This window comes from Hymenobacter telluris (genome assembly GCF_017313265.1).
Classification (GTDB): domain Bacteria; phylum Bacteroidota; class Bacteroidia; order Cytophagales; family Hymenobacteraceae; genus Hymenobacter; species Hymenobacter telluris.
In genome coordinates this window covers 173,014-229,779 of sequence record NZ_JAFLQZ010000005.1, presented here as the reverse complement: position 1 = coordinate 229,779, position 56,766 = coordinate 173,014, and the positions used below count along the sequence as shown (strand labels likewise).

Annotated in this window: 53 protein-coding genes (2 of these 53 cut by a window edge); 30 read left to right on the top strand and 23 right to left on the bottom strand. The window is 57.0% G+C overall.

What is annotated here, in order from left to right:
* Positions 1-1,851 carry the 5' portion of an aminomethyl-transferring glycine dehydrogenase gene (gene gcvP / locus J0X19_RS10565; protein ID WP_206984324.1) on the bottom strand. The gene continues 1,065 nt to the left of window position 1, outside the view, so the window shows 1,851 of its 2,916 coding nt (coding positions 1-1,851); its start codon is at positions 1,849-1,851; its stop codon lies off the left edge, out of view.
* Between the two features lie 220 nt (positions 1,852-2,071).
* Between gcvP and J0X19_RS10560 the strand changes: the two genes are divergently transcribed.
* Complete coding sequence (locus J0X19_RS10560; protein WP_206984323.1) at positions 2,072-3,289, top strand: NAD(P)-dependent oxidoreductase; 1,218 nt, start codon at positions 2,072-2,074, stop codon at positions 3,287-3,289.
* A gap of 85 nt (positions 3,290-3,374) precedes the next feature.
* Here the strand turns inward: J0X19_RS10560 and J0X19_RS10555 are convergent, their stop codons facing one another.
* The 5 genes from J0X19_RS10555 to J0X19_RS10535 all read right to left on the bottom strand — a co-directional run bounded on the left by J0X19_RS10555 (position 3,375) and on the right by J0X19_RS10535 (position 6,970).
* A complete protein-coding gene (locus J0X19_RS10555; protein ID WP_206984322.1) occupies positions 3,375-3,974 on the bottom strand; it encodes a hypothetical protein in 600 nt (199 codons plus the stop codon).
* A gap of 28 nt (positions 3,975-4,002) precedes the next feature.
* A complete protein-coding gene (locus J0X19_RS10550) occupies positions 4,003-4,743 on the bottom strand; it encodes a hypothetical protein (RefSeq protein WP_206984321.1) in 741 nt (246 codons plus the stop codon).
* Positions 4,744-5,088: 345 nt separating this feature from the next.
* Positions 5,089-5,919, bottom strand: coding sequence for a DUF1206 domain-containing protein (locus tag J0X19_RS10545; protein ID WP_206984320.1), 831 nt, complete (start codon positions 5,917-5,919; stop codon positions 5,089-5,091).
* A gap of 45 nt (positions 5,920-5,964) precedes the next feature.
* Positions 5,965-6,564, bottom strand: a complete 600-nt coding sequence (locus J0X19_RS10540; RefSeq protein ID WP_206984319.1) for a hypothetical protein — start codon at positions 6,562-6,564, stop codon at positions 5,965-5,967.
* A 187-nt stretch (positions 6,565-6,751) separates the two neighbouring features.
* Positions 6,752-6,970, bottom strand: coding sequence for a CsbD family protein (locus J0X19_RS10535; protein WP_206984318.1), 219 nt, complete (start codon positions 6,968-6,970; stop codon positions 6,752-6,754).
* A 235-nt stretch (positions 6,971-7,205) separates the two neighbouring features.
* Here J0X19_RS10535 and J0X19_RS10530 point away from each other — a divergent pair, with 235 nt between their 5' ends.
* Complete coding sequence (locus J0X19_RS10530) at positions 7,206-8,771, top strand: hypothetical protein (RefSeq protein WP_206984317.1); 1,566 nt, start codon at positions 7,206-7,208, stop codon at positions 8,769-8,771.
* Between the two features lie 109 nt (positions 8,772-8,880).
* On the opposite strand, the gene J0X19_RS10525 is transcribed toward J0X19_RS10530, so the two are convergent.
* Entirely contained in the window at positions 8,881-9,225 is a 345-nt protein-coding gene (locus tag J0X19_RS10525; RefSeq protein ID WP_206984316.1) for a hypothetical protein, read from the bottom strand.
* Between the two features lie 219 nt (positions 9,226-9,444).
* On the opposite strand from J0X19_RS10525, the gene J0X19_RS10520 reads away from it, so the two are divergent.
* A complete protein-coding gene (locus J0X19_RS10520; protein ID WP_206984315.1) occupies positions 9,445-9,846 on the top strand; it encodes a hypothetical protein in 402 nt (133 codons plus the stop codon).
* A gap of 133 nt (positions 9,847-9,979) precedes the next feature.
* A complete protein-coding gene (locus J0X19_RS10515) occupies positions 9,980-11,011 on the top strand; it encodes a hypothetical protein (RefSeq protein WP_242582427.1) in 1,032 nt (343 codons plus the stop codon).
* Positions 11,012-11,023: 12 nt separating this feature from the next.
* On the opposite strand, the gene J0X19_RS10510 is transcribed toward J0X19_RS10515, so the two are convergent.
* Positions 11,024-11,329 carry an RlpA-like double-psi beta-barrel domain-containing protein gene (locus tag J0X19_RS10510; RefSeq protein ID WP_206984314.1) on the bottom strand — a complete coding sequence of 102 codons (306 nt, stop codon included), beginning with the start codon at positions 11,327-11,329 and terminating at the stop codon, positions 11,024-11,026.
* A gap of 660 nt (positions 11,330-11,989) precedes the next feature.
* On the opposite strand from J0X19_RS10510, the gene J0X19_RS10505 reads away from it, so the two are divergent.
* The 3 genes from J0X19_RS10505 to odhB all read left to right on the top strand — a co-directional run bounded on the left by J0X19_RS10505 (position 11,990) and on the right by odhB (position 18,059).
* Positions 11,990-13,183, top strand: coding sequence for an L-dopachrome tautomerase-related protein (locus J0X19_RS10505; protein ID WP_206984313.1), 1,194 nt, complete (start codon positions 11,990-11,992; stop codon positions 13,181-13,183).
* A 239-nt stretch (positions 13,184-13,422) separates the two neighbouring features.
* Entirely contained in the window at positions 13,423-16,269 is a 2,847-nt protein-coding gene (locus J0X19_RS10500) for a 2-oxoglutarate dehydrogenase E1 component (RefSeq protein WP_206984312.1), read from the top strand.
* Positions 16,270-16,391: 122 nt separating this feature from the next.
* Positions 16,392-18,059 (top strand): 2-oxoglutarate dehydrogenase complex dihydrolipoyllysine-residue succinyltransferase, encoded by a 1,668-nt coding sequence (odhB, locus tag J0X19_RS10495; protein WP_206984311.1) that lies wholly within the window; start codon positions 16,392-16,394, stop codon positions 18,057-18,059.
* Positions 18,060-18,184: 125 nt separating this feature from the next.
* Here odhB and J0X19_RS10490 read toward each other — a convergent pair whose 3' ends face one another.
* Positions 18,185-18,577 (bottom strand): group III truncated hemoglobin, encoded by a 393-nt coding sequence (locus tag J0X19_RS10490; RefSeq protein WP_206984310.1) that lies wholly within the window; start codon positions 18,575-18,577, stop codon positions 18,185-18,187.
* Between the two features lie 163 nt (positions 18,578-18,740).
* The gene (locus J0X19_RS10485; protein ID WP_242582425.1) at positions 18,741-21,419 is read right to left on the bottom strand and encodes an MGH1-like glycoside hydrolase domain-containing protein; all 2,679 of its coding nucleotides are present in this window, start codon (positions 21,417-21,419) and stop codon (positions 18,741-18,743) included.
* An 847-nt stretch (positions 21,420-22,266) separates the two neighbouring features.
* On the opposite strand from J0X19_RS10485, the gene J0X19_RS10480 reads away from it, so the two are divergent.
* From J0X19_RS10480 to J0X19_RS10455, 6 genes are all read left to right on the top strand, one after another.
* Positions 22,267-22,968 (top strand): Crp/Fnr family transcriptional regulator, encoded by a 702-nt coding sequence (locus J0X19_RS10480; protein WP_206984308.1) that lies wholly within the window; start codon positions 22,267-22,269, stop codon positions 22,966-22,968.
* A gap of 408 nt (positions 22,969-23,376) precedes the next feature.
* The gene (locus J0X19_RS10475) at positions 23,377-23,757 is read left to right on the top strand and encodes a hypothetical protein (protein WP_206984307.1); all 381 of its coding nucleotides are present in this window, start codon (positions 23,377-23,379) and stop codon (positions 23,755-23,757) included.
* A 251-nt stretch (positions 23,758-24,008) separates the two neighbouring features.
* The gene (locus J0X19_RS10470) at positions 24,009-24,458 is read left to right on the top strand and encodes a hypothetical protein (protein WP_206984306.1); all 450 of its coding nucleotides are present in this window, start codon (positions 24,009-24,011) and stop codon (positions 24,456-24,458) included.
* 72 nt (positions 24,459-24,530) lie between these two features.
* Positions 24,531-25,226, top strand: a complete 696-nt coding sequence (locus tag J0X19_RS10465; protein ID WP_206984305.1) for a carboxypeptidase-like regulatory domain-containing protein — start codon at positions 24,531-24,533, stop codon at positions 25,224-25,226.
* 38 nt (positions 25,227-25,264) lie between these two features.
* A complete protein-coding gene (locus tag J0X19_RS10460; protein ID WP_317194767.1) occupies positions 25,265-25,702 on the top strand; it encodes a hypothetical protein in 438 nt (145 codons plus the stop codon).
* A gap of 267 nt (positions 25,703-25,969) precedes the next feature.
* Positions 25,970-27,637, top strand: a complete 1,668-nt coding sequence (locus J0X19_RS10455; protein WP_206984304.1) for a M1 family metallopeptidase — start codon at positions 25,970-25,972, stop codon at positions 27,635-27,637.
* A gap of 156 nt (positions 27,638-27,793) precedes the next feature.
* On the opposite strand, the gene J0X19_RS10450 is transcribed toward J0X19_RS10455, so the two are convergent.
* A complete protein-coding gene (locus tag J0X19_RS10450) occupies positions 27,794-28,543 on the bottom strand; it encodes an SDR family NAD(P)-dependent oxidoreductase (protein ID WP_206984303.1) in 750 nt (249 codons plus the stop codon).
* Positions 28,544-28,822: 279 nt separating this feature from the next.
* Here J0X19_RS10450 and J0X19_RS10445 point away from each other — a divergent pair, with 279 nt between their 5' ends.
* Together J0X19_RS10445 and lpdA are read left to right on the top strand one after the other, a co-directional pair.
* Entirely contained in the window at positions 28,823-29,188 is a 366-nt protein-coding gene (locus J0X19_RS10445; protein WP_206984302.1) for a winged helix-turn-helix transcriptional regulator, read from the top strand.
* A 401-nt stretch (positions 29,189-29,589) separates the two neighbouring features.
* Positions 29,590-30,996: a dihydrolipoyl dehydrogenase gene (lpdA, locus tag J0X19_RS10440; protein WP_206984301.1), complete on the top strand. Its 1,407-nt coding sequence runs from the start codon at positions 29,590-29,592 to the stop codon at positions 30,994-30,996.
* Positions 30,997-31,067: 71 nt separating this feature from the next.
* Here the strand turns inward: lpdA and J0X19_RS10435 are convergent, their stop codons facing one another.
* Positions 31,068-31,841: a PoNe immunity protein domain-containing protein gene (locus J0X19_RS10435; RefSeq protein ID WP_206984300.1), complete on the bottom strand. Its 774-nt coding sequence runs from the start codon at positions 31,839-31,841 to the stop codon at positions 31,068-31,070.
* A 4-nt stretch (positions 31,842-31,845) separates the two neighbouring features.
* On the bottom strand, positions 31,846-32,787 hold the full coding sequence (gene tssD, locus J0X19_RS10430) for a type VI secretion system tube protein TssD (RefSeq protein WP_206984299.1): 942 nt from the start codon (positions 32,785-32,787) through the stop codon (positions 31,846-31,848).
* A gap of 276 nt (positions 32,788-33,063) precedes the next feature.
* Here tssD and J0X19_RS10425 point away from each other — a divergent pair, with 276 nt between their 5' ends.
* The gene (locus J0X19_RS10425) at positions 33,064-33,456 is read left to right on the top strand and encodes a HEPN domain-containing protein (protein ID WP_206984298.1); all 393 of its coding nucleotides are present in this window, start codon (positions 33,064-33,066) and stop codon (positions 33,454-33,456) included.
* Complete coding sequence (locus J0X19_RS10420) at positions 33,432-33,749, top strand: nucleotidyltransferase domain-containing protein (RefSeq protein ID WP_206984297.1); 318 nt, start codon at positions 33,432-33,434, stop codon at positions 33,747-33,749. The genes J0X19_RS10425 and J0X19_RS10420 overlap by 25 nt, the downstream gene beginning before the upstream one ends.
* Positions 33,750-33,964: 215 nt before the next feature.
* On the opposite strand, the gene J0X19_RS10415 is transcribed toward J0X19_RS10420, so the two are convergent.
* Together J0X19_RS10415 and J0X19_RS10410 are read right to left on the bottom strand one after the other, a co-directional pair.
* Positions 33,965-34,804 carry a hypothetical protein gene (locus J0X19_RS10415; RefSeq protein ID WP_206984296.1) on the bottom strand — a complete coding sequence of 280 codons (840 nt, stop codon included), beginning with the start codon at positions 34,802-34,804 and terminating at the stop codon, positions 33,965-33,967.
* Between the two features lie 26 nt (positions 34,805-34,830).
* The gene (locus J0X19_RS10410) at positions 34,831-36,504 is read right to left on the bottom strand and encodes an energy transducer TonB (protein WP_206984295.1); all 1,674 of its coding nucleotides are present in this window, start codon (positions 36,502-36,504) and stop codon (positions 34,831-34,833) included.
* A gap of 108 nt (positions 36,505-36,612) precedes the next feature.
* On the opposite strand from J0X19_RS10410, the gene J0X19_RS10405 reads away from it, so the two are divergent.
* Entirely contained in the window at positions 36,613-37,200 is a 588-nt protein-coding gene (locus J0X19_RS10405; protein WP_206984294.1) for a YdeI/OmpD-associated family protein, read from the top strand.
* A 15-nt stretch (positions 37,201-37,215) separates the two neighbouring features.
* Here J0X19_RS10405 and J0X19_RS10400 read toward each other — a convergent pair whose 3' ends face one another.
* Entirely contained in the window at positions 37,216-37,968 is a 753-nt protein-coding gene (locus J0X19_RS10400; RefSeq protein ID WP_206984293.1) for a hypothetical protein, read from the bottom strand.
* Positions 37,969-38,288: 320 nt separating this feature from the next.
* Here J0X19_RS10400 and J0X19_RS10395 point away from each other — a divergent pair, with 320 nt between their 5' ends.
* From J0X19_RS10395 to J0X19_RS10380, 4 genes are all read left to right on the top strand, one after another.
* Positions 38,289-38,678 (top strand): hypothetical protein, encoded by a 390-nt coding sequence (locus J0X19_RS10395; protein ID WP_206984292.1) that lies wholly within the window; start codon positions 38,289-38,291, stop codon positions 38,676-38,678.
* A 175-nt stretch (positions 38,679-38,853) separates the two neighbouring features.
* Positions 38,854-39,108 carry a hypothetical protein gene (locus J0X19_RS10390; RefSeq protein ID WP_206984291.1) on the top strand — a complete coding sequence of 85 codons (255 nt, stop codon included), beginning with the start codon at positions 38,854-38,856 and terminating at the stop codon, positions 39,106-39,108.
* Positions 39,109-39,275: 167 nt separating this feature from the next.
* Complete coding sequence (locus J0X19_RS10385; protein WP_206984290.1) at positions 39,276-40,403, top strand: putative sensor domain DACNV-containing protein; 1,128 nt, start codon at positions 39,276-39,278, stop codon at positions 40,401-40,403.
* Between the two features lie 227 nt (positions 40,404-40,630).
* Positions 40,631-41,296, top strand: coding sequence for a porin family protein (locus J0X19_RS10380; RefSeq protein ID WP_206984289.1), 666 nt, complete (start codon positions 40,631-40,633; stop codon positions 41,294-41,296).
* Positions 41,297-41,378: 82 nt separating this feature from the next.
* Here the strand turns inward: J0X19_RS10380 and J0X19_RS10375 are convergent, their stop codons facing one another.
* From J0X19_RS10375 to J0X19_RS10365, 3 genes are all read right to left on the bottom strand, one after another.
* Positions 41,379-41,840 (bottom strand): cold-shock protein, encoded by a 462-nt coding sequence (locus tag J0X19_RS10375; protein ID WP_206984288.1) that lies wholly within the window; start codon positions 41,838-41,840, stop codon positions 41,379-41,381.
* Positions 41,841-41,962: 122 nt separating this feature from the next.
* Positions 41,963-43,501, bottom strand: a complete 1,539-nt coding sequence (locus J0X19_RS10370; protein WP_206984287.1) for a TPM domain-containing protein — start codon at positions 43,499-43,501, stop codon at positions 41,963-41,965.
* A gap of 90 nt (positions 43,502-43,591) precedes the next feature.
* On the bottom strand, positions 43,592-44,227 hold the full coding sequence (locus tag J0X19_RS10365; protein WP_206984286.1) for an SMI1/KNR4 family protein: 636 nt from the start codon (positions 44,225-44,227) through the stop codon (positions 43,592-43,594).
* Between the two features lie 125 nt (positions 44,228-44,352).
* Here J0X19_RS10365 and eat point away from each other — a divergent pair, with 125 nt between their 5' ends.
* From eat to J0X19_RS10335, 6 genes are all read left to right on the top strand, one after another.
* Positions 44,353-45,675: an ethanolamine permease gene (gene eat, locus J0X19_RS10360; protein WP_206984285.1), complete on the top strand. Its 1,323-nt coding sequence runs from the start codon at positions 44,353-44,355 to the stop codon at positions 45,673-45,675.
* Positions 45,676-45,688: 13 nt separating this feature from the next.
* Positions 45,689-45,841, top strand: a complete 153-nt coding sequence (locus J0X19_RS10355; protein ID WP_206984284.1) for a hypothetical protein — start codon at positions 45,689-45,691, stop codon at positions 45,839-45,841.
* A 91-nt stretch (positions 45,842-45,932) separates the two neighbouring features.
* Positions 45,933-47,324, top strand: coding sequence for an ethanolamine ammonia-lyase subunit EutB (locus J0X19_RS10350; RefSeq protein ID WP_206984283.1), 1,392 nt, complete (start codon positions 45,933-45,935; stop codon positions 47,322-47,324).
* A gap of 39 nt (positions 47,325-47,363) precedes the next feature.
* Positions 47,364-47,840: a cupin domain-containing protein gene (locus J0X19_RS10345; protein ID WP_206984282.1), complete on the top strand. Its 477-nt coding sequence runs from the start codon at positions 47,364-47,366 to the stop codon at positions 47,838-47,840.
* Positions 47,841-48,205: 365 nt separating this feature from the next.
* Positions 48,206-48,832 carry a hypothetical protein gene (locus J0X19_RS10340; RefSeq protein WP_206984281.1) on the top strand — a complete coding sequence of 209 codons (627 nt, stop codon included), beginning with the start codon at positions 48,206-48,208 and terminating at the stop codon, positions 48,830-48,832.
* A gap of 66 nt (positions 48,833-48,898) precedes the next feature.
* The gene (locus J0X19_RS10335; protein ID WP_206984280.1) at positions 48,899-49,561 is read left to right on the top strand and encodes a hypothetical protein; all 663 of its coding nucleotides are present in this window, start codon (positions 48,899-48,901) and stop codon (positions 49,559-49,561) included.
* Positions 49,562-49,594: 33 nt separating this feature from the next.
* On the opposite strand, the gene J0X19_RS10330 is transcribed toward J0X19_RS10335, so the two are convergent.
* A complete protein-coding gene (locus J0X19_RS10330) occupies positions 49,595-50,218 on the bottom strand; it encodes a DUF4159 domain-containing protein (RefSeq protein ID WP_206984279.1) in 624 nt (207 codons plus the stop codon).
* 237 nt (positions 50,219-50,455) lie between these two features.
* Here J0X19_RS10330 and J0X19_RS10325 point away from each other — a divergent pair, with 237 nt between their 5' ends.
* Complete coding sequence (locus tag J0X19_RS10325) at positions 50,456-51,076, top strand: porin family protein (RefSeq protein WP_206984278.1); 621 nt, start codon at positions 50,456-50,458, stop codon at positions 51,074-51,076.
* An 81-nt stretch (positions 51,077-51,157) separates the two neighbouring features.
* Complete coding sequence (locus J0X19_RS10320; RefSeq protein WP_206984277.1) at positions 51,158-51,820, top strand: porin family protein; 663 nt, start codon at positions 51,158-51,160, stop codon at positions 51,818-51,820.
* Between the two features lie 75 nt (positions 51,821-51,895).
* Here J0X19_RS10320 and J0X19_RS10315 read toward each other — a convergent pair whose 3' ends face one another.
* The 3 genes from J0X19_RS10315 to J0X19_RS10305 all read right to left on the bottom strand — a co-directional run.
* Entirely contained in the window at positions 51,896-53,221 is a 1,326-nt protein-coding gene (locus J0X19_RS10315) for a TldD/PmbA family protein (RefSeq protein WP_206984276.1), read from the bottom strand.
* Between the two features lie 155 nt (positions 53,222-53,376).
* On the bottom strand, positions 53,377-55,026 hold the full coding sequence (locus tag J0X19_RS10310; protein WP_206984275.1) for a TldD/PmbA family protein: 1,650 nt from the start codon (positions 55,024-55,026) through the stop codon (positions 53,377-53,379).
* A gap of 239 nt (positions 55,027-55,265) precedes the next feature.
* A protein-coding gene (locus J0X19_RS10305; RefSeq protein ID WP_206984274.1) for a TldD/PmbA family protein crosses the window boundary here: on the bottom strand, positions 55,266-56,766 show its 3' portion. Its footprint extends 152 nt past the window's final position; only the last 1,501 of its 1,653 coding nucleotides appear in the window; the start codon falls outside the window, past its right edge; it ends in the stop codon at positions 55,266-55,268.

The following is a 56,766-nucleotide window of genomic DNA, read 5'->3' as shown; positions in this document are numbered from 1 at the left end:
CTGCATGCCGGCCATAACCGCCGAAGCCGGGTTGGTGCCGTGGGCCGAAGCCGGAATCAGGGCAATGGTACGGTGCTGGTCGCCGCGGGCATCGTGGTAGCCTTTGATGGCCAGCAAGCCGGCGTACTCACCCTGCGCACCCGAGTTGGGCTGCAAGCTCACGGCCGCGAAGCCGGTTACTTCGCACAGCCACTGCTCCAAGTCCTGGAAAATCTGGGTGTAGCCTTTGGCCTGCTCGCGCGGTGCGAAAGGGTGCAGCCCGCCAATTTCCGGCCAGGTAACCGGAATCATTTCGGCGGTGGCGTTCAGCTTCATGGTGCACGAGCCCAGCGGAATCATGGAGTGCGCGAGGCTCAGGTCCTTGTTTTCGAGGTGCTTCATGTAGCGCAGCATCTCGTGCTCGGAGTGGTGCGTGTTGAAGATGGAGTGCGTCAGGTATTGGCTGGTGCGCACCAACGCCTCGGGCCAGTTCACCGAAATTTCGGTGGGCAGCTCGGTGGCAGCAGCTTCTTTGCCCAGCACCTTGGCAAACACGGCCACGATGTCGGCTACGTCTTCAATCTCAGTGTTCTGGTGCAGCGAAATGCCTACTTGCGTCTCACCGAAATAGCGGAAGTTGATGCCAGCGGCTTCGGCTTCCTGCCGCACGGCGGCTTGCAGCTCGGCGCTTTCCAGCTGAATGTCGAGCGTATCGAAGTAGAACTCGTTGCGCTGCTCCAGGCCCAAGGCTTTCAAGGCCTGCTCCAGCACCTGTGTGTGAGCGTGTACGTTGGCGGCAATCTGCTTGATGCGCTGGGGGCCGTGGTACACCGCGTACATACCCGCCAGCACTGACAGCAATACCTGCGCGGTGCAGATGTTGCTGGTGGCTTTTTCGCGGCGGATGTGTTGCTCGCGGGTTTGCAGCGCCATGCGGTAGGCCTTGTTGCCTGCCGCATCAATGCTCTGCCCGATGATGCGGCCCGGAATGACGCGCTTGAACTGGTCTTTGGTGGACAGGAAACCGGCGTGCGGGCCGCCGTAGCCCATCGGTACGCCAAAGCGCTGCGAGTTGCCTACGCAGGCATCGGCACCCATTTCACCGGGAGGCGTGAGCAGCGTCAGAGACAGCAAATCGGTGGCTACGGTCACGAACAGGTTGCTGTCGTGGGCTTTCGAGATGAAGTCGGTGTAGTCGTACACGGCGCCGTCGGCGGCGGGGTATTGCAGGATGGCGCCGAACAGGCTTTCGTCGGTGAGGTCGGCAGTACGATGGTCACCTACTACCAGCTCAATGCCGAGCGGCGTGGCGCGGGTGCGCAGTACGTCAATAGTTTGGGGCAGCACCTGCTCCGACACGAAGTAGCGCGTGGCGTTTTTCTTCTTGCTGAGCGAGTGGAACATGTGCAGCGTTTCGGCGGCGGCAGTGCCTTCGTCGAGCAAGCTGGCGTTGGCAATTTCCATACCTGTCAACTCCATTACCATCGTCTGGTAATTGATGAGGGCTTCGAGGCGGCCTTGCGCAATTTCGGCCTGGTAAGGCGTGTAGGCCGTGTACCAGCCTGGATTCTCCAGAATGTTGCGCTGAATTACGCCCGGCAGCTGGGTGTCGTGGTAGCCCAGGCCGATGTAGTTTTTAAACAGGCGGTTCTGGCTGGCAATGCCTTTGAACTTCGCCAAAAAAGCCCGCTCCGTGAGGGCAGCGGGCAGGTTCAGCGGCTGTTTCAGGCGGATAGCAGCCGGCACGGTTTCGTCGATAAGCTGGTCGAGCGAATCGACACCGATGGCGCGCAGCATATCGGCCACGGCAGCGGAATCAGGTCCGTTATGACGGTCAATAAATACGTCGGCGGCCTTTGGTTGGAGCAACATACAGGAAAGAAATCAGGTGGCACGGATGGGCGGCGGTGAGGCCTCAACAAAGGTAACTTGAAAAAAGCTTCCTCTGTTGGTTTGCTTCCTTAATCCATTGACTGCTTAAAAGTTTACCTGAGGCAGGCAAGTGCCCAGATTATACACCCAGCAGCTCGGCGCTAGACTCGGCAAAACCTATAGATTTGGCTTCGATTCCCACCCACTGCCCACCCAACCTATGCGTTCCATCACCATCGGCCTTATCAGAGAAGGCAAAACCCCACCCGACAAGCGTGTACCGCTCACGCCCAAAAAATGCGTGGAAGCACAAGCGCAATACCCTGGTTTGCGCATCATTGTGCAGGAAAGCCCGCACCGCTGCTTTTCCGACCAAGAGTACCGGGACCTGGGGCTGGAGGTCCGCGCCGACGTGGCCGACTGCGACATTCTGATGGGCGTGAAGGAAGTGGCAGTAGTGGATTTGATTCCCAATAAAACCTACCTGTTTTTTTCCCACACCGTGAAGAAGCAGCCCGCCAACCGGGAGCTGTTACGGGCCGTGCTGCGCCACCACATCACCCTCGTTGATTACGAGCTGATGACCAACCACGACGGCGGGGAGCGGATAGTGGCCTTTGGGCGCTGGGCCGGCATTGTGGGCGCCTACAATGGGCTGCTCACCTACGGCCGCAAGCACAACCTCTACCAGCTCAAGCCCGCCTACAAGTGCGTGGACATGGAGGATATGCAGGAAGAATTCTTCAAAGTAAAGCGCCTGCCGCCCATCAAAATGGCCGTGACGGGCACCGGCCGGGTGGCGCAAGGGGCGCTGGAAGTGCTGGACTTGATGGGCTTCCGAAGGGTGAGCGTGTACGATTATCTGTACCTCGATTTCAACGAGCCGGTGTACACCCAACTCCGCAGCTCCGACTACAACCGCCGCCGCGACGGCCGCGTGTGGGATACGCCCGACTTCCACCGCAATCCGCAGGAGTATGAATCCACGTTCGGGAAGTTTTTGCCGGTTACTGACCTGCTGATTGCCTGCGCCTACTGGCACCCGGCCGCGCCCCAGCTCTTCACCGAGCACGACACGCAGCGGCCCGGCTTCCGCATCAACACCATTGCCGACGTAACCTGCGACGTGAACGGCTCCATCCCAACCACCAAGCGCAGCACCAGCATCCCGGAACCCGCCTTCGACTATAACTGCCAGACCGGCGAGCTGGAGCCCGCCTACTCGCGCCCGTCCAACATCACCATTATGGCCGTGGACAACCTACCGTGTGAGCTACCCCGCAACGCCAGCCGCGACTTTGGCCGCCAGCTCCTCGACAACGTATTTCCGCACCTGCTTGGTGAGCAAGGGCAAGACGACGTAGTAGAACGCGCCACTATTGCCCGCAATGGAGAGCTTACACCGCGCTACCAGTATTTGGTTGATTACGTAGCGTAAGGAATAGCTACACCTTATAAATCAACACTCAGTAAGCGGATTTTCGGTTGTTGCTCGTCCAACAGTGAATATCGGGCTGGCGTTGTTACCAGTGGGTAGTGTTAACCAGTATCGCCACCATTACTGCGGCAACTACTGCCAGAGTACCCACGCCAGCGCCGAAGCCTCCCGCTGCACTTCCAATTTTTTTTCTCTGCGCTTGGCGCTGATACCCTGCCGTGTAGTTAGGGTCTTGCAGCCGCTTTGCATCTGGTACTACAAAGTTGCGGGGCCTGGGCTTGGAGGCGGCCACGGCCACACCAACGATTGGGCCACCGTACCCTGTTAAGACAGTGGCGCTGTAGGTACCCCAGAAGGCTCCGGGGGCCCGGTAGTACTTGCGGGCGTCGAGCCGTCCTTGGGCGTAGGCTTCTTCCTTGGACATGGGCTGCTCGGTGGGGGCAGTAGCCGGCTTAGTCAATAATTCCTTGGTGCCATTGGCGTAGCGAATCAGAAAGACGCTGCTAGTAGCTAGGCGCACGGTATCGGAGCGGCCGGCTTCAGTGGTTAGGTACGTAACGGAGTCAGGCGTTATGCCTAGCACCTTGCCTGGCCGCTCTTCTCCATTGGTGTACAGAATAACGTCTTGGGCGTAGGCTTGGGCAGTGAGTAGCAGCAGACTACACAGGATAAGGAAGTGGCGCATAGTATTCGAAAAGATAAAGCAGAAGGAATTAGCGGGTACGGGAATTGAAGCCGAACAGCAAGCTGAACCGAACCCCGCCGTTGCCGGGCACCACGGCAAAATTGACGGGGAAGTTGATGCCATTGCTGCGGAAGGAAGTGCCAACGGCCAGGGCAATGTTGGCCCCCGCTGGCGAAACGTTGGGGCCCAAACCAAATTCAATCCCCTTGGGGCCCCGGATGCCAATCAGGGCATTGAGGCTCGGTATAAATTTGCCTTGCTCCAGCCCGCCAATGAGGGGTACAACCTCCAGCAAACCCGCCGTGCCATTGGGCATGCGGAAGATACGGGTTTCGAACTGCCAGCCGAACTGGGTCAGAAACGGGTTGAGGCTGTATTCTTTGTCGGCTTTCCTGGCAACGCCGCCGGTTAGCACCGTAATACCGAGTCGTGGCCCATTCAGGTGTATTTCCTCGAAGGCAGGTGCCTCGTCGCCGGGAACGGTGGGGCCTGTAGTGGCCGAGCTGGCCATGGCTTCCCTTGGAGGCGGAACGGGCCCCAGCATTTCTTTGGTGCCATTGGCGTAACGCACCATAAACACATCGGCGCGCCGTATAGTGATAAGCGGGCCATCGGGGTTATCGGTGCGCTTATAACGCACATCGAAAGGGGTTATTTCCAGCACCTTCACGTTCAGTTCTTCCCCGTTGGTTTTGGTAAGCACATCCTGCGCCCGTGCCGACAGGCCTAACAACAGCAATGTAAGCAGAGTAACAATGGCGCGTATCATGGTAGGGAGCAAGTGGTGGAAGTGAGGTAGGAAAGATGCACTTCCAAGCAAGAATGCTAGCAACCATATTTACCTATATTAAGACATTGGGTATATTAAATTGTTGGAGTCAACTAGTTGATGGTGTGAATTATAGCATTGCGTAATCAGACTTTGCAAAGAGTCGTAAAGCGTTGTTCCTCTTTCCTGCTAGGTGCAATAAAAACTACCATCTGATTCACTCTTTGCTATCTAGCCTGAGCGTTTTCACTGTTCTGTTTACTGCTTTTGCAGCAGCTCAAAAGCCAAAGGCCCGAAACACTGCTGTTTCGGGCCTTTGGCTTTTATAGAACGTAGCACAAGCAGCTATACGCCGCGCAGCACTGGGTATCGAGCTTGTACCAGCATGTAGAGGCCATAAGCCATAAGCCCTAGCGCCACAATGCCCAGCACTGCTGGTCCCATAGTAGCCAATAGGTCAAAAGCTTCGTCGGTGCTGCCGGTGGCGGAAGCGCGCGACTGGCGACCCGCCTGCACGAAAAAGTAACCGATAATAGCCATGACAATACCGCGGGCGGTATAGCCCACTTGGCCCGTCCGGTACACTACATTCTGCTGGTTGGCAGGCAGGTCGCTGGCGTTTACGTGCTTATGAAAACTGCCTGAGTAGGCTTTGATAACCTGATAGATACCGCCGCCAATAATGGCCAAGCCTACCGCTATAATAATCCAGTCGCCGCCGGGCCAGCCGAGTACCGTAGCCGTAAGTGTCTGCTGGCTATTGCTGCCTGCATTGGCGCTGCCGCTCCATGCTAGTTGGGCCGCAAACCACGCCAAGCTAGCGTAGAGCAGGCCACTGCCCGCGTAGCCTAGGCGCCGGCCAATGCCTTTCGCGCCGGAACCTTTGCCTTCCGTATCGCGCACGGCTTGCACAAAGCGCCACACAATGTAGCCTAGCAAACCGAAAGCAATGAAGCCCAGTAGAAAAGGGCCGCCCGGCAACTCCTGCAAGGTCTGGACAGCTTGTTTTTTATCGGCCGTTTGGCCGCCGCGCTGGCCGGTAGCCGCCAGCAACGCCAGCAACCCCATCAACAGATACACCAAGCCTTTGGCCGCAAAGCCGAAGCGGGCCAGTGCCCGAATACCCGCGGAAGGCGAGTTGGGTATGGCCGAAGAAAGAGAGGTAGTGACAGTCATGAGACACGGAATCAGGTGAAATATCCGTGGTACGCAGAACGGGCACTATAAGGTTAGGCCACCGGGGCGGGGTGGGGGACAGGACTTCGGCCGGCCCAGCACCCCAGCTGGCCGAAACGGAATAGCACCGCGCTGCAACAGGGGCGTATTCACCGGCAAATCGAGGGTGTAGATGGGCTTGCCTTGCGCTACCGGGTGCGCCAATAGCCGCTCGATATTACCGCTGGCCGTCATGTAAGGCACAAAGAACTGGTCGGCTAGATCGGCTACCATCAGGTTGCGGATTTCGGCCGTTTCGGTGGTGATATTGCGGACTCCGCTCTCAAATAAGGTAATGAACAGCAGCCGGCCCGCTTCTATCTCGGTGCCGTACTCAAAGCGCAGATTGGTTTGGATGCCGCGGCCTAAAGCGTACACAATGGGCTGCTCAGGGCCTTGCAACAGGTAGCGGAACACCGCCTGCTCTAGCTTGGAATGAAATCCGGACAATACACAGTTGCCAGCATAGCGCTGCTCGAGAGCCCACAAATAGGTAGGCTTCTCAATGGCTTCCGGGTACTCGCGTGAGCAAAAGAAGGCTGTTTTAGGCCGTTGCAGCAGCGCTGGGTTCCCCAGGGTGCGTAATTCCTCTGGATGAATGTTCATGGCGGCAGAGACTGAAACCAGTCTGGACAAAGGTAAAGGGATAATTATATTAATAATAGGTATATGAAAACTTTAAATTTTAAACAATCTAGATAAGCGTCAAGTCTCTGCAAGCTTACTTACAAAGAAGTGCCCTAAGCAATGAAGCCCAGGGCACTTCTTTATATATTTACAACCGGTAAAACGTCTAGAAGGTGCGTTTAAACCAGGCTTTGATGTCGTCAATGGTTTCGCCGGTTTTGTGCTGCAAGTTGCCGAACCATTCGTCCTGTTTGCCTTCTTCGTAGGTCAGGTCGTCGTCGGTCAGGTTCGCCCATTTCTTCTTGGTTTCACCTTTGATTTCGTTCCAGTTACCGCGTGCCCGCAGTTCGGTGCTGTCGTCGATGCCGTTGTTGTTAGCGTCCATGAGTGGGAGGATGTATAAGTGGAGAATAGTGGCTTGTACGGTTGTGCTTTAAGGTCGGCTGATAATGCCTAAATTTTGCTGCTCGGCAGCAGGTGCTGGCGGCTCAGCTACGGCTTCACAACCAAGCTTGAATATCCCTTGGAAGCTGTTTTCTTTAGAGTGGCAACGTGGGTAGTTGCCCAATTGCCTACGTTGCCTGCTTACGCCTATCCTCTATTCTTGCTGCCTACCTCTTATGGACGACCTTCGGACCACGTTAGCTACCTTCTCGCCCGAAGACCGCAAAGACTTTATTCAGTTTATTCAGCGCCAAAAGCGCAAGCAAAAGGGCCGTATGGACCTGCGCCTGTGCGAGTTGCTGCTGCACCAGAAAGAGTATACCACGCCGCAGCTGCTGGCCAAACTCTACCCCGAGGAACCCAACGCCACCGCGTATTACGCCCTGCGCAAACGCCTGCTGCGCCACCTCACCGACTACCTCCTGCTGCGCCAGCGCCAGCACGACCCCACGGCGGCTTCCTCCGTGCGGAGCTTGCTTACGTTGGCGCAGTACCTGTTCGAGGCGGGGGTGCAGCGGCTGGCTTGGAACACGTTGCGCAAAGCCGAGAACCTGGCCCGCGTAAACGAACAATACGACCTGCTGAACACGGTATATAACGTGCAAATTGCGCAAGCCAACTCCGAGCACGCCGATCCGCTCGAAGACATTATTCGGCGGCGCAACCTCAATAAAAAAGCCGCCGATGAAGAAGAGCGCGCCGGCATTGCCGACAGCCTAATTCGGCAGCGCTTACGGCAGGCCCGCGTGAAAGGCCGGGCCGGCCAGGCCTTCGATGGTATTCTGCAAGATGTGCTGCGCGAATACGATTTGCAGGAGGCGTTTGCCCGCCGGCCCGCCGTGCTCTACCGCCTCATGTCCATTGCCCGCAATGCCATGCTCGTGCGCCGCGACTTTGCCTCGTTTACGCCGTTTGTAATGCGCTGCTACCACCTCATGGAAAAGCGCCACGGGTTTCAGCCGGCTCAACGCTATTACCAAGCCGGCCTGCTGTACATGATTGCGCACGCGCTGTACCGGGTGCGGCGCTTCGAGGAATCGGTGCAGTACCTGGGGCTGCTGCTGGCGGCACTGGCCGAAGAAGGTGGGGCCAGCTACCGCGCCGAGTGGCTGCCGCGCTACACGTTTCTGCTGGCCGCCAACTACGCGTTTATGCGCCGCAATGCCGAGAGTATCAAGCTGCTAGAGCAAGCCCTGAAACCCCCCGTTGCCCTGTCGCCGCGCGACCAGCTCACGGCACGGCTGGGGCTGGCTTTCCACTACTTCGCCGAAGGAAAATTCACCAAAACCAATCAGACCCTCATCAATATGGGCCGCTCCGACCATTGGTGCGAGCAGGAAATGGGCTTGGAGTGGCTGGTCAACAAGAACATCGGCGAAATGCTGGCGCAGTTTGAAATGGGCAACTCCGACCTGGCGTTAAACCGGTTGCGCGCCATCGAGCGGCTGCTACGGGAGCGGAGCGGCGACGCCGAAGCCGGCCCGTACGCCCACGTAATCACCTACCTGGATTTGGTGCGCGAAATAATTGAAGACCCCGATGCGCTGCGCCACCCCAGCTTTATGGAGCGTGTGTACCAAATGCCCGACCTGGTGCCCCAGCAGCGCGAAGATTTGCAGCTGATGAGCTTCTACGCCTGGCTGCGGGCTCGTACGTTGCGCCGGCCCTATTATGAAGTATTGCTGGAACTAGCCGACGTACCATCGGCAGCGGAATCAAAGAAGCCGCTGGGAAAAGCATAACGCCTAGGAAGCAGTCAGAGTATCAAAAAGAAGAAACCCGCTTACGCAGCCTGACGGCAAAGCATAAGCGGGTTTCTGGTGTAGAAAGCAGCAAGGCTACTCCCGGTACTTACTTGATTTCTTCTTTCACTTCGGCAGCAGCTTTGTCCATCTTGGCATCGGCCTTCTGGGCAGCTTCTTTGGTTTCGGCGGCCGTTTTGTCGGCGGCGTTTTCAATGGCGTTGCCAGCTTTGTCGGCGGCAGCTTCGGTGTTGGCAGCAGCGTTTTCTACGGCATTTTCGGTGGCGTTGGCAGCGTTGTTGGCTTCGGCTGCAGCGGCGTCGCCTACGTTTTCGGCGGCAGCTTCGGTGTTTTCACCAGCGGCTTCGGCGTTCTGCTTGCCGGTTTCGGTGCAGGAAGTGGCAGCGAAGGCAACAGCAGCGGCTACAAACAAAGATTTAACAGACAGTTTCATAAAAGCAGGAAGGTTGATGGTGGAAAAAGTACGTGCCCTTTATGTCGTTACTCGAAAAAAGTAACCCATCCGTAAGCCCAGATTTTTTGGGCGCTACGCAGGCGCTTTGTTCCCCACTCCAAGGCTCGGTTCGAGCATCTCCAAGCCGGGCAACTCAACTTTTCCGGAAAGGAGTAAGTATAGCACAGCAGGCCTTTCCGCTCACCGACTCATACCACTATGGATTCCACTGCCTCCACTCCCCAAACACCCGCTACCCCAAACGTGCCATTGGACGTAACCGATCAGCAAAACAGCGCTTTGCTTGACGATACGCTGGCGTTGCTCAATGCGGGCGTCCCCGATAAGCCCGATCAGCACGGGCTGTCTGAAATCGACCGATGGGAAGCTGTGTTGCAAGCTTCGGAGCGGCCGGGTCTGGCCAAAATCATTCAGGAACTGAACATCCTGCGGGAGCAGCTAAACGCTTCTGATACCAAAACGCACGACCTCGCCGAAACCTTAGCGACGCTCGGCGCCGAAACCAGCAAAGTAGCCGACGAATCAACCGACGACTATTCGGCTCCGCTTGGGCAGCTAAGCAAGCTGCTCATCAAAATGGGCTCTTCACTTTCGCGCTAATACCCTGCTTACCAACACAAAGCGCCCCGGCCACCTAGGTGGTCGGGGCGCTTTGTGTTGGTAGAGAATTCGGGCGTGGCACTCACTCGCTCTTGGCACTTACCTTTGCGGCCTTCCCATCAGCTTGCTTGTTATGTCAGCCCTTTCCTCGCCGCCTGCCCCCAACGACTTCACGTTTTACGACCCGTTCGACGGGATGCGGTTTGGGGCGCGGCAATGCTTTTTGTGTGGTACGCCCACCACGCCCGGCGTTGACGCCGTGCCTGTGTTCGGGGAGTGGCTAATGAACCGCTACCACTTGCACGAGCGGCAGATCAAGCTGCTCGATCTAAGTATTGTGGCCTACAAGGACTTGCAAATTGCGTGCTGCCCGCGTTGCCGTACCCAGCACGTAGAGCCGCTGGAGGCGCAGGTGCAGGCTGCCGCCAGCCAAGGCGTCACTGGCCTACGAAATCTTGACGACAAAACCTTGTTTCTGTGGCTGGGCAAGATGATGTACGGGGTACTGGTAACGGAACTGCTCAACGAGCTGGAGCCGCTGGCCGTGCCGCAGTACCCACTAGCCGAAAACGCCAAGATGCTGCGCCGGTTTCAGGCCTTCTTTCAGCCGTTTCAGGCGTTGCGCGTCCCCGTTGAGTTCGACGATTTCACGCCGGCCTCGGTGTTTGTGTTGGAAGTGGACCCTGCCCAGGACGATATGCCGTTTGAGTACGACGACGACCTAAGCACGCTGGCTTTCAGCATCAAGCTCGACAACGCCGTGGTAACAGCATGCCTTGTTGACAATGGTATTATCCGGCAGGCTATGCGCCGCGTGTATCAGGATGCGCAACGGCCTTTGCATCCGGTGCAAGTGGCTGAATTTAAGGCGCGTGTGTATTACGCAGCCTACATCCTGAATGTGGTGCCCGATTATTACCTGCGTCCGTTGCAGCCTGGCGCTACCCAACTGGTAATGGACACAGTTATCGACGATGTTACTGGCGACATTTTCAACCCCTGGGAAAATGCAGCTTACGGGCAATCGTTATTGGAAATGTGGAAACGGTGGCAGATTCCGTTGGAGGACATCATGCACGACCCCGAGCAGCCACTCAGCTTTTTATACACCGCTGATGGCGAGCCGCTCCAGCTAACTCATTATCCAGCAACGGATAACGCGTAAAGCGGAGGGTAATTAACCTGCAACCCAAATAGGCTTGGGAGCAATCTTGGTGACCTTGATTTCAGTCCAGCGGCCTTCCATGCCGGACTTGCACTCCTTCTCGTTCACTAGCACATCCACACAGTGGCGGTGGCGGCGGTTCATGGTGTCGTGAATGGTGTAGATGCCATCAAGCTCGTCGGAAATACCTTGCACCTGCACTTGCTCTCCGTAGCTAAAAGGACCGCCAGCCTTGGCTAACAGGTCGCGGGAGACAGCCAGCCAGCGAGTACGGCTGGAGTGGCGCTTGGGAATGATGGACCCATCGGCGGTTTCCATCGGGTTGCTATCGGTCTGCCCAGGTTCAGGCCAATAGGTGGTGGCAGTAACAGTGTATGACAGCGTTTTAGGCAGTCGTTTTACAGGCTCTAGCGGTACAACTACGGGTACCGAGCGAGGGCTCAAGCTAGCTACGGTGGAAGGTAAAGCCAGCGCAGGAGTCGAAAGAGTACGGGGAGGGAATAGAAACGTTAGTAGGAACAGCGCAATAGACATGGCGTGTGGGTTCGTGTACTCTCAACTTAGTCCGGAGAGGATGGACAGCCGGCCCGACTCGGCTTTAGGGAAGGGCACAACCTCCTCGATAGAGGAAAAGTTGCCCTTGTTTTTATGTGAGCAGCCAAATGGCTGAATCAAGCGTTTTAGACGAGAAAAGAACTGTAAAATCAGATAATTACTATAAAATATTGTACTTATTAGCGCTTTTTGATAAAGCAGGGCTCAAAGGTACGACAAAAAAATTAGTGAGCCTTTGCTCGTCCAAAGATGGGCTATAGGCAGCAGATAGCAGGATAAGCTCAACAGGGTCTGGTAGTTGCTGTGGAAAAGATGCCTAATCATTGAACTTGGCGCATCCTTGGCCGTACTAACGGCATTGGCTACCACCCGGCCGGCCTGTTGGAGTAGCCGGAAGCTTCTGATTCATATTAAAAAGATAACATGTTCTGCATCAAACCACACTTCGCTGCGCGGCCGTTGCTGAGCTTCACTGGCTTCGCGCTGGTGTTGCTGGCAAGTGCCTGCTCGTCTCCAGATTCTAATGGCCGGGCTACTACTGGCGTTTCCGCTGACTCAACTGCTACCGCAACTCCACAAGCACCCGCCAACTCCCCGCTGCAAGTGGTAGCGGCGTTTCGGGAGCCACAGATTGTGGGGGTAGCCGTGCTGCCCGATGGCCGCGTGTTCGGCGACTTTCCGCGCTGGGACAACAACCCCGTAAACCCCGTTGCGGAAATCGGGACTGATGGCTCGGTGAAACCGTACCCGGATGCCAATTGGTGCATTTGGAATGAAACTGTGCGCAACGAGCCCCAGAAGCATTGGATCTGCCCTCAGAGCGTGTATGCCGATAAAGCCGGAATGCTTTGGGTGCTTGATCCGGCTTCGCCTGGACTGAAAGGTACGGTGCCCGGTGGCCCTAAACTGGTGAAGATTGACCCAGCCACCAATAAGGCAGTGCAAACCATCAGTTTCCCGGAAAGCGTAGCCGCCCGTAAATCCTACCTCAACGACGTGCGGATTGATACGCAAAACAACTTCGCCTATATCACCGAATCGGGCATTGGCGCGCTGGTAGTGGTGGATTTGAAATCGGGCAAAGCGCGCAAAGTGCTGGAAAAACACCCCTCGATGCTGGCCGATACTACCCTCAACATTAAAGCCGACGGGCAACTGCTGCGGGACCCGATGGGCAAGCAGGCTGCCTTCAACGCCGATGGTATTGCGCTCAGCCAAGACCTGCAATACCTATACTGGAAGCCGCTGACCAGCTATAAGCTGTACCGCATCAAAACGGAGGCATTGCGCAACGCGGCTCTCACCGATGCGCAGTTAGGCCAGCAGATAGAGGACTTAGGCAAAGTACCGGCTTGCGACGGGATGGAAATTGATGCTGCCAACAACCTGTACATGACGACGTTTGAGGATCATTCCATCAAGCGCCGCACGCCGGATGGGAAGATAGAAATGGTGGTGCAAGACCCCCGTTTGGAGTGGCCCGATACGTTTGCTTTCGGCCCCGGGGCCATGTTATACGTTACTAATTCGGCTATTCACAAAACCCCAACCTGGAATAAAGGCGTGGGCAAGCAGGATCAGCCTTACCACATATTCAAGATGAAGCTAGCTCAATAAGCGGCTGGCACCTGCGCTTGCAATGGGTTGCATTTCAAGCTAGTTAGAAAGCCTTTCCTTGTTATAAGGGGAGGCTTTCTATTTTATTTTGAATAGATTGGAATCCTCTTTTACTATTGCAATGACGGTTGGTATGTAGTACTTAATTGATTGTGAGGTGTATTCGTGCATGCGAATACAGGTTTTTGCCTTGTAATCAGACTGCTTACCTTTGCCATCGACCTACAAGCTCCCACCGCATGGATGCATACTCTTACATCGCCAATGCCCACGGCGACTACATCGACCAACTCTACCAGACCTATAAGAACGACCCAGAAGCGGTTGACTTTGGCTGGCGCAAGTTTTTCGAGGGCTTCGATTTCTCGCAGCAGTACCCGGACGGCGACGTGCCCCAAGCTGCCGGTGAAGGAGTTCTGACGCAAGCGGCTTCTACCAACGACGCCGGCCAAATACGGGCTGTTGATACGGTATCGGCCGACAAGGAAACGCAGGTGCGCAACCTGATATACGCTTTCCGTAGCCGCGGCCACTTGGTAGCCAAAACCAACCCCGTACGTGAGCGGAAAGACCGGAAAGCCCTTCTTAGCCTCAGTGACTTCGGGCTCAGCGACGCCGACCTGGACACGCCGTTCAAAAACGGCGAGGTAATAGGACTGGGTACGAACGCCAAGCTGCGCGACATCCTAGCCGCGTTGCAGAAAGTGTACACCCGTACCATCGGCTTCGAGTACATGTACATCCGCGACCCCCAGATCCTCGACTGGTTCCGGGAGAAAGTGGAGAAGGATTCGTTGAGCTTCAACCCGAGCATCGAGTATAAAAAGCGCATCCTTAGCAAGCTGAACGAGGCGGTAGTATTCGAGAACTTCTTGCACACCAAATTTTTGGGGCAGAAGCGGTTCTCACTGGAAGGTGGCGAAACTACTATTCCGGCACTTGATGCCATCATTCAGCGCGGTGCTGAGCTGGGCGTAGAGGAAGTGGTAATTGGCATGGCCCACCGCGGCCGTCTGAACGTGCTGGCCAACATCATGGGCAAAACCTACGAGCAGATCTTCTCGGAATTCGAGGGCACTGCCGTACCGGACCTGACCATGGGCGACGGCGACGTGAAGTACCACATGGGCTACAGCAGCCAGGTGGATGCCGCCGGCCGTACCGTAAACCTGAAGCTGGCTCCCAACCCCTCACACTTGGAGGCGGTAAACCCCGTGGTAGAAGGCTTCGTGCGGGCAAAGCTCGACCACGGCTACGCCAACGACTACAACAAAATGCTGCCCATCCTGATCCACGGCGACGCCGCGTTGGCGGGCCAGGGCATTGGGTTTGAAGTGACGCAGATGTCGCAGCTGGAAGGCTACAAGACGGGCGGCACTATCCACTTTGTTATCAACAACCAGGTTGGTTTCACCACCGATTTCGAGGACGCGCGTTCTTCTATCTACAGCACCGACCTCGCCAAGATTATTGATGCGCCCGTAATCCACGTCAACGGCGACGACCCGGAGGCGGTGGTATTTGCCGTGCGCCTTGCCACCGAGTACCGGCAGCAGTTCCACACCGATATCTTTATTGATATGGTGTGCTACCGCCGCCACGGCCACAACGAGTCGGACGAGCCGAAGTTCACCCAGCCTACGCTCTACAACCTCATCAGCAAGCACCAGAACCCGCGCGAAGTGTACAACGCCACGCTGGTGCAGCGCGGCGACGTAGACGCCGAGCTGGCGCAGCAGATGGACAAGGAGTTCCGCGACACGCTGCAAGCCCGCCTAGATTTGGTGAAGCAGAAGCCGCTGCCTTACAATTACCAGACGCTGGAAAACGAGTGGCGCAGCTTGCGCCGCAGCAAAACCGAAGACTTCGAGAAGTCGCCGGAAACGGGTATCAGCGAAGAAGTGGTAGTGAAAGTAGGCAAGGCCCTGACTACGCTGCCCGAAGGCTTCCGCCCGCTCAAGCAGATTGAAAAACTGATTGAGGAGCGCAAGAAAATGTTCTTCGAAACCCGCGTGCTGAACTGGGCCGCCGGTGAACTGCTGGCGTATGGCTCGTTGCTCGACGAGAAGCACATTGTGCGCGTTAGTGGCCAAGATGTGCAGCGCGGCACGTTCTCGCACCGCCATGCCGTTCTGCACGATGCCGAAACCTCGGCGCCTTACAACTCGCTGAACTACATTGGGGAAGGCCAGGAGAAGCTGAACATCTACAACTCGCTGCTGAGCGAGTACGGCGTGTTGGGCTTTGAATTCGGCTACGCCATGGCCAACCCGACGGCCTTGGTGGTATGGGAAGCGCAGTTCGGTGACTTCGCCAACGGTGCCCAAACGATGATTGACCAGTTCGTGGTGTCGTCGGAAAGCAAGTGGCAGCGCATGAACGGGGTGGTAATGCTGCTGCCCCACGGCTACGAAGGCCAGGGCCCCGAGCACTCCAACGCCCGCCCCGAGCGGTTCCTGCAACTGGCCGCCGAAAACAACATCATTGTGGCCAACATGACCACGCCGGCCAACTTCTTCCACGCCCTGCGCCGGCAGCTGACCTGGGAGTTCCGCAAGCCGCTGATTGTGATGTCGCCGAAGTCGATGCTGCGCCACCCGCTGTGCGTGTCGCCGGTCGAGGAGTTTACCAGCGGCTCGTTCCGCGAGGTACTCGGCGACGTGTACGCCGACGACAAGAAAGTGAAACGGGTGCTGCTGTGCTCCGGCAAAGTGTACTTCGATTTGCTGGAAGAACAGCAAAAATCGGAGCGCAAAGACGTAGCCATTGTGCGCCTGGAACAGCTGCATCCCTTCCCGAAAAAGCAACTGGACGCCGAGCTGGCCAAGTATCCGAAAGCCAAGGTGTACTGGGTTCAGGAAGAGCCCGAAAACATGGGCTACTGGAACTACCTGCTGCGCTTCATGCGCCGTGAACTGGAAGATGTGGTGTCGCGCAAGCCGTCGGCGTCGCCGGCTACCGGCTACAACAAGGTGCACATCAAGGAACAGAAAGAGCTGGTGGCCAAGGCATTCGACAAGCCAAAGGAGGCTGTGGCGGACGACACCATCAAGGCAACGGCCGAAATAGCCAAAAAACAGGACTAGTTTTTTCGAGCTGTTAGCCACTAGCTGTTGGCTGTTAGCCTCGTTTAACGAAAGAGCTAATAGCCAACAGCTAGTGGCTAACAGCTGATAATTCCCACCGAAACTCTTCAAAACTCCCACTTATGGGCCTAGAAATTAAAATCCCCGCCGTTGGCGAATCCATCACCGAAGTAACCATTGCCAAATGGCTGAAAGCCGACGGTGACACCGTGAAGCGCGACGAAGTAATTGCCGAGTTGGAGTCCGACAAGGCAACTTTCGAGCTGCCCGCTGAGGCCGACGGTGTACTGAAAATCCGCGTAGCGGAAGGCGAAACCATCGGTATCGGTACCGTCATTGCCGACATTGGTGGGGATGGTGCTGCCTCCAACGGTGCTGCTCCAGCCGCCGCTGCTCCGGCCGCCGCCGCTCCGGCCGCCGACCCAATCTCGAAAGGGGAAGAAAACCCACAGGCCAGCAACCAAAGCGGCTACGGTGGGTCGCAGGCTGGCTCGGCCGACACGGCTACGCCAGCCGCTGCCCCGGCTGCCGGTGAGGCGGCCAGCGGTGGTGCTTCCGTAGAAATGAAGATTCCGGCTGTTGGCGAATCCATTACGGAAGTAACGGTAGCCAAGTGGCTGAAAGAGGACGGCGCGCAAGTACAGCGCGACGAAATTATTGCCGAACTAGAATCCGATAAAGCCACGTTTGAGCTGCCTGCTGAAGGCACTGGCACCTTGCGCCACGCGGCCAAGGAAGGCGAAACTATTGGCATTGGCGCTACTATTGCGCGCATTGAAGGCGGTAGCGGTGCTTCGGCAGCGCCTGCACCAGCCGCTTCCGCCCCTGCTCCGGCCCAGAATGCTCCGGCAGCAGCTCCCGCGGCTTCGGCTTCTACGAGCTACGCAACCGGTACACCTTCGCCGGCCGCTGGCAAAATTCTCGGAGAGAAAGGTATCAACCCGAACGAGGTGCAAGGCTCCGGCCGTGATGGTCGCATCACCAAGGAAGATGCCCAGAATGCCCAGGTTAAACCGGCTGCTCCAGCTCCGGCCGCTGCTCCGGCTAAAGCAGCGCCTGCACAACAGGCGGCCCCTGCTGCCAGCGGCAACCGCAACGTGCGCCGTGAGCGGATGAGCAACCTGCGCAAAACGGTAGCTCGCCGCTTGGTGTCGGTGAAAAATGAGACGGCCATGCTCACCACCTTCAATGAGGTGAACATGCAGCCCATCATGGACCTGCGCAACAAGTTCAAAGACAAGTTCAAGGAAAAGCACAGTGTGGGCCTTGGCTTCATGTCGTTCTTCACTAAGGCCGTATGCGTAGCCCTGAAAGAGTGGCCGGCCGTGAATGCCCAAATTGACGGCACCGACATCGTATACAACGACTTCTGCGACATCAGCATTGCCGTATCGGCTCCGAAAGGCTTGGTGGTACCGGTAATCCGCAATGCCGAGGAACTATCGTTTGATGGTATCGAGAAGGAAATTCAGCGCCTTGCTGGCCTGGCCCGCGACAACAAGCTCACCATCGAGCAGATGACCGGCGGCACATTTACCATCACCAACGGTGGGGTATTCGGCTCCATGATGAGCACGCCTATCATCAACGCGCCACAATCGGCCATCTTGGGTATGCACAATATCGTGCAGCGCCCCATTGCCGAGAACGGCCAAGTGGTAATTCGCCCAATGATGTATCTGGCGCTGAGCTACGACCACCGTATCATCGACGGTCGCGAGTCGGTATCGTTCTTGGTGCGCGTGAAAGAGCTGTTGGAAGATCCAACCCGGTTGTTGCTGGGGGTTTAGAACACAGATTTTGTGAGTGGCTTTATCAAGGCCAATGCAACAAAACAAAAAGAGCTTGCCAGATGGCAAGCTCTTTTTGTTTCTATATACCTAAGGAATTTCTCTAATCCGGCTACATCCGTGGTTTAGTCCACTGGTAGCTCACGGGAACGGATAAGACCGATTTTAGAAGCCATCTGGTGAGCTACTTTCTTAGCTTCCTCGGCTTTAGAGCCTGCGAAGTGCTCTTCTACGGTCGAGGAAAACAAGTTCAGCCAGTGCTCGATGTGTGCCCCACTACGTGGCATTACTACCTGCTCAGGGAGCGGTTCGCCGCCTTCCGCAGGGCCTTGCCCTAGCAGCGTGTTGCTCCAATAGCGGTACTGCGAGGTCAGGTAATGCGGCCAGTGAATACGAGCGGCGGCCCCAAAGCTGGCTCCCAACAATGTGTCGTTGGTGGCCTTGTGGCAAAGCGTGTCGACTAGGGTTTTGATATCTCCCTCGGTTTGAATGTCGTGTAAGCTAGGTATCGTCTTCATGGCCGGTAGTTGTGTAGTGGGGTAACTGATACGTAGCGAATTTACGCAGGTTGCCGTGGTTTCGCTAACAATTCATTATAGAAATTTTACAATACAATTGAAGTTGCATTTTAGCACTGTCAAAGCACTATGTCATTGGAATGTTTAAAATCTATGGGGAGCCTTAGTGGACCTTAGTTAGCCGCAGATAGTCGAGCATAGCTTGGTTGACCTCGCCATTCATGTTGGTATTGGTGGCTTCGAGGCTGAGAGTCAGTGGGTAAGTGCCTTTTTCTAGCTGAACCAGCACTGGGTTAGTGAAGCCCCAATCCGACCATTCCTCTACACCACGCTGCGGCATGACCACCGTACCTAGAAACTGCTGGCCTTTACGCAGGGTCCGAATTGCACACTTGTTGCTGGTATTGATTGGGCCGTTGCCATTGGCGTAGCGGAAGTCCACGGCATATAGGCCGGTAGCAGGCACGGTCACGCGGACAGCAATGGTTTTGTTAATTGTAGTGCTGGTTTCCACGAAGCCCTGCCCCATATAGCCGTTGTATGGCCTGGCCGACCTGCCGGTAGTAGCTTCCAACTTGAAGTTGCGGCTGAATTTTTCCACTTCTATAGGGAGTGGCTCACTGGCAAAACTTTCGAAGCCCTGCGTATCAATGGCCATTACCTGGTATTCAGTGTAGCCGGCCGTAGCAGGAATCGAGAAGTGGGTATCGGTGGTGCGGCCCGCAAACTGACCGTTGCGCAGGACCTGATAGGCCTTGGCGCCTTCCACCGCCGCCCAGGTTAAGCGGCCGGCAGAGTACCTGACGGTCGGCGTCGTGGGGGCCACATGGTGAGCCACCTTGTTTTGGGAAGCCGCAGCCGGCACTTGGTTGCTTAGCTCGATGCGGATAGTATGCGTGCCGGTGAGGGTAGCTGGCACGGCGGCATCAGGTAGCGGCTGCCCATCCATTGTGATGCTGCGAATGGTGTTGCCGAAGCCGTGCATTTCCACGTTCAGCACGGCCCCGCGGTAGTTGAACCCGGTGAGCTTGCGCTGGCCTTGCAATGCTTGGGGCACAAAGGGCCGAAACGCAAGGCGGTCAACCTGAAAATCGATACCGAACAGGCCTTTGTAGGTGAGAGCCAATGCTCCCGAGAGGCTCCAGAGCATTACGCTGCTGTTCACTTGCGTACCGGCAAAGTCGCCGTTGCTGGCTACAAAGTTTTCTTTGTCGGTCAGAAACAACGCCGCTGGCCGAGCCACGGCTGCCAGGCTTTCCATAAACGCCGTTTCGTTGCCTGCTTTAGCGGCCGCCAGCCCCCAATAGCTCTGCACGAAGGGCCACACTGCGTTGTTGTGGTACGGCGGAATGCCCGGAATCTGAGGGTAGATGCACGGAATGCCGTAATCCATAACCGGCGTGCGGGCTACCACCGTGCGGGCACGCTCGGCATCAGCCACTCCAAACAGCACTGCTAATGCCTCACCCAAAGCTTCCGACTTCGGCGAAATCTGCTGGAACATGCGGCCGTAGCGGTACTGGCCGTAGTAGCCTCTGTCGGGCAGCCACAGCTGGTCGTTGATGCCTGCCTTGATGCGTTGGGCACGTTCGGTAGCTTCCTGGGCTACGGTGGGCTGCCCTAGCTGCTCAGCCATTGCAGCCAGCACCACGTTGCCCTGGAAATGAACGGCATTAGTTCCTAGCGCCTCGCTTTGGTAGATGTCCGCGGGCTGCATCCATTTCGGATAGGTCTGTTCGCGCCAGTCCAGAAACGACGACTCGCCCCGGACCAAGCCAGTAGCGGCGTTATAGGCTACTTGCTCGTCGTCTTCGATGGACTGCTTGACAATAGGGTACACCTTGCGTAGCCAGTCGTTGTCGCCGGTAACCTTATAGATTTCCCAGGCGGCCACAGCCCACACAATCCGGTCGGTGGAGCAAGGGTAGGCGCCGCCGGTGCCCGTGTCCTGCACGATACGGCCCTCGGGTGTAACCTTGCGTAGCAAGCTGGTTTTGGCTGCTTCCGGCTGCAAAAGCGCCTGCGCCAAAATAATGCTGTAGCTAATGTCGCGGGTCCAGACGCCCGCCCACTCTTGGCCGGTCCGGAACGTGCCGTCAGGCTCTACGGCCCGCTTGGCTTCTTCCAGCGCCAGGTTGTACAGCGCGTCCAGCAGCGGGTAGTCGGAAGTGACGTGCGGAAACCCTGATACATCGAAGGTCTGCTTCCACTGGCCGGCGGTGGTTTTTACATCGGAATGCGCATGGAGCACCACCGTCGTTTCGTAGATACCGTCGCCGTTGGGGTCTTTCAGTTCTAGTTGCGGCTTATTAATCAGGTTGTCGAAATCCCAGCTTAGCGGCGCGGTATTGCCGGCCACAAACACCTGCTTAAAATCATCTTTGTAGAGTTTCTGCCCATTATATAAGGTATAGAAGCCCTGCTGCTGAAACGCCGCCAGCACCGGCCGCATATCCAGCCTGATTTTGAGAGGCGTATTGGGAGAGAGGTAAGTAGTGGCTGGCACCGGAGTGCGGTCTACGTACTGTTTGCCAAACACAATAACCGGCGTTTCCTGGGTGGCGCCATCGGCTTGCGGCAAGGCTAGAACTACGTGGTCTTGGCCAGGCGGCATTTCATTGTCCTTGCCATTGACACTGAACTTGAAACTCACCTGCGGGCTTTGGAACTCGTTGGCCGGACTTTGGTAATCAGAAGTCAATTCGTGGCGTGATACCGCCCGTGCCGTGTGCTTGCCTTGCACTATACTGTCCCGGTAGAGCGAGTAGGCAGTTGACTGCCACACGGGAGTGGTAGTAGCTGGGGTGGTATCCGTAGTGGGAGAAGAGGATGGTTTTGACATCTGACAGGCGCCGAGCAGGCCAAGCGTAAGCAAGAAGCAAGTGGAAAAATGGAAAGGAACATGCATGCTACGAAAGTAACGGTGCTCACCTCGAAAAGAGGCGCTGGTAAGTTCTGGCGCTACCAAGCACAAATTTCAAAACTATAGTGCGTGCCACTCACCAGTTCAGAGTTTCGTTGGTAAGGTGTTGAGCAAACCCAGCGCCCGGAAGCAACTAGCCAAGTAGAATAGGGTAACCGTCTGAAACACGCTGCTTGTACCTGCAAGAATGGAGCGTTGGCGTTAGCTCTCTGGCTAGCTATGCCAGGTACAGGTTGCACGCGGTAGGAGTGGGGCTGGCCCCACCCCTTCGCCGGCGCCTTTTCACCGATTCCGTTCGACGACGGACGAGGGCAAGCCGCGCCCCTACCTCTAAAACCGCTCTAGCATAGTAGACGGCCTACAGTTTGGGTGCAACGTGTATTAACCTGGGCAACTCCGGCTTAAGTAAATGCATTTGTTTTCGCGAATAAGTGAGTTTGCTAGTGTTTGTCTTATTTGTAGAAAATTAATTTCAATATGGGAACGGTATAGCACGTGTAAAGGAATTAAAGGGGATTTAGGGTTTTGTAAGGGCTTTTGAATCTTGTTAATTAAAATCTGGTTAAATAAATTAATTTGTATTTTTGCGTGTCAGGGAGGAGGCGAATGGATTGATAAATACTTTGTAGCATCTGCAACAACGCCAGTTCGTCGCACACTGCGCAGACAGATAGCAACGCAATACGTTCCTTCAAAGCACTTTACTAGCACTTGAACTGAGTACGAGGCACTTGCTTCGGTTAATTACAAAAGGTATATGGCTCTCATGTCGTCAGCACCGACCAGTTGTCAGAACTGCCCGTATCTGCGGCATTCCTTGCTGGGTACCTGCCAAGTCAGTGAAATAGCGCACATTTCCGGCAGTAAGGTTTCGCAGCAGTATCAGCGGGGCCAGGTGATTTATCAGGAAGGCAATAGTCCTGCTGGGCTTTACTGCATCAACCAAGGGAAGGTGAAAGTATCCAAGCAGAACAGCGAAGGGAAAGAGCAGATTGTGAAGCTGCGCAAAGAAGGCGACGTGCTCGGGTTTCAGGCGCTAACGGCTACCAGCAACCACTGCTCATCGGCGGTTGCCCTCACCGACTGTGTTGTGTGCATGGTACCTCGTTCCGATTTCTTCAGCATCATTGCCCAAAACTCGCAGTTCTCGCACGCGTTGATGTACTTGTTATCGGCGGCTCTTGGCGACGCCGAAAAGCACATGCTGCACGTAGCTTACAAGCCCGTGCGTGGACGGCTGGCCGAGGCGCTGGTGCAGCTCTATCATTTCTTTCAGCCAGCTACTCCAGAAACGTTCAGCATCCCGATTTCGCGCGAAGACCTAGCTGCCCTCATGGGCACCGCCAAGGAAACGGCCAGCCGTCTGCTGTCGGACTTCCGCGACGAAGGATTAGTAGCAACCAGAGGAAGCCGAATTACTGTACTCAACCTCGAAAAGCTGCAAAAAATATCTGAAATGCATGGTTGAGGTAATTATGGAAATAGTGCTAAAATAGAAGGCTCCAAAGCAGATTTTTCGCTTCGGCGCCTTCTATTTTGTTTTATAGGCATCATTACGGTAAAAAATTGCACTAAACAATTCTCATAATGATTCCCAAGTCATTGAGCGTGGGAAAAGTTTGATTACAATCATTTTTGAATCTGATTACAATCATTTCGTGATACCAAGTAATAAATGACATTTGTATAGTAGGGTAAGCTACTTCAATGGCGTGTATTATAAAATGAACACCTCGCAATAGTCTTATTACTAGCAAGCGCTGCTCGGGATAATTAGTCAACGCGTGGACTGATACCGTGCTTCCGGAAATACGACAATTAGCTGCCTACTGGTTTTTTTTAGTTCTCCTCCTTTTTTCTTACAAGTATCCGTATCATGGCTTATTCAGTGAGCAACCCCGCAGGCAAAGTAGTGCAAGACGTTATTAACGATTTGCCAAGCCTAGTAGCAGTTGCGGTTGTTGATGCCAACTCGGGCATGAGCCTGGCTTCGCACTCCAACTCGCCTTCCCTTAATCCCGATACCGCCGCCGCTTACAACACCGAAGTGGTAAAGCAAAAGCAAAAGGCCATGGCGGCCCTCAAGCTAACCGGTGAAACCATTCAGGACATTCTCATCACCCTGTCCAACCAGATTCACTTGCTGAAGCTCAACGACAACGGTACCAAGTTTATCTATCTGGCCGTGAATTCGCGCGATACCAACCTGGCCATTGCCCGCGAAGTACTGCGCACCCACGCCAGCCAGCTCAACTAGCTATCTGGCGCAAACTATACGCTACAACGTATTGATTGTGAATCCTCTATAAAGCATCTGGCTGCTTCTTGCCTCTAGTGTATCCAGCAAGCAAGAAGGCCTCTGATGCCGCTCTGCACGTTGTAATCCATCAATCTATTATGCGTGGAGGCAACGTGCAGAGCATCAAGGTTCAGCTCACGGCCTGAGTTGAATATAAGTAGTTGCCTATCGTAGGGTGCCCGGAGTGCCCACGTAAATCATAGGCTGTCATGCCAATAGCTTTTCTTCAGCGGCTACAAACCCTCACGGGACCCGCAGTCAATAAAATAGTACCTACAAGTTCGGGGCCGGATGCCATTGTAGCCGAGCAACTGCTGCAACGCGTTATCACTGGTTTGCCCGAACTGCTGGGCGCCGCCGTGGTAGATGTAGAATCAGGACAAGCCCTGGCTACTTATACCACCTCCCGCGAATTCAACGTGGGGAAAGTACTGGATTTCAACGCCGAGGTAGTTCGGCAGCAGCGCCGTGCTATGCAGGCACTTGGCCTCCCGGCCGACGAGCAGCTATCGGAAATCCTGATTACGCTCAGCAACCAGTTGCATTTGCTATGGTTGCTTGCTGATGGTCAGCGCTTTCTCTACACCGTGGTTGATTGCCGCGACACCAATCTGGGAATTGCCCGCTCCGTGATTCGCTCCTGTGAGCTACCCGACTAAGGCCGTCTCAGACACTTCTTCCTAAGTAATACATACTATTTCTTCCCTTCTCACTCAAAATCCTTTACGCGTATGAAATTGACGGCTTCTCCTTTCGATCCGCAAACTGGCGAACTGTTGCCAGTATACCGGGATGCTTATTTGAATGGCGACCTGAGCCGGTCGTCGGCACAGGCAGTGGAAAAATACCTGGGTCGGGATGCTGACCAAGCGCACGATACCCTCAACCGCTGGCAGGAACTACACACCGCCGAAGCAGTAGTGGCGCCAACCTGGGTACAAAAGCAGGTACAATACATCCGGGCTGAACCCGTGCGCTTCCGTCGTCGGTCTACCACCATTGTAGCCGCCACGGCCTTGTTGTGCACAATGGTATTCGCGGGCACCAAAATGCCAACTGAGCGGGTGCCAACCGAAAGCGTACCTACCGAAACGCTTGCTGCTGCCCCGGCTGCTCTGGAGTCGGCTGAAGCTGCTACGGCCGCAACTGCTGCCTCTTCTATGCGCATGATTTCTGTCCGTGGCCGTATCCTCAACGAAGAGGGTGCTCCGTTGGTAGGCGCTACCGTATTGCACCCAGGCAGCGGCCGTGGTGTGTCCACGAATGCCGATGGCGAATACGTAATGCACGTTCCGGCTGGCACCAGCACCCTCAAATATGGCTATGGTGGCTACCAAGACGAGGAACTGACCGTGAAAGGCAGCACTACCACCACCGTAACCCTATTGCCGCAGGCAAAGCAGAAGCGTCATTGGTGGCAGTTCTAGGCACGAGGGGTTAGAGTATTTAAGTAGAGCTAGCTTGTGTGAAACCGAAATCGTATCGTAGAAAAGCGTCGCGTCAGCCTAAACCGTCCTCCACTCAACCTATTGCCCCCGATCCACTGGCTGCCCAGGTGGTGCAGCAGGTGTTGGCCGAATTGCCTGAGCTGTTGGCGGTAGCAGTGGTAGACGTAACGTCGGGCGCTAGCCTGGCCGCTCATGCCACCGCCGCCATTGAGCCCAGTACCGCTGCATCGTTCAATGCGGAAGTAGTGAAGCTCAAGCAGAAGGCCATGACTGCCCTGAAGTTGACCGACGAACATCTCGACGATATTCTTATCACGCTGTCCAGCCAGTTGCACTTGCTACAGCTCACCCCCGATGGCTCCCGCTTTATTTATCTGGTAGTAGCCACCCAAAGCACCAACCTCGGTATTGCCCGCGCTGTGTTGCGGGAGCAGGTAGGCCAGCTTGGGAGGTAGCAGTTTCAGAGTAGCTTATAATAGAAAAGCTTCTTTTCCGGCACGGAAAGGGAGCTTTTTGTTTTTTGAGCTAGCATAGGTTTCTGGTGGGTAAGGTGTGCTGCCGGGCCCTATGCTATGCCCACCCTTGGTAGACAACAAAGGCTACAGTGTGCCAGGGGTTATCTTCAGAAGCCTGTGCAGGTAAATTAGTGAAAGCGCAACGTTAGGAGTGTGTCAGAGTCTATGCTTCGTCTCATCTTTGGGTTTCGCTTTGCCTTTTCGTTTATGATGCGCCTTCTATTTCTGCTTGCTGTGCTTCTGGGAGCTTCTTACGGCCAGCGGGCTACGGCCCAACTCCTGCAGCCCAAACCCGGCTTCTCCCGCGCCGACTCGCTGCGGGGCAGCCTCACGCCGCTGCGCACCTGCTACGATATTAACTATTACCATCTGGATGTAAAGCTTGATATCGACCGGAAAGCCCTTAGCGGCTCCAACCTCTTCGGTTTCACCGCCACCCAGGATTTCACCCGACTGCAATTCGACCTTTTCGCCAACCTGAAAGTGGACAAGGTAGAGTACCAGGGCAAATCGGTGCCGTTTACGCGGGAGGCCAATGCCGTATTCGTCACGTTTCCGCAGCCTATCCGGCAAGGCAGCAGAGCGGCCTTCACGGTGTTTTACTCGGGCCAGCCCACAGTAGCCAAGCACGCGCCCTGGGATGGGGGGCTGGTGTTCACCAACGATGCGGCGGGCAAGCCGTGGGTAGCGTCGGCTTGCCAGGGAGTGGGCGCTAGCATCTGGTGGCCCACCAAAGACCACCAAGCCGATGAGGTGGACAGCATGCTCATCAGCATTGCAGTGCCGAAAGGCCTCAAGGACGTGTCGAACGGGCGGCTGCGCAAAACCACAGCGGTAAAAGGCGGCTATACTCGCTTCGACTGGTTTGTAAGCAACCCCATCAACAATTACGATGTGGCCCTGAACGTGGGCGACTACCAGCACTTCAGCGGCGGCACCTACGCCGGGGAGGCGGGCCCGCTGACCATCGACTATTGGGTGCTGCCCGAAAACCTAGCGAAAGCCAAAACGCATTTCGCTGCCAACGTGCCGCCCATGCTCAAGAGCATGGAAAGCTGGTTCGGGCCCTATCCGTTTTACAAGGACGGCTACAAGCTGGTGGACGCGCCGCACCTGGGCATGGAGCACCAAAGCGCCGTGGCGTACGGCAACAAATACCAGAACGGCTACCTCGGCCAGGACCGCTCCAACACCGGCTGGGGCAGCAAGTGGGACTTCATTGTCATCCACGAAAGCGGCCACGAGTGGTTCGGTAACAACATCACCAGCAAGGACATTGCCGATATGTGGGTGCACGAAAGCTTCACCTGCTACTCGGAGGCGCTGTTTGTGGAAAGCCAGTTTGGCAAGCAGGCGGGGCAGGAGTACATCCACGGGCAGCGGCGCAACATCCGCAACACCGGCCCCATTATAGGGCCCTACGGCGTAAACCAGGAAGGCTCCGGCGACATGTACGACAAGGGCAGCAACCTGCTCAACATGGTGCGCACCGCCTACGTGCCCGATGATGCCAAGTGGCGCGACATCCTGCGCGGCCTCAACAAAACGTTCTACCACCAAACCGTCACCACCGAGCAGATTGTGGGTTACCTCAGCCAGCAAATCGGCCACAACCTCACGCCTGTTTTCGACCAATACCTGCGCCACACGGCCCTCGCCACGCTGGAAGTGCGCTTCGAGGATGGGAAGGCATTAGCCCATTGGATTTCCAACGTGCCCGGCTTCGATTTGCCCATCCGGCTACGGGTGAAAGGCGGCGAGTACGTAACGCTGCCGCTCACTACCGCTTTCCAGCCGCTCACCGTGTCCGGCCTCACCAAAGACAATCTGGAAGTGGACACCCAGAACTACTACATTGGCGTGCTGGTGGAGTAGGAGGTGAAATGGGGAGTTGAGTATGCCGTGTCGGTAGCTACTTTATTTTTTGAACATAGAAAAGCGCCTCTTCCGGCTATGGAAGAGGCGCTTTTCTATGGGAGAGTCGTCAGTTGGTTTGCAACGTTGCTGCTCGGCAAGGCACTAGCCCCGCGCTTAGATTTGGGCCGCGCCGCCATCCACGAACAACTCGATGCCCGTGATGAAGCTGCTTTCATCGGAGGCGAGGAAGGAGGCCACTTTCGCCACTTCGTCGGGGTCGCCGAGGCGGCCGAGGGGGATAAGGCTTACGAGGTGCGCTTTAATTTGCTCTTTCTCCTCGGGTGTGCTGCCGATACCATCCAGGCCGGGTGTGGCAATAGGGCCGGGGCTAAGGGCATTCACCCGAATCTTGCGCTGCTTCAAGTCGAGTGTCCAGTTGCGGGCGAAGGAGCGCACTGCGGCCTTGGTAGCACTATACACGCTGAAGGCCTCACTGCCTTTGATGGAAGTGGTGGAGGCATTCAGAATAATAGAGCTGCCATCCTTAAGCAGCGGCAACGCTTTCTGCACCGTAAATAGCAGCCCCTTCACGTTGCTGTTGAACGTTTTGTCATAGTGCTCTTCGGTGATGGCGCCCAGGGGGACCAACTCGCCACCGCCGGCGTTGGCAAACACAATATCCAGGGTGCCTTTCTCGGCTTGTACGGTGGCAAACAGCCGGTCGAGGTCGGCGAGGTTGGCTACGTCGCCTTGCACGCCGGTTACGTTGCGGCCAATCTGCTGCACGGCGGCGTCCAGTTCCTGCTGCCGCCGGCCGGTGATGAATACGTAGGCGCCCTCTTCCACAAACCGCTTAGCCGTGGCCAGGCCAATACCGCTGTTTCCACCCGTGATGACAGCAACTTTTCCTTCTAGTTTTTTCATATGGGTATCCTCCGTGCGGAGGAGTTGATCTGAGAGTGTGGTGGCCTGCGGGCTTAGCTGCCGCCGGCCGATAACTTATGAGTGCTTTTTACAGTCTATCCGAAGTCGGCCGCTGATCAGGTCGGCTTTCTTCGGCAAACGATGCAGGATGTTGCTGACAGCTGTTGTACGTTTGTTACGCAAAGGAACCGTTATTAGTGTGGATTAGTTACTAATGGCAGAAGAGTTTGCGAAGAAACTAGTTACCAGCACGTTACTAGTAACCTGAAAGTAACCATCATGAAACCCAACCAACTACTAGCTTCCTCTTGCGCCATGACGCGCACCATGGGCATCCTCGGCGGGAAATGGAAGCCCCTCATTATTTGGGGGATAGGCCAGCGCCGCATTCGGTTTGGGCAGCTGGCGGCGCACATGCCGCTTATATCGCGCAAGGTGCTGGCCGAGCAGCTAAAGGAGCTGGAAGAAGCCGGTCTGATTCTGCGCGAAGCCTTCAACGAGGTACCGCCCCGCGTAGACTACTCCCTCACCGAAAACGGGCTGCGCCTGCTCCCCATCCTTGAATCCCTCCGCGACTGGACTAAAAGCTGCGAAGCCGCCGGAACTCCTGCTTCGGGCCCCTGCCTAGTCGAGAAACAAGCCTAATGCCCTAGGGCTAAGCAACTAAAAAGCTAGTTCCCCTCCTCAGCTGAGGAGGGGCTAGGGGTGGTTGACAATCGTTGTTTGAAACAACCGTCATGCTGAGCGGAGCCGAAGCATCTCTACCGCTTCGTTGCTGATAGGCCTAAAGTATATAGTTAGCCAGCGGTAGAGATGCTTCGGCTCCGCTCAGCATGACAGGCTAATGGCTGGTTCTGTTAGAGTCGTCCAACGATTGGTCAACCACCCCTAGCCCCTCCTCAGCTGAGGAGGGGAACTAGCTTTTAGCTCTCTAGTTTTAGTTGGGTGAAGTAGTTCACCGCAGTCGAAATGGAAAAACTTGCCACTTCACAACTTCACCGTCCTTACCTTCGCCCTTAGTTGATTCTCACCGAATTCACCTTAGCATGAACCAATACGACGTTACCGTCATCGGCTCCGGGCCCGGCGGCTATGTGGCGGCCATCCGCTGCTCCCAGTTGGGCCTTAAAACCGCCCTCATCGAGAAATACGACACCCTGGGCGGCACCTGCCTCAACGTGGGCTGCATCCCCAGCAAGGCCCTGCTCGACTCGACGGAGCACTTCCACAATGCCGGCCACACCTTCAAGGAGCACGGCATTGAGCTGAGCGACCTGCAAATCAACATGAACCAGCTCATCGACCGCAAAAACGGGGTGGTGAAGGCCAATACCGACGGGATTCAGTTCCTGATGAAGAAAAACAAAATCGACGTCATCCACGGCGTCGGTTCGTTTGTCGATAAGAACCACATCAGCATCGCGCCCACGGCGGGCGGCGAGGCCCAGCAGATTGAAACCAAGAACGTCATCATTGCCACCGGCTCCAAGCCCACGGTACTACCGTTCATTGCTCAAGACAAGCAGCGCATCATCACCAGCACCGAGGCCCTGAACATCCGGGAAGTGCCCAAGCACATGATTGTAATTGGCGGCGGCGTTATCGGGCTGGAAATGGCCTCCGTATACGCTCGTCTTGGCGCGAAAGTATCGGTAGTGGAGTTCATGGACTCCCTCATCCCAACTATGGACCGCGGCCTCGGCAAGGAGCTGAAGCGCATCCTGGGCAAAATTGGCATCGAGTTTTTCCTGAGCCACAAAGTAACCGGCGCTACCCGTGAAGGCGACGCCGTGACCGTAACCGCTACCAACCCGAAAGGCGAGGAAGTGAAGTTTGAGGGCGACTACTGCCTGGTAGCCGTGGGCCGCGTGCCCTACACCGCGGGCCTGAACCTGGAAGCTGCTGGCGTGGCTATGGAAGAGCGCGGCCGCATCAAGGTCGATGAGCACCTGCAAACCAACGTGCCCGGCATCTACGCCATCGGCGACGTGGTGCGCGGCGCGATGCTGGCCCACAAGGCCGAAGAAGAAGGTGTATTCGTGGCGGAAACCATTGCGGGCCAGAAGCCGCACGTCAACTACCTGCTCATCCCTGGGGTGGTGTACACCTGGCCGGAAGTGGCCGGCGTGGGCTACACCGAAGAGCAGCTGAAGGAGCAGGGCAAAGCCTACAAAACCGGCTCGTTCCCGTTCCGTGCCTCGGGCCGTGCCCGCGCCTCCATGGACCTCGACGGCTTCGTGAAAGTGCTGGCCGACAAGGAAACCGACGAAATCCTGGGCGTGCACATGATTGGCCCCCGCATCGCCGACCTCATTGCCGAAGCCGTAACGGCCATGGAGTTCCGCGCTTCCGCCGAGGACGTGGCCCGCATGAGCCACGCCCACCCCACCTACGCCGAAGCCATGAAGGAAGCGTGTTTGGCCGCTACCGAGAACCGCGCAATTCACATGTAATGCTGCTTCCGCACTTGCGCTAAAACACACGAGCCCGCTCTGGAAATCAGAGCGGGCTCGTGTGTTTTATGCTAGGCGACGGGGGCTGGTTTGCGGCCGAAAGCGTAGTCGGCCAGGTCTTTAGGGTAGTAGCGCATGGTTTGCAACTCGGTGTCATCCAGGCCGAGGCAGTAGGCGGCGGCGGCGGCTTCCCAGCACCAGTAGCCAGTGAAGCCGGCGGCGTCGGGGCGGTGGGCGTGGATGTTATACCAGACCGTATTCAGGCTCTCATACCAGCCGGCCAGGAAGCTGCGCAGCAGTTGGGGCTGTAGGTCGGGCGGGGCCTGCAGGGCGTCGCGCAGGCGGGCGTAGGTTTTGGGGAAGAGCAGCTTGGTAGTGGTGGGTGGGCGCTCGGGCAGGCGACGGCTGACGAGCCACTCCAGCACGTAGTCCTGCCCTGCGGCTCCGATGACGTCGGTCAGGCGGCGAAACACGTCTGCCTCAACGTGTAGCAGCAGCGCGACAGATAACAAGGTTACCGCCTGCATGTACTCGTCTTGCTCACCATTGAAAAAGAAATTCTCTGCTGCTGGGTGGTGCTTGTAGTGCTCCAGCGAGTTTACAAGATCAACAAATTCGCCTCTGATAGTTTCGATATGCTGACCCCGGGAATATTCTAGAGAAAGGAGAGCATAGCGTTCCGAGAAATTGCTGAACAACAAAATCTCAGGCTTAACTACTTCGGAGTAGCGATGCTGTAAGTAGTAAGCGTTTTGCGTAAGATTCTCCCGCCCGATGCTTATTTCCTCGTCGAAGAAGTCTTCTGTCAGCAAGGGTTCTCTCTTGTTCTTTGCTAGTTCATTCATGCATTTACAACAAAATTTGCTCAATCAACTTTCCTGCTGAATCCACTTTGTGTAGTCTTTTTTCTACACTACCCAGAGCCATTGCGGTTACAATCCTACCAGCTTGGCGTGAGCCTACGGCCTTTCGTAGCCGATTACTACCTAATATCCACGAGTCGCTCATCTGTGGCCCGTCGTGGGTCATGCCTAGGCGGCTCTTGCCGTACTTGGCTTCCGTGATGATGTAGTCGGGGGGCGGGTTGCCGTGCTTCCACACCCCGTCGATGCCGTTGCCGCGGGCCGTGCCGCCGGGTGGGGGCAGGGTCACCAGGCCGCCATCATTGAGCTTGGTATGTCCTTGCGCCCGCATGTACGTGTCGGAAATATGCTCGCCATAGACTCCCTTTTCGGAGTTGCTGCCTAAACTGGGCGGCCCCACGGCAGCGGGGGCCTGCACGGTAGGCAACTCTTTGGGCGCGGCCACAGCGCGGGCGGCTGCCACGTTGCTTTCGTCGCCGAGGATGCGGGCCCGGCGGCGCACTTCATCCGGCGCATCCCAGGGCAACACGCTGTGCGATTCGATGGTCATGCCATCCAGGGTTAAGGCTGCCGCTGTCAGGCGCAGGGTAATGGTTTCGCCGGGCCAGCCGGCCGGGTCGGCGGGGGCGAACTGGCTGCGCAACCCCACGCAGTGCGCGGCCTGAATGTGCAGCCGGTGCAGCACGGACCCGTCGGGGCGGCGTTGCTCCAGCTGGCTGCCGGCCCGCTGGTAAGGGTTGAGCATGTAGCTGCTCAGGCGGGCATCTTCGTCGGAGGCGTCGAGCGTAAGGGTTACTACCTGGGGCCGCACCGTGGTGCTGGGCCGGCCAGCGTGGTCGGTGCCTTGCCGGAAGCCATAGTGACCCTGGAGCACCTTATAGCTGCGGCCGTTGAAAAGCCAAGTCACCAGTTCGGGCGTAACTGCCATAGCAGTCGAATAACGGATGGACGGATAACGGTAGGAAAGGCCACGTAATATAAAAGCCAGCGCCGAGAAGAGAAGCACTTCACCGTTCCCATCCCGCATAAGCTACTCCCATCTACGCCGAAGCTAGGAAGTGAGCGTGTTTGGCGGCTGCCGAGAACCGGGCCATCCACATGTAATTCTTGAACCGTAAGTCAATCAACGCCAAGCGGCTGTAACTCCTATGACTTGCAGCCGCTTGGCGTTGTATGGTTATTGGGTTTTCTCTACTTTCGGGACATGACCAAACAGGAACACGTTGATTACTGGAAAGAAACTGCCGAGCAGGATTGGTCATCGGCGCAGGTACTGTTTGGAGCAGGCAATTACCTAAACAGCTTGTTTCTGGCGCATCTGGTTATTGAAAAACTCAGCAAAGCGCTGTGGGTGCAAGACAATACAGACGACTACCCGCCGCGTATTCACAATATCACTCGCCTGCTGGCAGCCACCACCTACGCACTCAACCCCGCCGAAGAGGTACTAGTAGCTGAACTGAACCAGTTTCAGATGGAAGGACGTTATCCAGACTATGCCCGTACAGTTTACCAGCGGGCTACTGCTAGTCATACGCAAGATGTGTTGCACGACACTGCTACCTTACGCCAATGTTTACTCAACAAGCTGCTTTAGAACAGGTCCGGGCCTTTGCGGAAGAATTGCGGAAGCTAGACGTACCCCTGCGGCAAGTGATTCTGTTCGGATCGTATGCGCGCAACGAGCAACGGGAAGAGTCGGATATTGATGTGGCGCTGGTAGCCGATGATTTTACGGGAGCAGGATTTCTTGATGTCCGGCGTTTTGCCAGTGTATTGGCGCGCTACCCTTATTTCTATATCGAGCCGCACACGTTCACTACCGAACAGTTCACCGACTGGAACCCTTTTGTAAAGGAAATAAGGCGTACTGGAATTCTAGCGGCTTAACGTCTGAGGAGTTCCGGTGCCTCCGCCGAGGACGTAGCCCGCATGAGCCACGCCCACCCCACCTACGCCGAAGCCATGAAGGAAGCCTGCCTAGCCGCTACCGAGAACCGCGCAATTCACATGTAATTCCGCACTTGCGGTAAAAATAAAAGAGGCTGCAACTCATAGGAGTTGCAGCCTCTTTTGCATTGTAAGTGAGACTAAATGTATAGCACTTATCGGCCATTAAATATCTTCTTAAACCTCCTGATTTTTACCAAGGCTGAGTCAGGGTAAATCCAGCGTATGTGTTTATAGCGTTTGCGGAATGGGGCAGATACATATTCAGCATCACGCCCTTGGTAATTTGTTAAGTCTAAGAATATCTCATCCCGACTGGGCAGCTGTGCAACTAATGAATCTAGTTCCAAGCTATAGAACGGCGGAGGCGGAGATAACAACTTTATGTAAAGAGGATTATTGCTCAATACTTTGAAGGTACGTGGGTGAAATTCTGAACTACTATGCTCAATAGCAGTTACCACAACCCCCTGGTTAAAATACTTGCGTTCTATTTGTTCAAGTATATCGATGATTAGTTGGCCTGATGGTAATTTTTTCTGGATATGTAAATGCTTGACTGTGCTATCAGTATCAGTTATGTGAGTCACTATCCCACGTGTTCCATCAAAAATTGCAGGACGTGGAGGTGACGTACTACCATAGAGCGTTTTTAGAGTTCTCAATGCTTCAACTAAGCTATCAGTTTCTTGCTTTGTTAAATGAGTCTCTACTTCTAATGATGGCTCTAAAAACTTTCGTATTTGTTGAAACCGCGAGCTGTCCATTGCTTCAACGTAGACACCATTGTACCCTATAGAATCACCTATACTTAAGTCGTTGCTATAGTTGTTATATCTTCTGATTGTCAAAAGACGAGCTTGCGGTTGTAACTCTACCGATAAAGCATCATGGAAAGATGGACGAACTTGTAGTGTATACCGCTCCTTTCGACCCTCTTGGCAGCCATATAATAGTGAGCATAAGACCAATATAGAAGCAATGGTTCTGAGCATAAATCCAAAAAGTCAGGGGATGAAAACTACGTCTTCTGCACCAGCTTAAACCCATCCTTGGTCACTTGGTACTGCTGGCCCTGGATGGTGATGGTTTCGCCTTCCAGCAGTTTGCTTAGGTTCTCGATGTCGCCTTCGATTGTGTGCAGGGAGAATCCGTGCTGGCGGGCCAGGGCGAGGTACTTGGGGTTGATGTAGTCGCGGACGCCGCAGAGGATGATGCGGACGTGGGCGGTGGTGTTTTTGAGCAGCTTGGCGTCGCGGGGGAAGGTGTAGTTGTCGGCAATGAGGATGAGGTCGGCGGAGTCGGGCGCGGCGGCGAGCTGCTGGCCGTAGAGCAGGGCTTCGGCGTCGTTTTCGGGGGCGTCGCCACCGCCGCCGGCTTTCATGGCTTCAATGAGCTTGCTTTCGATGGACTTGTAGCTGTCGGTGCGGACGTGGAAGAGGCCGCCGGTTTTGCCCACGCGTTTTTGCTTGTCGGGCTGGTCGTTGCCGTCGTTGAAGAACACGAAGGTTTTCTCGTCTTCGAGGGCGCTGAGCTGAAGCCAGGCCAGCAAATCGTAGGTGTAGGGAAACATGCTGCCCGTTACGTCGGTCACCACCACTTCCTTGCTCCACTCGGGGTGGCGCTGCATCACGCGGGCCACCACGTTGGCGTCGGGCGGCAGGGGCAGGGCTTCGGTGGCGGTATCGGAAGCGGCCAGCAGCTCGCCTTTCCTGGTAATGCGCGCCTCGCAATAGTCGTGTTTGTGCTGCTTGTTTTTCTTTTTCAGAAACACCCGGTAGAGCCGCGCCGCCGAGTCGGAGAGGGCAAAGTTGGTGAACACCACATCGGGCTCACCCACCACCTGAAAAGGCCCGATAGGCAACCGAATGGCGCCTTTGACGATAAACGGAAACTGCTTCCGGTCGATGGGGAAGCCCGAGTTGAACACCACGCTCTTGCGGATGGCTTCTTCCAGTTCGGTGGTGCATAGGGGATTGCCGGGCGGCAGCACTTTCACGCTTTGGGTGGTGCCGTCGGCGGCTACGGTGAGCTGAAACCGCACCAGTTGGGCGTCGCGCTGGGGGCAGTGGTAGTTACGGCGCAGGCTGCGGGCCATCTGGCGGTTGCTGAGCCGGGAGCCGGGCAGGTTGCAGGCCACTTTCTTGCCCTGAACTTTCTTGCTGGCTTTAGGGCGCTTCTTGTCCAGCAGCCGCAGCTTGCGCGTGAGGCTGTCGAGGTCGGCGCGCATGGTGGCGGCGGTGGCGTGCGGGGCCACGTACACCACAAACCCGTGGAAAAACGGCTGACACTCGGCGGGGCTATTGCAGCCGGTTTGCTCTACCAGCGTCCAGGTCACCGATTCATCTTGAAGCAAACCCGGTACAGCGGCGGCCAGGTTGCGGATGCGGCTTAGGTTGAGCTGGCGCTGGTTGAAGCTGGCATTGAGCTTGAAGGCGGTGTACACCAGGTCGATGCGCACAATGTGCCGCTCGTTCAGGCGCAGGGCTTTCAGCTCGGCCCCCGAGAAGGTAGAGGGGAACTGCAAGGCTTCCAGGTCGGGGAGCGGCTGGTAGCGGGCGGTGCGGTAGGCGTTAAGCTGGTCGTAGAAGGTGTTGAGGTCGGGGGCGGGAAGGGGCGTTTGGGCTTGGGCCGGGCCCATCAACAGCAGGAACAGGAAGGCGGCCAGCAACGCCCGAAATGATAGAAGCACCATAGAATAAACGAAACGATAAAGCAGTCCGCAAAGTAGGAGTTTGCAGCGGCACTACGTCCCGTTTTTTGCTGGCCACGTGCTACCTTACGCCGCCCACTGCCTTGCCCTATGTCCCGCACCGATACCTACGCCCAAACCCAGCCCGCCAGCCGCGCCGAGTGGCGGCAGTGGCTCACCGAGCACCACGCCAGCCTGCCCGGTGTGTGGCTGGTGTACTGCAAAAAAGTGAGCGGCCAACCCAGCGTCACGTATGCCGAAGCCGTGGAAGAAGCTCTCTGCTTCGGCTGGATCGACTCGCACCCGCGCAAGCTCGACGCCGACCGCACCCAGCTGCTGTTCACGCCCCGCAAGCCCAAAAGTGGCTGGAGCCGCGTGAATAAAGAGCGGCTGGAACGCCTGGAAGCCACCGGCCAGCTCATGCCCGCCGGCCTGGCTGCCATTGCCCGGGCCAAGCAGAACGGCGCCTGGGAAAGCCTCGATGCCGCCGAAGCCGGCCTCATCCCCGCCGACTTAGCGGCCGCCCTGGCTGCCAATGCTCCGGCGGCCCAGCACTTCGCCGCTTTTTCCGCTTCGGTCCGCAAAATGATTCTGACCTGGGTGCTGGGGGCCAAGCAGCCCGAAACCCGCGCCCGGCGCATCATGGAAACCGTGCGGCTGGCCGCCCTGAACAAGCGCGCCACCCTCGACCGGGAGTAGGCTGGCGGTTGGCAGTTACCGGGCTGCAGACGCTGCTAGTTTCGCTTGGATGTTCTGGATCAAAGCGTCGGTTTTCGCGCCTCGGGGGCCAGTGGTTTTCACCAGTGCCAGCAGCTCCTGCGCCAAACTTTCCTTACCGATAAACGACGTAGCGGGTAAATCAGCGAAGACTACCAAGGTGTTGTACAGAGCCAGCGGCGTGCGGGTGTTTTCCTTGGCGAAAAGCAGCAGGTCATTTATTAATTCCGGGTCGCCGCTCCAGGTGGTGCCTAGCTCGTGCGCCGCTTCCCACCGCTTGCGGGCATCTTTGGCTACCAGCTGCGCCACCAGTCCTTTGCGCTTCACAGTGAGCTGGTTGTACGCGTACTTGTCGTCGAGGCTGATGGCTTCCACCACCTGCCGCCCCGATTCGCCGCAGGCGTGCAGCGCAATATTGATGGCCAGCTGCCGCTCCGAGGGCTTCTGGCTTAGAATGGATTGCATCAGGGTGGTAAGTAGCTTGCTCTGCTCGATCTTCTGCGCCGATTCCTGCCGCGAATCCCGAATTTTCTCTAGCTCAATGTCCAGGTTTTCCTTTTGGTGGTTGAGCGAGGTGGTCAGCGCCGCGCTGTCGTCGGCCATCGACCGCTGCACGAAGAAGCCGCCTACCAACAAGATAATAGGCGTGAGGATGGTGGCTATGTCTTTGACGTGCGCCCACGGACTATGCTTGGCTTCCAGCGTTTCCAGCTTGGCGCGTAGTTCCTGAATGGTTTCCTGATCCGACATTTGATTGAAGGTGTAGCATGCAAAGCAGGTGTAACCGAAGTTACCTCCATAATATAGGGTTTTATCTATAAATTAGACTGCACACTAGCTTACTGCTGGTGCCCAGCGTAGTTGTGCGCTGCGTGTAAGCCGGAGGGCGCTGGCGCATGGGCGCTACCTTTCTGGCAGCTCCCGGGAAGCTCCGCCGTAGGGTGGGCGCCATGTAGGTAGAGCAACCTTCGGGGCGGGCTCTGCGAATACGCTAGCCTGTGGAAAGAAGGCTGGCGGTGCTCGAATCGGCTAGTCGGGTGTCGGTTTTCACGGATAACATCCCGCATTCTATGGCTAAGAATAAAAAGAAGAAGTCGAAAAAAAACGATGTGTCGGACGATGTCCTTGACACGGCTGCTTTGTCGATCAAGAAGTTCCGGAAAGTAACCAACCAGCTGGCCAAGCTCAGCACCGGGCAGAAACTGGCCGGCGGCTTGGCGTTGCTGGCCGCCGGCCTCATCTACCTCGACCAACGCAAAGGCGACGCCCGCCTCGTGCCCAACCTGGACTGGCTACGCCTGGGCGAGGCCAAGGAACCCCCAGCAACCTACGCCGCCGAAGCCGACGATAAAGAGCCTTTGCGGCCGCCGGTGGCAGGCAAAGGCCACCGCGTTGCCAAACCCAAAAAGTCGCACGCCCGCCACGCCAAGAAGCCCGCCCTGGACTCCGGTGAGGTGTAGCCCGCGGCCAAGGCTATGTGCTACAGTCCTGCGCTAAGTGAAACTTTTAGCTCGGTTGGGAAGGGCTTATGTTAAGAATTGCCGCCGAAGCAACCTTCCGGGCAGGGTTGCGAATACCCCGTATTCGGGCAGTTTCGTTTTGCGGAGCCGCACCTCTCACCTTTCAGTTGTAGCCATGAAAAAGAATAAAAAAACGAAAGCCGGTAAAAAGTCACTGCTGGGCGGCGCGGCCAAGTCGTTCAAGAAACTCAGCAAAGGCAGCGGCCTCAACAAGCTGACTACCACCCAGAAAGTGCTGGGCGGCGCGGCCTTGCTGGCCGTTGGGTTAAGCTACCTGGGCAAGCGCCGTACCAGCACGCCCGCCGCCACTACCCCCGATGCTACTGCCGCCGAAGAAAGCCTGGCTTCAATGGAAGGCGGCGCCATATAAGCTTGTAAGCCAAGATGCTAGCAGGAAGCCGCTGGTGCGCTCAGGCGTGCCAGCGGCTTTTTCCTTCGGGTAGATGCAGCAGTCAGCCCATTGTTCTGGTGCAACAAGCGCCCGGCTGATTGCCAGGTGCGGTAGTATCGCAACCCAAAACCGCCGAACTTTCGGGTATGCTCTCCGAACCAACCTATCTGGCTGCCCGCGTGGTAGCTCCCATGATTGAAACCCACTTTGCCCGGCACCGTGCGGCGGCCAACCTTTCCGACGAAAGCCAACTGGCCCCGCCTACGCCTGCTAGCTTAGTGGAGGTGATGATTGATGCCGCTTTCTGGGCTAGCCTGCGGCGGGAGGAGGGCCACCCACCCAAAATTTCATTGGCGCTGCTGGAGCCGCACCAGGCCACGCAGCCCGTGGTGTTCAGCAAGCGCCGCCTCATTCCCTACAACCTGCTCAAGCTGGCGCCGGCCGTCGAGCAGCCGGGTATTCATCTGGGCGTGTGGTACGACGACGAAGGGCTGTACGTGTGGGGCACGGCCACCGGCATTCCGCCGCTGTGCCTGGTGCTGGAGGTGATAGAGCCCGGCCTGCTGGTAGTGAAGCACCGCCGCGCCGACGGCTTTGGCAAGTTCGTGAACGTAGCCATCCTGCGCGGCGACCAGCTCCAATTAGTGGATGCCGAGAACATGCTAGCCGACGACTGCCCGGCCCTGCAACGGTTTCTGCCGGGCCGCGAAATACCCTCCGCCACTGGCCAAACCGACAACGTACTGGTGGAGCTGTCGGCGGTGATGCGGGCCCATGGGCGGGGCGGGCTGGTGCTGGTAGTGCCGCCCGGCTCTACGCGGTGGCAGGAGTCGATTGTGCAACCCATGACGTATCCGGTGCTGCCGGCGTACATGGGTATTGCCGAAGGCCAGCAGGAGCAAGCCCGCTGGAAGTGGCAGGAGGACATCCGGCGGGCTATTAGCATTGTGGGCGGCTTCACGGCCGTAGATGGTGCCACCGTCATCACCGACGACTACCACCTGCTGGCTTTTGGGGCGAAGGTATCCAGGGCCGAAACCAGTGCCCCCGTAGATAAGATGGTGCTCACCGAGCCCGTAGTGGACAGCGTGCCGCGCTACCTGCATCCGGCCCAAAACGGCGGCACCCGCCACCTGGCCGCCGCCCAGTTCGTGTACGACCAGCGCGACTCCCTGGCCCTGGTGGCCTCGCAGGACGGGTACTTCACGGTATTTGCCTGGTCAACCAAGCTGGAAATGGTACACGCCCACCGCATTGATGTGCTGCTGCTGTAAGTGTTATCGAGAATGGTAAGAAGAAAAAACACTCACAAGGCTGCCGAGCAGAGGCGCAGCCGAAGTGTCGCACTCTAATTGTTGGTCTACTGGTTGCAACGTCAAGAGGCTGTATGCTTCGGTTGCGCCTCTGCATAATGGTTGGTGGTTTAGGCAGGTGGTGTGCAACCATCAAGCGGCAATAGAGGCTCTGGTGGAAGCAAGCTTCCACCTTACTCTACTTTCTTATGCGTTCCATACTATTCATGCTGAGTGGCTTGCTGCTAGCCGCCAGCGGCGCCCAGGCCCAATTCGGCGTACGAGCCGGCATCAACACAGCTACGCTTACCACTAAAGCCGTCCGGACGGGGCAGGAGGCCAGCGCCGATGCACGCACCGGCTACCAGGTGGGTGTGTTTTACGAGCACAAGCTAAGCAAACACTTGGCCGTGGTGCCCGAGCTACAGTTCAGCCGCCAAAGCGCCAATCTGGACATCGAAGACTATTCGGTGGCTGACGGCGGCTACGTGGCTATGTACCGGCTGCAAACCAGCTACCTGCATTTGCCGGTACTGGTGCGCGGGCACATCGGCCGGTTCTTCGTGGAGGCTGGCCCGCAGGCTAGCCTGTTGGTAGCAGCCCACGAAAAAGGCACCGAAACCATTGGCACCTTTGTTGGCTCCTACAGCCAATCCTTCGACCGGCCCGCCACCGACCAATACCGCCGTTTCGATGTGGGCGTAGTGGCTGGCTTGGGCGTGCAGCTGCCGGCCGGGCTGGCTGTGGGCGTGCGGACTAGTACCGGGCTGCTCTCCCTCACCTCCACGCAGCGCAGCCGCTCCGGCTACGATGGCAAATTACGCAGCCAAATAGTACAAGCCTCAGTTAGTTACCAGTTCGGGTCCCGCTCCTAATCAACTACAAACGATAACAACGCAAAGCGGCGGCAGCTCCTGAGAGCTGCCGCCGCTTTTTTATAATTCAGTGAGCAGGAAACTACTCCGTGGCTTTCTTCACCGCAAAGGCGCTGGGGCCTTTCGGACCCATTTCCACCTCGAAGGTTACTTTGTCGTTTTCCTTTATGGTAATACCACCGAGGCTATTGGCGTGCACAAACACGCTTTCCTGGGTTTGGGCATCCTTGATGAAACCGTAGCCCTTGGAGTCGTTGAAGAACGTCACGCTGCCTTTGCGCACGGTCTCAACCGGCTCTTGGTCTTCCTGGCGCAGCGCGCCAATGCGCACGTCTTCTACGTTGATTTCTTTCTTCTTGCTAGGGTCGGGAGGGGTAGAGGAAATGTTGCCATTCTCGTCTACATAGGCAAGCATCTCGTCGAGGCTCTGCCCGCTTTTGGCGGCAGCCTGGCGCTCTTCCTTACGCTCCTCTTTCTCCTGCTTCTTTTTCTGGCGCTTTTTCTCGTTTTCCTTTTTACCGAAGCTTGCTTGGGATTTCCCCATAGGTTGTGTGGTTGTTTGGTCTGTGTGCTTTCACCCTAAAGCTAAGCATTTCAAATATAGTATAGAGTAGTACAGCGAAGGTGGGGCTAAAGTTCAGCTCTCTACCACAGAAGCCGCCCCACTTACCAGCTGCTGCCCGCGCCCCCGCCCCCCGACGAGCCCCCGCTACTGGACGAACTACTGCTAGAAGAAGAGCTGCCCGACGAGAAACTGCTCCCGGACGAGCTGCGGGAGGACGTAGAAAGCTGGGCAATGGTAAACTTCTCTTCGTGTTTGTGGCCGCAATATTCGCACTGGAAGTACAGCAGCCCCCACCCCGGCGAGGAAGTGGTAGCGGCCTGCATGACGCGGCGGCGCTTTTGGCGGTAGGTACGGTGCTGGCAGGCGGGGCAAGGCTCGACGTCGGAGGCCAGGTTGCGGTAGCCCAGCACCAGTTTCTGCTGGCACTGTTGGCACTGCCACACGTCGTAATCCACCGATTCAATCATTTCTTCGGCCACTTGGCCCAGCTCCAGTAGTTCGTCGTCGGTTTGCTCGGGGAGCCGGTGCATGGGGACGGCGCAGGTTGGGCAGGGGTAGGGCGTGTCGCGCAGGTGCTGCATGCGGCGGCGGTGCCAAGGCCAGTAGAACGCCAGCAGCACCGGAAACACGTAGGCGCTGAAATCGAGCTGGTAATGCATCTGGTGCAGATAGGTGTGCTGGGCATGGCGGCCCTGGGGGGCGTACTTAGTGCGGTTCAGAACATTAACCACCGCCAGGTAGCCGTGCAGATACAGCCCCGGCAGCAGATATGCCACGCCTACCACAACCCAAAAGCTCACAGTGCCATCGGTGGAGAAAGCCAGCACGAAAAGCAGTACCGGCAGCAGCAAAGCCACCGCCAACAGCCACCGAAACACGCTGCTGGTTGCGGTAGTGAAAAACCACAGCGCCAGATACAGCGGCAGCGCCAGCAAGCCCGCCAGCCCAACACCAATCGACCACAGGGGGCTGGTACTGCTTGTTTCTGCGGCAGGAGCATAAAGCCGGACTTCCGGGGTGTTGTTCAAGTGGTAGTTCTGGTCTTGCGGCTGCGTAACGGCGGCTATCATCGAATCAAGCCGGGCGCTGTCACTGAGCGGCGGGGCATCCATAGAGCCGGTGGTGAGCTGCCGAATGGTGGCGGCTACGCCTTGCTGCACGGCTTGGTCGTAGTTGCCGGCGCGGGCGGCGGGTAGCATGTAGCGCTGCTGAATGCGGTAGCAAAGCGCATCGGGCAGGTCGGCTTCCAGGCCGTAGCCGGTTTCAAACTCGATGCGGCGCTGGTCGAGGACGAGCAGAATGAGCAGGCCGTTGTTTTTGGTGGGGTCGCCAATCTGCCAGTGGTTGAACAGGGCGTGTGCCGCTGCTTTCGGTACCTCGTCGCCAATGCTGTTTGTTAGCACCACGTCGATGTGCGCCTGCCCCGCTTGGTCGAGAGCTTGCAGGGTATCGTTGAGGGCACTGATGGTAGCGGCGCTGAGCACCCCGTCGGGGTCACTAACGTAGGTTTCGCCCAGCGTTTTGGGGTCGGGAATGGCAGTGAGGTAACTGGGGGCACTGGGTGGAGCGCTGGGGCTGTTGCACGCCGCCAAGAGCAGGCAAACCAGCAGAATACGGAGGTGCAGCAAACGGGAGAGCATAAGCAGAACAGTAGGCCGGCTAAGGTATGGAAGGCACTGCTAGAATGAATGGCCGCCACTACTGGCGCCTTACGCTAACGGGGGCTTTGTTTAGCTGTTCTCAAAGGTTGAGCACCAGGCCTCGTAGTAGGTTGGGGCCCATTGCTTGATGCGAGGAAACAGCCAGGCAGCTGGTTCCGGTGCCAAATTGAAGCCGCTGGCATCGTCGATGATGGGGTCGTTGGTGAAGTGACGCAGGGCATGGTGCAGGGCGGCGCTGCAAAGCAAAAATTGCCCAATAGAATCGGCAATATTCTCACCTTCGTTCCAGTCACCGCCTCCGTGGTAAAGCTTGCGTACGCCAGTTTCCGGGGCTTGTAAGTCGATAATAACCGGGTCGGCCCCTTCATCGGCCAGCATAAACCAATGCGCCGGCCAGTCGGGTATTGCCTGGTTGGTCACGGAGTTGAAATTATAGCCGTCCTGCCGGTATTGCAGCTTCGGCAGGCCATACACTTCCATGGGGTTGCCCACGGTTTCGAACAGGAAGTTCTGCGCCGGAGCCACTGCCAGATACTCGCGCAAGTCGGGGGGCAGTTCGTAGTTGAATTCCTGGTTGATCCTGGCTATTTCCTGCGAGTTGGTGCCCTGCCCGAAAGGCCAGGCGGGCTCGCTCCAAAACTCTTTAATCGTGCGCAACGCTTCTTGTACTTGCATAAATGGTAGCTCCTGAATGCTGGTTGACATGCACTAGTTGGTTCTTCACAAAACAACTTTAGTGGCAACTAAAGCTACTGCAAATCAGTGCGGATAGTGTATTTCGTGCAACAACCCCTATGTTAAGGGTTTAGCTGTCTGCTGAACCCTGGAATATGAACGATGCTGCGCCGCCTGTTCTGAAGAAAGTATTGAAGCCCTTGCACCTGTGGGCTATTGCCGTGGGGCTGGTGATTTCCGGCGAGTATTTCGGCTGGAACTACGGCTGGGCGGTATCAGGCACGGTGGGGTTTCTGGTGGCCACGCTGCTGATTACGGTGCTCTACGTGACGTTCATTTTCAGCTTTACCGAGCTAACCACGGCCATTCCGCACGCGGGCGGGCCGTTTGCGTACGCGCACCGGGCGCTGGGGCCGGTGGGTGGGTTTGTGGCGGGCTACGCTACGCTGGTAGAGTTTCTGTTTGCGCCGCCGGCCATTGCCTTTGCGCTGGGTAGCTACGTGCATTTTCTGTATCCGCCGGTGCCGGTGCTGGCTACGGCGCTGGGCAGCTACGTGCTGTTTATCGGTATCAATCTGCTGGGTATCAAAGAGTCGGCTATGTTTTCGCTCGTAGTGACGCTGCTGGCCGTGGCCGAGCTGCTGCTGTTTATGGGCTTGGTGGCGCCGCATTTCAAAGCCAGCAACTTCCTCCTTGACCCGATGCCGTTTGGGGTGGCGGGCGTGTTTGCGGCCCTGCCCTTTGCCATCTGGTTTTACCTGGCCATTGAAGGCGTGGCTATGGTGGCCGAGGAAGTGGAAAACCCGCGCCGCACCATCCCCATCGGCTACACCTACGGGCTGCTGACGTTGGTATTTCTGGCGCTGGGCGCGATGGTGCTTACCGGCGGCGTCACCAACTGGCACCGCCTCAGCACCATCGATTACCCGCTGCCCGAGGCCTTGAGCTACGCCCTCGGCAAAGGCAACCCCTGGACCAAGGCCTTTGCCAGCATCGGGCTGTTTGGGCTGATTGCCTCGTTTCACGGCACCATCATCGGGTATTCGCGGCAGGTGTTTGCACTGGCCCGCGCCGGCTATTTGCCCCGGTTTCTGGCCCGCGTCAACCCCCGGTTTCAAACGCCGCACTGGGCCTTGGTGGCCGGCGGCGTGGTGGGCTGCATCTCGCTCCTGACCGGCACCACCGATAAGCTCATTGTGCTGTCGGTGCTGGGGGCAGTGCTGATGTACCTGGTGAGCTTGCTGAGTTTGTTTGTGCTGCGCCGTAAGGAGCCCGAACTAGTGCGGCCCTTTGTGACGCCGTTTTACCCCTGGTTTCCGCTGATTGCCACGGTGCTGTCGGTGGTGAGTTTGGGGGCCATTGTGTACTACAATTGGCTGCTGAGCCTGGTGTTCTTCGTGAGCTTGGGCGTACTGCTGGGGCTGTACCTGGCGCTGGGCCTGAATAAAGTCGAGGCGGAAGTAGCAGCGCCTAAGTGAGGTAGTGTATAGCGTGCTGTTCGCACAGGATTTCAAGAAACTCAAGTGGCAGAGCAGCCGCGTAGCGGTGTCAGGTTTGCAGCAAGTGCTTCTGGTTTCGCGCCGCGTAGCGGTGCCAGACCGGCTGGCGTTTCTGGTACCGCTACGCGGCGCGTGGTTCTTCTAGCATCCACCGGCTACAAACCTTGCGCCGTTATGCGGCTGTTTTGCAACCAGAGCCGACTAGCCTCTAATTTCTCAATTCCAACACCTGCGCCATGGCTTACCAGCATACCATCCGCCACCACGTCTACCAGTTTCCGGACCTGAAAGCAGTGCTGGCCAACGCCTCGCCGCTCCGGTCCGGCGACGTGCTGGCGGGGGTGGCGGCCGGCACCTACGAAGAACGGGTAGCGGCTCAGCTGACCCTGGCCGATGTGCCGCTGCGCAACTTCCTGCACGAAGCCCTGGTGCCCTACGAGCAGGATGAAGTCACGCGCCTGATCATCGACACGCACGATGCCGCCGCCTTTGCGCCCATCAGCCATTTAACGGTGGGCGAGCTGCGCGACTGGCTGCTGGCCGACTCCACCGACACCCATACGCTCCGGCAACTCGCCCCTGGCCTGACGCCCGAAATGGTAGCCGCCGTGAGCAAGCTGCTGCGCAACCAGGAGCTGATTGCCGTGGCCCGCCGCTGTGAGGTAGTCACTAGATTCCGCAACACGCTGGGCTTGCGCGGCCACCTGGCCACCCGCCTCCAGCCCAACCACCCCACCGACGACGCCCGTGGTATTGCCGCCAGCCTACTCGACGGCCTGCTCTACGGCTCCGGCGACGCGGTGCTGGGCATTAACCCCGCCACCGACAGTCCCGCCGCCGTGCGCAACCTGCTGGACATGCTCGATGCCATCCGGCAGCAATACGCCATTCCTACCCAGTCGTGCGTGCTGTGCCACGTAACCACCACGCTGGAACTGGTGCAACAGCAGGCTCCTGTAGACCTTACGTTTCAGAGCATTGCGGGCACCGAAGCGGCCAACGCCAGCTTCGGTATCAACCTGGCTTTGCTGGAAGAAGCCTGGCAGGCTACGCTCAGCCTGAATCGGGGCACCGTCGGCAACAACGTTATGTACTTTGAAACCGGGCAGGGCAGCGCCCTCAGCGCCAACGCCCACCACGGCCTCGACCAGCAAACCTGCGAAGCCCGTGCCTACGCCGTGGCCCGCCGGTTCCAGCCGCTGCTCGTCAATTCGGTGGTGGGTTTCATTGGCCCCGAGTATCTCTACGACGGCAAGCAAATCATCAGGGCGGCGCTGGAAGACCATTTCTGCGGCAAGCTGCTGGGGCTGCCCATGGGCGTGGATGTATGCTACACCAACCACGCCGAAGCCGACCAAGACGACATGGATACGCTGCTCACGCTGCTGGGCGTGGCCGGCTGCAACTTCATCATGGGCGTGCCCGGCGCCGACGACATCATGCTCGGCTACCAATCCACTTCCTTCCATGATGCGCTATACTTGCGTAGCGTGCTAGGTTTGCGCCCCGCGCCAGAATTTGAGGCTTGGCTTCAGCAACTCGGCGTGTTCGATGCGCAGGGCCGGTTGCTGCCCGCTTTGTCAGAGCATCGGCTGCTGCATATGGGACTTCCTAAGCCGCTGGCGTAACGTTCCTGCCTTTCCACTTTCGCTTCATCTTTCATTGCCATGACTGCGCCAGACCTTGTTCGTCACCTGCACCTGCTGCCCCATCCGGAAGGCGGCTACTACCGCGAAACGTACCGCTCGGCGCACACCGTAACAACGGATGAGGCGCACACCAGAAACGGGAGTACCGCCATTTACTACTTGCTGGAAAACGAGGACAGGTCGTGCTTTCACCGCATTAAGTCGGATGAACTCTGGTTTTTCCATAAAGGGCAGACGCTGGAAATTGTGCTGATAGCGGACGGACAGGCCACTACCATCATCCTCGGCAACGATCTTGAAAAGGGGGAGCAACTCCAGGCTGTCGTTCCGGCCAATACGTGGTTTGCGGCCCAGGTTAAGCAGCGCGTCGGCTATGCCCTGGTAAGTTGCACCGTGGCCCCCGGCTTCGATTTCACGGATTTTGAACTGGCTGAACGCGCTGAGCTAACCGCGCAATTCCCCCACCTGCAAGACCTCATCGAAAAATTTACTTGAGCTGTGTCTGTGTCTACAGTAATCCAACAACGGCTGTCATGCAGAGCGTAGCGAAGCATCTGGCGTACTGACACAGGAGTGCTAATCCATCATCAGCCCGCGAGATTCCTCGGCAAGCTCGAAATGACGGTCTTGTTGTAAGCCGTTTGCATGATCTGTACTATAACCGGAATTCTCCCGCAAAAGGAACATTGTAAAGTCTAACTCCGCTGGCGTTGAAATTCGATAATGCGCTGTTTGGCGGCGTTGTAGGCTGATTTGTGTTCTAAAGCAAAAGTCTGATTAACGGGCCAAATGGTTTGCCTTCCCGCGTGGCAAAAACCTACTTCGGGACATGATACACCCTCCTCTCCCGCGCCAGCCGCTTGGCTGTTTTGCTCTCGGTAGTTAGCCTGTTTCAAGGCCAAGCCCACGCCCAAACTACGCCCAGTCAGGATCAGCCCGCCCGGCCCGAATACCACAATGCAGTGCGCCTTGATGTTGGCGGCATTCTCGCCCGAAACGTAGCGTACAATGCCCTTAACAACAACCCTCAGATGCTGCTACCGTTGCTGTTTGGCTACGAGCGGCAACTAGGGCCACGGGTAAGCGGCAACGCCGAGGTGTTGCTCAACGGTGGTGAGCCGGAAGAGCGCCTGTCGGGGGTGGCGTTGCAGGGGCGCTACTACTATTTTCAGGGGCGCAAAACTGGCCTCAACGGTTTTTATGTGGCGCCTACGGTGAGCTACCGCGCCGTGCGCCAGCTATACTACTACGGTACCAGCCAAGAACGCCGGAAGCTGGGGGGAGCCGGGATGCTGCTGGGCGCGCAGGTACCGCTAGGTAGCCGGCTGCTGCTCGACGTATCAGGCGGCGTCATGACCTGGGGCCGGCTAGACCGGCAGTCAACTGACGAAGCCGCTTCAGGCGCTTATCACTACGACAACAAAACGTTCTACGAGCGAAATAAATCGGTTTTCGACGGCCGCCTCAGCCTCGGCTACCGGTTCTAGCGGTGCATCAGGCAGTCAACGGAATAATTCGCATTATTATACCCCGTAGTCAGCCGTTCCGACCCCATGCAAAATATTTTAGTTCAAGAGCTGGAAGCAGTGTTACCTGAAGGTATGCATATCCCGCCGCCTCTAATTCAGCTATATGAATGGATAGTAAGCAAGCAGCTTTATAAGGAAACAGAAGATGCTACCTACGGCTTTCTGTACCCCGAACACGAAATGAAACAAAGCTGGACTGACACCGGACGAGAGGGGGGAACAGATATTGAATTTGTTGCTTCGGGTAATGTCAACCTGAAATATTGGTTTGGTAAGGAGAATGAAGAATTGAACAGTCGGCTATGCGTTTTCGGGCGGACAGGCGCCGACGGCTCTGAATGTGCACTGTGGCTGACCGATAGCGGGCAGGTGAAAATTATTCACATGGGTTCCGGTTCCGGCTCCACGCTAGCCTGTGTTCTGGCAGACAATGCTGTCGATTTTTTGCGGCTATTGGCTATTGGCTACGACGAAATCTGCTGGTCTGAAGAGTTTGCGTACCCTCCCAACACGCTCGACAAGGAATTCAGAGTTGAGCCGAATGTGGAATTTCAGGAATGGGTGAAGAATACTTTTAACGTCACTATTCCACAGAATGCGCTGGAAATAATAAAGCACCCAGCTTCAATGGATGATGACGCATCTGACGATGAGTTTTTTAACTGGTATCAAAAATTCATCGATTAATTCTGGCAAGTACCTTCCACCGGTTCTAACCCGTCAGGCAGTCAACGCATACAGCAGGATGTTCACGCCGAACTTGGTGTTGTCTTCGGCCAGAAAGCGCTTGTTGCGGAAGTCGTAGTCCCACTCGCAGCCGTAGTCTTTGTTGGAGTACAGTACGCCCAGGCGGCCGTTGAATTCGATGCCTTTGAGGTAGTCGTGCACCAGGTCGTCGCCCCAGCCGTTGAGCTCGAACGAGGTGGGTGGCGGGCCATCCGGAAACTTGAAAAACTGCGAGTAGATGGCGTGCGTTTTGGGCAGCTTCTTGAGGGCGCCCGCCCCGAAGCACTGCCGCATCTGCTCCTCAAATGAGCGCGCAAACAGCCCGTCGATGTCGTGGTTGCAGTCGTCGACGAATACGAAGCCGCCGTTGCGTACGTACTGGGTGAAATTCGCTTTTTCCTGCGCCGAAAACTGCACCAGCCGGTGCCCGGAGAGGTAGCAGAACGGGTGCCGGAACAGCTCCGGCGAATCCAGCGCCACTACTTTCTCTTTCTGATTGACCGGGATTTTGGTGTACTGAATCAGGGAATGAAGCAGATTGGTGGGCATCCGCTCGTCTACGCCGTCCCAGTCGCCGGAGCGGTATTGCAGGCGCACGAAAGTGAAAGGAACTGGCACGAAAGAGTAACTGAGTAACGGAGTAGCTGAGTAAGGTAGGGCCCGGCAGCCGCCGAAGCAACTTCACTATAGACGCAGGCTGCTTAGGCAAGGTGGCTTTTCGGCAGCGGATTACCAGGAAAATGGCGGCATGGTGGCCGGAAAGCTCCTGCCAAAAAGTTATTGCTACCTCCGATATGCCAATGGCATGAAATTTTCGTTTACCGGCTGATGTAAAACCAATCTGCTTTTTCTCCTATGAAACTGACTCGCTTACTTCCCCTGCTTGCCGTGCTGCTGCTGGCGGGTATCAGCCACGCGCAAGCGCAATTCGGCATCAAAGCCGGCATCAACCAAGCCGTGCTCGATGGCCAAAATATCAACATGGACACCGACTACAAGACCACCTACCACGTAGGCGCGTTTGTGCGGCTGCCCGTGCTAGGGCCGTTGTCTATCCAGCCCGAAGTGCTGTATTCGTTGCAAGGCTCGGAATTTAAGTCGGCGGCGGCCAATTACGATACCAAGCTGCACTACCTCAATATTCCGGTGCTGGCCCACGTGAAAGTAGGGCCGGTGTACGTGGAAGGCGGGCCGCAATTTGGGGTGCTGCTTGGGGCGCGTGAAAACGGTACGCTCCGCATCAGCGCCGCCGACGGCTACGGCCCCGTAGACCGAGGCGCCGGCAACAACTACAAAAAAGGCGACTTCGCGCTGGCCGCTGGGGCGGGCCTGGAGCTAGGGAGCCTCATCCTGGGCGTACGCTACACGGCTGGCCTCAACAACATCAACGACGTAGCCGATCTGAACGGCGCCAACGACCCGCGCCTGAAAAACCGCGTGTTACAGGCTTCAGTTGGGATTAAATTTGGAAAGTAATGGATGATAGAGCGGTGGTTTGGGCGGGCCTGTGCAATTCTGTTGCTTGCAGGATATTCCATTCTTCTCTCTTTCATCGTTATGAAAAAAATTACGCTAGTGCTCGGGTTGCTGCTTGGGGGCATTGCCACCAGCCAGGCGCAAACGGGCGTACAATTCGGGCTGAAAACCGGCGTCAGCATGGCCGTGCTCGACGGGACTATCAACCAGGAAACCAAGTTCAAGCCGGGCCTGCATCTGGGAGCGGTAATGCGGTGGCGCCCGTCCACCCACGTGGCCATTCAGCCGGAGTTGGTGTATTCCCGGCAAGGTTCCGACAACAAGCAACTGGTGGGCTACGGGACCATGCTTGAAAACAAAACCAAGCTCTCGTACCTGAACCTGCCCGTGCTGCTGAAAGTGTATCTGGGTGAGGTGGTGAACCTGCAAGTGGGGCCGCAGTTTGGCTTGCTGCTCGGGGCCCGGCAAGATGGGCAGGTCGGGTATTACTCGGGCTCCAGTGGCAGCGGCTACGTGTCGGAAAACAGAGACGTGAAAGCCGATTACAAAGGCGACGTTGGCATCTGTGGTGGCCTGGGCCTCGACCTCAAGAACGGCCTGCTAATAGCCGCGCGCCTCAACTACGGCCTCACCGATATCAACAACAACGAACAAGACAAGCAGCTGCGGGAGTACCTCGACATTGGCGGCCTGCACAACCGGGTGCTGGAATTCTCGGTAGGCTATATGTTCGGCGGAAAGTAAACTGGCTTTGGAATTTAAATTAAAACCCCTGTCTGAGCACTCAGACAGGGGTTTTTCTTATGGGTTCTATCGATTCTATACGGCGTCCGATAAGCTGGTGAAGGTGAAGTCGCGCACCTTCAACGGCGGCACCATGTTGCCGCCCAGCCGCACCGGTTTGCCCATCGCCTCGATGTTGTTGAGCATGATAACCGGGCTTTCGTTGAAGCGCATGTTTTTGATGGGGTGCTTGATTTTGCCGTTTTCGATGTAGAACGTGCCGTCGCGCGTGAGGCCGGTGACAAGCAGTGTCTGCGGGTCCACGTCGCGGATGTACCACAGGCGCGTCACCAGGATGCCTTTGGCGGTGCCTTTAATGAGGTCTTCCACGCTCTGGGTGCCGCCTTCCATCACGAAGCCGCTGGGGAAAGCCGTTGCTTGCTTCTTGCTTTTCTCGGCCCAGTAGCGCGAGTAGTACAGGTTCTTCATCACGCCTTTTTCCACCCAATTCATGCGCTTCACCGGCAGTCCGTCGCCATCGAACACGCGGCCGGGGGCGGTGGCGTTAAGCGGGTCGGAGTAGATGGTTACGCGCGAATCGAACAGCTTTTCGCCGAGCTTGTTGCCGCCGCCTTTTTTGCTCAGGAAGCTGCGGCCTTCATCGGCTTCGCGGGCGTCCAGGGCGTACATCAGCCGGTTCAGAATCCCCTCATCGGACACCAAGGCGGCGGGCTCCAGAATCACGGTGTACTTGCCGGGCTCAATGGCTTTGGCGCCCACCGAGCCGGCGGCTTTGGTGGCGGCCAGGCTGGTGAGGCTCTTGGCGTTGAACTTGGCTACATCAGTGTAGTCGGCCACGGCGTAGCCCGAGCCGGTACCGTCGGCGGTGCGCACCGTCACCGAGAAATCCACCTGCGTGAATTGCTGGTAGCCTTCCAGCCCCTTGTTGTTGCGGATGGCTACGAAGCTGGGGCCGTCCTCCAGGTAGCCGGCGGCGGTGAGCTTGCGCGGCTCGCACAGCGCAATGCTGTCGGCGGCCACCTGGGCGCGGTAGTCGGCGGTGATGCCGGCCGTGGCCGCCGCGTAAGTGGTGGGCGCCAGGAATTGCTGCGGCCCAAGCATGGGCATGTATTCCGGGTCTTCGGGGGCCAGTTTGGCAATTTCCTCGGCCCGCTGCACGCAGCGGCGCAGGGTGGCATCGTCGAACTGGTTGCAAGTGGCCACGCCCGAGCGTTTGCCAAACCGCGCTTCCACGGCCAGGCTCACGTTGTCGGATGAGCCGGCGGTGCTCACGTTGTTGCGGGCGTAGCGGATGTTGCCGGTGGTGTTGCCGTTGAGCTGGCCGGCGCACTCGTCGGCGGTGCTGAAGCTCAGCACCTTCTTAAGGATGGCCTGCGCTTCGTCTTTGGAAAGTATTGCCATGTGGTTGATATGCTGATTGATGTGGGTTGAATGGTGGGCAGGTGCAAGGACCCACGCGGCTGTCATTCCGAACAGAGTGAGGAATCTGAGCAAAGTCGTTCAAGAATTTCACCCAGATTCCTCACTCTGTTCGGAATGACAGTTATGGCTACCAATTAACCAATTTTACGGGCCGTATTGATGACGTTGACGCCGTTGAAGCGGGTGGTGCTGGAGCCGTGGCTCACAGCCGAAATCTGGCTGGGCTGGCCCTTGCCATCGAAGAAGGTGCCCATAAGCCGGTAGTCGGACTGGTCGCAGGAGCCGGCGCAGGAGTTCCAGAACTCCTGGGTGTTGGCCTGGTAGGCCACGTCCTCAATCATGCCGGTGATTTTGCCCTTCTCGATGGCGTAGAACACTTGGCCACCGAACTGGAAGTTGTAGCGCTGCTGGTCGATGGAGTAGGAGCCCGCCCCGGAGATGTAGATGCCCTTGTCCACTTTGCTGATCATCTCATCCACGCTCAGCTTGGTGGTGCCGGGGCGCAAGCTCACGTTGGGCATGCGCTGGAATTGCACCGAGCTCCAGGCATCCGCGTAGCAGCACCCATCCGATTCCTGCTGGCCCACTACGGCCGCCTGGTCCCGAATTTTTTGATAGTTCACCAGCTTACCTTCCGTGATGAGGTCCCATTCCTTGGTTTTCACGCCTTCATCGTCGTAGCCCACGGCGCCCAGGGAGCCGGGCTGCAACTTATCGGCCACGATGTTGACCAGCTTGGAGCCGTAGGGAATGTTCTTAGCCTTCCATTCCAGCGTCGCGAAGCTGGTACCGGCAAAGTTGGCCTCGTAGCCCAGCACCCGGTCTAGCTCGGTGGGGTGGCCTACGCTTTCGTGGATGGTCAGGCCGAGGTGGGCAGGGTCGAGCACTAGGTCGTACTTGCCGGGCACTACGCTTTTGGCTGTGAGCTTTTCCTTGGCGTGTTTAGCGGCCTGGGCGGCATCTTCCAGCATATCGTAGCGCTGCTTATAGCCCACCACGGTGGTACCGGCGGGGCCAGCCATTTTATCACTGGCGCGCGGCGTGAGGTACTCGTAGCCCAGCCCCATAGCCGCCGACATAGCCTCGCGGGAGCGGAACTTGCCGGTAGCTTTATCAATGGCCGTAACGGTGAACGTAGGCCAGATGCGGTGCACGTCCTGGTCGATGTAGGAGCCGTCGGTGCTGGCAAAATACTTCTGCTCGTTCACCTGAAACAGCGCCGAGTTGATGTAGTTGGCGCCGTTTTCCAGGGCCTTGGCGTTGGCGGCTAGTAGCAGTTCCACCTTTTCCTTCACCGGCACCTCAAAGGCATTTTTCTCGATGGGTGTTTTCCAGCTCACCTCGCCGTAGCCACGTTGCGGGGCCAGCTGCACGGGTTGTTTCTGCACCTTCTGGTTGGCTTTGGCAATGGCCACTGCCGAGCGGGCCGCGGCGGCAATACCGGCTTCGGTTACGGTGTTGGTGGAAGCAAACCCCCACGCTCCGTTCACCAGGGCGCGCACGCCAGCCCCCAGGCTTTCGGTGCTGGTAATGTTCTGCACCTGCTTTTCACGGGTGAAAACGTACTGGTTGAGGTAACGCCCAACGCGCACATCGGCGTAGGAGGCCCCGGCGCCTTTGGCGGCGTTGAGCGCCGCGTCGGCCAGGCGTTTTTTCAGGGCCGGGTCCATTACCTCCAGCAACTGCTCGGGGTCCACGAGGATGCCGCCCAGGCCAGGCACACTCGGTAGCAGCAGGCCCCCAGCCGCCAGGCCGGTCAGCCCCATAAAGTCACGTCTTTTCAAGGTGCTTGGGGTTTAGTGAAGTGAAGGTTTCGAGGTGGTAAGCTAGGCAGTAGGATACAGGAAAAGCATGACGTTTTAGTTGCCCGCTTCCACTTTCGCCAATTAGCCAATAGATGCTACTTGCCAAGACGGGGTTGTTCGGTTGCTAGCAAAATATTCAGAAAAGTTAATTGTAAAGCAAAACCGCCCGCTCGTTTTGTGTCGAGCGGGCGGTTCTTGCTGGTAATCAATACGAAATGCTACCCAATTTTGCGGGCCGTATTGATGACGTTGACGCCGTTGAAGCGGGTGGTGGCCGAGCCGTGGCTCACCGCTGAGCTTTGTCCCGGTTGGCCTTTACCGTCGTTGAAGGCCCCAAACAGGCGGTAGTCGGATTGGTCACAGATGGCCGCGCACGAGTTCCAGAATTCTTGCGTGTTGGCCTGATAGGCCACGTCCTCAATCATGCCGGTGATTTTGCCTTTCTCGATGGCGTAGAACACCTGCCCGCCGAACTGGAAGTTGTAGCGCTGCTGGTCAATCGAGAACGAGCCATTGCCGGCAATATAGATGCCCTTGTCCACCTTGCTCACCATTTCATCCACGCTGAGCTTGGTGGTGCCGGGTTTCAAACTCACGTTGGGCATGCGCTGAAACTGCACATCCTGCCACGACTGCGAGTAGCAGCAGCCATCCGACTCCTTTTGGCCTACAATGTGCGCCTGGTCCCGGATTTTCTGATAGTCCACCAGCTTACCTTCCGTAATCAGGTTCCATTCCTTGGTTTTCACGCCTTCATCGTCGTAGCCCACGGCGCCCAGGGAGTTCGGCTGGAGCTTGTCGGCCACAATGTTGACGAGTTTCGAGCCGTAGGGAATATTTTTGGCCTTCCACTCCAGCGTGGCGAAGCTGGTGCCGGCGTAGTTAGCTTCGTAGCCCAGCACCCGGTCCAGTTCGGTGGGGTGGCCTACGCTTTCGTGGATGGTCAGGCCCAGGTGGTGTGGGTCGAGTACCAGGTCGTACTTACCGGGCACTACGCTCTTGGCCGTCAGCTTCTGCTTCACCTGCTTGGTGGCACTCACCACGTCTTCCAGCATGTCGTAGCTGTTCTTGTAGCCCACCACATCCGAGCCGGTGGGGCCGGCCACCTTGTCGGCCGCTTTCGGCGTGAGGTACTCGTAGCCCATGCCCATCGGCGAGCTAAGCGCCTGCCGGGACCGGAACTTGCCCGACGCCCGGTCAATGGCCGTAACGCCAAACGTGGGGTAGATGCGGTGAATATCCTGGTCGATGTAGGAGCCGTCGGTGCTGGCGAAGTACTTCTGCTCGTTCACCTGAAACAACACCGAATTCACGAAGGAAGCGCCTTGTTCCAGCGCCTTGGCATTCACGGCCAGCAGCAAATCCACCTTGTCTTTGATGGGTACCTCGAAGGCGTTCTGCTGGATTGGGGCCTTCCAGCTGACCTCGCCGTAGCCTTTCTGAGGCGCCAGCTGCACTTGCGCTTTCTGCACCTTGGCATTGGCCTTGGCAATCTGCACGGCCAGTTGGGCGGCCTTGGCCAGCCCGGCTTCCGTCACAATGTTGGTAGCGGCAAAGCCCCAAGTGCCATCGGCAATAACCCGCACCCCGGCGCCGTAGCTTTCCGTGCTACTGATGCCTTGTACCTGCTTTTCGCGGGTGAAAACACCTTGGTTGAGGTAGCGCCCAATGCGTACGTCGGTGTAGGTGGCACCCGCTGATTTGGCGGCATTCAGAGCC

Excerpts from the sequence above, each read along its gene's own strand:
- J0X19_RS10560 (WP_206984323.1), top strand. The coding sequence starts at position 2,072 with ATGCGTTCCATCACCATCGGCCTTATCAGAGAAGGCAAAACCCCACCC.
- J0X19_RS10555 (WP_206984322.1), bottom strand. The coding sequence starts at position 3,974 with ATGCGCCACTTCCTTATCCTGTGTAGTCTGCTGCTACTCACTGCCCAA.
- J0X19_RS10550 (WP_206984321.1), bottom strand. The coding sequence starts at position 4,743 with ATGATACGCGCCATTGTTACTCTGCTTACATTGCTGTTGTTAGGCCTG.
- J0X19_RS10545 (WP_206984320.1), bottom strand. The coding sequence starts at position 5,919 with ATGACTGTCACTACCTCTCTTTCTTCGGCCATACCCAACTCGCCTTCC.
- J0X19_RS10540 (WP_206984319.1), bottom strand. The coding sequence starts at position 6,564 with ATGAACATTCATCCAGAGGAATTACGCACCCTGGGGAACCCAGCGCTG.
- J0X19_RS10535 (WP_206984318.1), bottom strand. The coding sequence starts at position 6,970 with ATGGACGCTAACAACAACGGCATCGACGACAGCACCGAACTGCGGGCA.
- J0X19_RS10530 (WP_206984317.1), top strand. The coding sequence starts at position 7,206 with ATGGACGACCTTCGGACCACGTTAGCTACCTTCTCGCCCGAAGACCGC.
- J0X19_RS10525 (WP_206984316.1), bottom strand. The coding sequence starts at position 9,225 with ATGAAACTGTCTGTTAAATCTTTGTTTGTAGCCGCTGCTGTTGCCTTC.
- J0X19_RS10520 (WP_206984315.1), top strand. The coding sequence starts at position 9,445 with ATGGATTCCACTGCCTCCACTCCCCAAACACCCGCTACCCCAAACGTG.
- J0X19_RS10515 (WP_242582427.1), top strand. The coding sequence starts at position 9,980 with ATGTCAGCCCTTTCCTCGCCGCCTGCCCCCAACGACTTCACGTTTTAC.
- J0X19_RS10510 (WP_206984314.1), bottom strand. The coding sequence starts at position 11,329 with ATGGAAACCGCCGATGGGTCCATCATTCCCAAGCGCCACTCCAGCCGT.
- J0X19_RS10505 (WP_206984313.1), top strand. The coding sequence starts at position 11,990 with ATGTTCTGCATCAAACCACACTTCGCTGCGCGGCCGTTGCTGAGCTTC.
- J0X19_RS10500 (WP_206984312.1), top strand. The coding sequence starts at position 13,423 with ATGGATGCATACTCTTACATCGCCAATGCCCACGGCGACTACATCGAC.
- odhB (WP_206984311.1), top strand. The coding sequence starts at position 16,392 with ATGGGCCTAGAAATTAAAATCCCCGCCGTTGGCGAATCCATCACCGAA.
- J0X19_RS10490 (WP_206984310.1), bottom strand. The coding sequence starts at position 18,577 with ATGAAGACGATACCTAGCTTACACGACATTCAAACCGAGGGAGATATC.
- J0X19_RS10485 (WP_242582425.1), bottom strand. The coding sequence starts at position 21,419 with ATGTCAAAACCATCCTCTTCTCCCACTACGGATACCACCCCAGCTACT.
- J0X19_RS10480 (WP_206984308.1), top strand. The coding sequence starts at position 22,267 with ATGTCGTCAGCACCGACCAGTTGTCAGAACTGCCCGTATCTGCGGCAT.
- J0X19_RS10475 (WP_206984307.1), top strand. The coding sequence starts at position 23,377 with ATGGCTTATTCAGTGAGCAACCCCGCAGGCAAAGTAGTGCAAGACGTT.
- J0X19_RS10470 (WP_206984306.1), top strand. The coding sequence starts at position 24,009 with ATGCCAATAGCTTTTCTTCAGCGGCTACAAACCCTCACGGGACCCGCA.
- J0X19_RS10465 (WP_206984305.1), top strand. The coding sequence starts at position 24,531 with ATGAAATTGACGGCTTCTCCTTTCGATCCGCAAACTGGCGAACTGTTG.
- J0X19_RS10455 (WP_206984304.1), top strand. The coding sequence starts at position 25,970 with ATGATGCGCCTTCTATTTCTGCTTGCTGTGCTTCTGGGAGCTTCTTAC.
- J0X19_RS10450 (WP_206984303.1), bottom strand. The coding sequence starts at position 28,543 with ATGAAAAAACTAGAAGGAAAAGTTGCTGTCATCACGGGTGGAAACAGC.
- J0X19_RS10445 (WP_206984302.1), top strand. The coding sequence starts at position 28,823 with ATGAAACCCAACCAACTACTAGCTTCCTCTTGCGCCATGACGCGCACC.
- lpdA (WP_206984301.1), top strand. The coding sequence starts at position 29,590 with ATGAACCAATACGACGTTACCGTCATCGGCTCCGGGCCCGGCGGCTAT.
- J0X19_RS10435 (WP_206984300.1), bottom strand. The coding sequence starts at position 31,841 with ATGAATGAACTAGCAAAGAACAAGAGAGAACCCTTGCTGACAGAAGAC.
- tssD (WP_206984299.1), bottom strand. The coding sequence starts at position 32,787 with ATGGCAGTTACGCCCGAACTGGTGACTTGGCTTTTCAACGGCCGCAGC.
- J0X19_RS10425 (WP_206984298.1), top strand. The coding sequence starts at position 33,064 with ATGACCAAACAGGAACACGTTGATTACTGGAAAGAAACTGCCGAGCAG.
- J0X19_RS10420 (WP_206984297.1), top strand. The coding sequence starts at position 33,432 with ATGTTTACTCAACAAGCTGCTTTAGAACAGGTCCGGGCCTTTGCGGAA.
- J0X19_RS10415 (WP_206984296.1), bottom strand. The coding sequence starts at position 34,804 with ATGCTCAGAACCATTGCTTCTATATTGGTCTTATGCTCACTATTATAT.
- J0X19_RS10410 (WP_206984295.1), bottom strand. The coding sequence starts at position 36,504 with ATGGTGCTTCTATCATTTCGGGCGTTGCTGGCCGCCTTCCTGTTCCTG.
- J0X19_RS10405 (WP_206984294.1), top strand. The coding sequence starts at position 36,613 with ATGTCCCGCACCGATACCTACGCCCAAACCCAGCCCGCCAGCCGCGCC.
- J0X19_RS10400 (WP_206984293.1), bottom strand. The coding sequence starts at position 37,968 with ATGTCGGATCAGGAAACCATTCAGGAACTACGCGCCAAGCTGGAAACG.
- J0X19_RS10395 (WP_206984292.1), top strand. The coding sequence starts at position 38,289 with ATGGCTAAGAATAAAAAGAAGAAGTCGAAAAAAAACGATGTGTCGGAC.
- J0X19_RS10390 (WP_206984291.1), top strand. The coding sequence starts at position 38,854 with ATGAAAAAGAATAAAAAAACGAAAGCCGGTAAAAAGTCACTGCTGGGC.
- J0X19_RS10385 (WP_206984290.1), top strand. The coding sequence starts at position 39,276 with ATGCTCTCCGAACCAACCTATCTGGCTGCCCGCGTGGTAGCTCCCATG.
- J0X19_RS10380 (WP_206984289.1), top strand. The coding sequence starts at position 40,631 with ATGCGTTCCATACTATTCATGCTGAGTGGCTTGCTGCTAGCCGCCAGC.
- J0X19_RS10375 (WP_206984288.1), bottom strand. The coding sequence starts at position 41,840 with ATGGGGAAATCCCAAGCAAGCTTCGGTAAAAAGGAAAACGAGAAAAAG.
- J0X19_RS10370 (WP_206984287.1), bottom strand. The coding sequence starts at position 43,501 with ATGCTCTCCCGTTTGCTGCACCTCCGTATTCTGCTGGTTTGCCTGCTC.
- J0X19_RS10365 (WP_206984286.1), bottom strand. The coding sequence starts at position 44,227 with ATGTCAACCAGCATTCAGGAGCTACCATTTATGCAAGTACAAGAAGCG.
- eat (WP_206984285.1), top strand. The coding sequence starts at position 44,353 with ATGAACGATGCTGCGCCGCCTGTTCTGAAGAAAGTATTGAAGCCCTTG.
- J0X19_RS10350 (WP_206984283.1), top strand. The coding sequence starts at position 45,933 with ATGGCTTACCAGCATACCATCCGCCACCACGTCTACCAGTTTCCGGAC.
- J0X19_RS10345 (WP_206984282.1), top strand. The coding sequence starts at position 47,364 with ATGACTGCGCCAGACCTTGTTCGTCACCTGCACCTGCTGCCCCATCCG.
- J0X19_RS10335 (WP_206984280.1), top strand. The coding sequence starts at position 48,899 with ATGCAAAATATTTTAGTTCAAGAGCTGGAAGCAGTGTTACCTGAAGGT.
- J0X19_RS10325 (WP_206984278.1), top strand. The coding sequence starts at position 50,456 with ATGAAACTGACTCGCTTACTTCCCCTGCTTGCCGTGCTGCTGCTGGCG.
- J0X19_RS10320 (WP_206984277.1), top strand. The coding sequence starts at position 51,158 with ATGAAAAAAATTACGCTAGTGCTCGGGTTGCTGCTTGGGGGCATTGCC.
- J0X19_RS10315 (WP_206984276.1), bottom strand. The coding sequence starts at position 53,221 with ATGGCAATACTTTCCAAAGACGAAGCGCAGGCCATCCTTAAGAAGGTG.